Genomic DNA, 57,671 nt, shown 5'->3' on the forward strand with positions numbered 1-57,671 from the left:
GAACGGGTGTTCACGATGGGCCGGAATCACTGTTCACGATGCTCCGGAATATGCAAGGAGCAAGGCAAGGGCCTGTGCCGGGAAGTGAAGTAAATATTGAGGCGTCATCCATACTGGTAAAAATTGAGTTTATTTGTGAGTCATACTCTCGAATATTGTTAATTAATACCAACATCTGTTTAGCCAATGCGATGACAAACGTTTGATAAGGTATAATTAAAGATTCGTCGGGTAATCCCCCCATTTTTAATGGAGGCTGGCAGTAGAATTTCCGTTGTTTAATTTTTCCAGCTTTTGTATTGGTGTTATACCACCTAACCCCATGTTAGGGCGTTCATTATTATAAGTCCATAGCCAATCAGTCGCTATGTCTTGTAACTCACTAATATCACTATAAATATAATGACTCAGCCAGTCGTAACGAACCGTTCGGTTGAAGCGCTCTATATAGGCATTTTGCTGCGGGTTACCGGGTTGAATAAACCGTAATTCGATATCATTATTTAACGCCCATTGCGCTAGTTGCTTGCTAATATATTCAGGGCCATTATCACATCTGATAGCTTTGGGTTTACCACGCCACTCTATAATTTGATTTAACGAGCGGATCACACGTTCAGCAGGCAGTGATAAATCAGCGTCAATAGTCAGCCCTTCACGATTAAAGTCATCAATGACATTAAACAATCGACACGCTCTGCCATCCGCTAATTGGTCATGCATAAAATCCATTGACCAACATTCATTGATGGTTTCTGGTACTGCCAATGGCTCAGGCTTATCTCTATTTAAGCGTTTCCTTGGCTTGATCCGCAAATTTAACTCAAGATCACGGTAAATGCGGTAAACTTGCTTGTGATTCCACTTGTGCTTTTTTACATTACGCAAATATAAAAAACATAATCCAAAACCCCAGCTTCGCTTTGACTCAGTCAAATCGAGTAACAGCTCTGCTATTTTTAGATTTTCATTTCTTAATATCGGTGTATAGCGATAACACGTTTCACTTATCATAAAAGTACGGCAAGCTAAGGCAATACTCATTTTATTTGTGCTAACGACTTCATGTGCCAATACTTTACGCTCAGAAGCCGTTACCACTTTTTTGCCATAGCCTCTTGAATGACCTCAGATTTGAGCCGCTCTTCAGCATACATTTTCTTTAAACGGCGGTTTTCATCTTCAAGCTCTTTCATGCGCGTCATTAAAGACGCATCCTGTAGTGGTACAGTGATTTTGGCCACCCATTAAGAAAGAATTCTTTCAATGCAATCAGTGCTGATACTTCGGTTACAGAGTCATCTTCGATTCAAGTACAAGAGCAACATGATCAAGTTGCATCATTGAATTCTATTCTTGATTTTGAAGAAGCAGCTAAAAATGAGCAAACAACCAGTGAATATGAACGTTGTAGCCCTACAATTTACACTAGATACACTAGTCTTAAATTGGAGCAGACTCGAACTATTGCAAGCTTTACTTATGATGGTGGTAATTGCCGTAGATACGGTTTTGCAATTTTAAGAAACTATGACGGACATGATTTCAAAGTGACTTTGGTTGATAGCAATGGAGATAGAGTTGCTGGCGGATATAGCGTAGCAGTTTCCACTTCTATCTTTAATGCAGGCACTTATTATTGGGAAGTTGAAAATAAAACAACAACTGGATCTACTTATGGTGGAATTACTTATGAAGTAAGATCTGGTGGCTAGTTAAACTTTCTATTAACGACTCAGCCCTATGAGTCGTTAATAGAAAACAATCTAAAATAAAAGCTTAAGTTTTATAAAATTATGTCGATAAAAGAAAACGACATATGAAAAAGGATTTTTATGAAAATCAGCACCAATCTACTACCTACTCTATTTGAAAGTAAAATATCTATTTTTACAAACAGTGATGATGAAAAAATAAAAAGCTTTTCTACTAAAACAAGCGAAAGTGGCTTAAAAATTAATATAAACACAACTCACCTTGATCCTAAAGTTAAAGAAAAAAAAGACAATAATGCTTTTGATTCATCATTAATTGAGGGAAGTGCATATGAAAAAGTATTTAAAAAAGAAGAGCTCAACTTTTCTAATATGAGTATAAAAGAACTTCATAGTATTGTTAAAAATGTGAATGAAATGGAACGAGAATACACACAAAAATACGATAGTGATGAACCAGTTAGATTAGGTAAGTCAGGAAACCCCATAATATCCAAAAAAAGAGAAGATATGAATAGTTTAGAGTCTAAACTTAGGATCCTTTCTTATGGTGGAGGGGATGTAGATCCTGATAAAAAAATTAATGTTATGGAGTATTTTTCTAATAGTTCAGAGAAATTAGATGGACTTGCTAAAGAATATCCTGAACGTCAGACTTATCAAGTAAGAGCCTCTTACATGAAAGAAATAATTAATACGTTTGATAAATTTATATCAGACGATACTTTTGATTTATATCAAGAAAAGGCTGCTTTATTGTTAACCGACAAAAAGAAAGTCGATGTTTTTATTTGAAAAAAGCCTAGAACATAGCAAAACAGCTAACAGCTTATTGAACACCATTTTGGTGGTTTATAACACACCGAAACGGCGTATATTACATACCCTGATAATTTCACCAATAATTACCTTTGTAAACAAGTAATTAAAACAGCTAGGAATTAAGCATGTTATTTTGCCCCAAAACGGCGTTTAATAATGTTATTGGACAAAATTAGATTTCTACTTAAAACACAGGAATAAATTTAACTTTTTCAGTGTCCGGTTATCGCTCAAAGCCGACCTATAGAATAATTGCTTTAACACGTTTTGGGGCAGAAACGAGTTGATCATGAATGACTGCTCATGGCACAAATGCGACTATCAGAGAAAATTGAGCCATTAATAACCTCAAATCAACTTATTAATCTCTAAAGTGATAATCTCTTGGTAAATTAACCAAAGGTACAGATCTTGGCTTCAGATATTGCAACCAGCTTACGCCCTAAGGCACTTTATTTTTAGGCGTTATAGCCATACTTGAGTCTGTTTACAGTATTTTTAATTAATTCACGGCCAGCTATAATGCCTATAAATGTTAAAGGTTTTTTAGAGTCGAATTTGAGGAACGACTCAGCAAGCATATTTAAAATGTAAAAACGGGCAGTTACACAGAATCCGTTACAGGCTCCAGGCTTTTGCAAGTTCAAATGCATTTTCACTTAAAGTGGTATTTAAAGGCTTTAATTCTTTTTTATAGCGTACATATGAGCTATTGCTGGTTCTAATAGCTGAAGAAAATGCTCGTATACCCCAACCTAACTCTATCCTTAAACGCTCAGCATTTTTTATATTTACACTTTGATGTATAAAGTTAATTTGCTCTAGGTAACTTGATTTTTCACTGATCTTTCTATTGGTTAAAATCTCTATAAAGTCTATTTTTTTATGAATTTCAGAGAAGCTATACATAGCAACACCTTAAATTTAGTTATATTTCCTCGTGTAACTGAAATCGATGTTGTCTGTAGAGATCTACTTGAGGTAAATTCTAGCGTATTTACCGCAATTCACTTAACCCTAAAGCAATAGCCTCTTGCTGAAAGCGGCCTGATATATTAATTATTCGTTCATAAGCACCGGTTAAAAAATGCTCCTCTGTCGCTTCAGGCCTATTGCTCATAACTGGCTGATCAAAAAAGTCAGCAAAGTTATCAAAATCAAACTGAGCTTTGGAAGGTTTTTTACTTTGTTTATTAAAAGTAATATCGCTTGAGTCTGTATCTGCGGTGTTTTCTCCAGCAGGAGTTTCAATCTTTTCAAATTTAACTACATCAGCTTCAAATGGAACATCTTGTTTAACTCTATACGCATACTCTAAAAGCTTAGTTTCGGCGGGCATGTACATAATAGCTTCTTGGTTTTTAGAGTTTGTTACCCTCAGAATACGGCCCAATATTTGCCTAAAATGCATTTCTGTTTTTATGTTTGTAAGGTGGCAGCAAACCTGCAAACGAGGGATGTTTGTACCTTCGCTAATCATACCAACAGAAATAATCCACTTAGTTTGTGCATACCTAAACTGCTGAATAATACTTGTAGGTTCATTTTCTCGGTAGGTTACAACAGTGCTATCCTCGTCAAAGTGAGTTCGCATTAACATAGAGATTTGATGGGCATGCTCAACAGACGATGCAACAATTAATCCTGCTGCATCGGGGTTTTTCAATCTGATTGAAGTAAGCTTTTTTTGAGCTGAAGAAACCATGTATTTTATTACCGCTTCATTTTCAATAACTTCTTGATAAGAAACGCCAGAGTCGGTTAATAACGCTTTAAAGCTGTTAAATGTCTTGGTTTCAGCGTCATCCACAACTGTAATACGGCTATTATCAACAGCTACTATTTGTGGAACCCGACAAACATTATCTCCAATAGCCTCAGAAAGCCCGTAAACGTAGTCACACGCTATTTTATTGTTAGGCTGTTGATATGATGAAAGAACAATAGGAGCAGCGTCAGATCGCCAAGGGGTGCCTGTTAAGGCTAATGTGTATTGTGCTTTATTTTGAATGTTAAGAATTATCTGCTCACCCCATGCATTGGCATTGTCAATATTAGAGCCAGCGCAATGATGAATTTCATCAAATATTACAAAAACACGATACCGTTCAAATAGCTGCCAAAAGTGCACATCTAAATACTGTAAGCTTTGATAGGTTAAAGCTCTACCTTTAGCGCCAATAAGCCCATCAAATCGTTCATTCGTTTTTAGCTGTAAGCTTTCCTTAAAGTCTTGAGAAACAATAGACGACGGTGAAAAACAAATAATCACATCGACCATATTATTTTTTAATAACTGGTTAGCTAATTCCGAAGCCATTAAGGTTTTACCCGCCCCAGGAGTTGCCAAAGCTAAAAAGTGGCTATCTCCATTCTGATATTGTGCAAGCGCTAAATTAATACATTCGGCTTGCCATAGTCTTAGTTTCATATTTTCTCTAATGCTTCATTTTGCTTCAGTAAGCCTTCAATTGCTCTAATTTTGCCAAGTATTCTGGTGTTGTTGTCTCTGGCTTTGTTATATTGGGGCTGAAGTTCATCTACTAATTCGGGTGACTCCAAATAAAGCTCTTTATATGCCTCAGATTCACCCATATTCAATAATAGCTCGGCTTTGTAATGATTTAACTTACTAAGTAACAGCGCGTATTTATCATCCGCCTTTTCTGTAGTTGCAATAGGTATGGCACTAGCTAAGTGAGTAATTGTCTCAACGTTAAAGCTCTCAGTTTTATTGAATCGCGTAAATCCTTTTTTATTTGATACCACCTTTTTCAGCCAGCCTTTTTTAACAAGCTTGACCAATTCGGCATATATACTTCGCCTAACTGCTGTAGGTACTAAAGAAGAATCACTTTTTAATGCTAAGTACGCCGAGCGTACATCGCTTGTTGTAAAGTTATCAAAATTTGGTGCAACAATAATTTGAGCTACGAGAGGGTCAAATTTCAAAGTAAATCCTAATAAACTTCTTATAATAATGGGTATTATAGGGCGTGGTAGTTAAGCCCTCAACATGAAAATCTAATCATTTTGCCTTGAGGAAAATCAGGTGAGTGATTTAGTTAAACATTTTGGTGAAAAGCTACGAGAAAAACGCAAAGAAGCAGGCTATTCGCAAGAAGGGTTTGCCGCCTATGTCGGTATAGAGCGCGGTAATTACGGAAAAATGGAAAGAGGCAATGTTAATATTAAGCTCGAAACCTTATATAAATTAGTAAACGCATTAAATTGTGAGTTTGAAGAGATACTACCGGCAAGGCAAAAGTATAAAATTGACCTAGATTAACCAAAAACTACTTGGTACCAATATATTATTAATTTTTTAATTAATTAGGGTATATTAATCACTATTACCTCAGGAATATAAATAAGCGAGTGAGTTGCTTTTAGTAAAAAAATCACCTTAAACTCATTGGCTAATAAGGACTTAATTTACATGTTTGAACAAACCTTTAAAAATATCGACGACATTTTCCATAAAGACGCAGGCTGCTCTAGTGAACTAGACTACACCGAGCAATCGTCGTGGATGCTATTTTTAAAATATCTTGATGACTTAGAGTTTACCAAGTCTCAAGAAGCCGAGTTAATGGCAGAAGACTACCAATATATTATTGATGCAGAGTACCGCTGGAGTTCATGGGCTGCGCCTAAAACTGCTAATGGTGAGTTTGATCACGACAATGCCTTAACTGGCAGCGACTTAATGGATTTTGTTGATGGCGAGTTATTCCCTTACCTTAAAGGTTTTAAACTTCGTGCTAAAAGCCCTGACACCATTGAATATAAGATCGGTGAGATCTTTAGCGAAATTAAAAACAAAATTCAAAGTGGCTACTCACTGCGTGACGCGCTAGAGAAAGTAGACGAATTACGTTTTCGCTCACAAGAAGAAAAACATGAGCTTTCACACCTGTACGAAGTAAAAATTAAAAACATGGGCAACGCTGGTCGCAACGGTGGCGAATACTACACCCCTCGCCCATTAATCCGTGCGATGATCGACGTATTACAGCCACAAATTGGCGAAACCATATACGATGGTGCAGCAGGCTCGGCAGGCTTCTTGTGTGAAGCTTACGACTACCTTCGCCAAGGTGGTGCAAGCAATAAGCAGCTTTCAACCAGTGACTTAAAAACTTTGCAAGAACACACCTTTTACGCCAAAGAGAAAAAGTCGTTAGCGTACGTTATCGCTATTATGAACATGATTTTGCATGGCATTGAAGCACCTAACGTTATTCACACCAATACCCTAGGCGAAAATCTACAAGACATTACCCCAAGCAACCAGCACGATATTGTATTAGCTAACCCACCATTTGGTGGCAAAGAGCGTAAAGAAGTTCAGCAAAACTTCCCGATTAAAACCGGTGAAACTGCCTTCTTGTTTTTGCAGCACTTTATAAAAATGCTCAAGCCTGGTGGCCGTGCCGCTATTGTTATTAAAAACACTTTCTTATCGAATACCGATAACGCCGCCATTGCCTTGCGTAAAGAGCTATTAGAAAACTGCAACTTACACACCGTGCTCGACTGCCCAGCAAAAACCTTTTTAGGCGCTGGGGTAAAAACCGTGGTGTTGTTTTTTACCAAAGGCGAACCAACACAGAAAACATGGTTCTATCAGCTAGACCCTGGCCGTAGCTTGGGTAAAACCAATCCGCTTAACGACAGCGACTTAAAAGAGTTTGTAGAGTTGCAAAAAGGCTTTGAGGACAGTGCTAAGTCTTGGTCATTGGCGATAACTGATATTGACGAAACAACTTGGGATTTATCGGTTAAAAACCCGAACATGCGCGAGGCAGCTCCACAGCGTGAACCGCAAGCCATTATTAAAGAAATCATTGCGTTGGATAAAGAGAGTGAAGCGATTCTGGGTAAGATTCAGGAGTTGTTGTGATGGAGTGGAAGAGAATCAAGCTAGGTGAGCTTTGTCGAATCGAGCTTGGAAAAACGCCCTCTCGTTCTAATAAAAGCTATTGGGATGAAAGCAAGGTTAACAATAATATCTGGCTTTCAATTGCAGATTTACCATTATCTGACAAGTCCATAATGCTGGATAGCAAAGAGTATATATCTAATGCAGGTGCTGAACTCTGTAAGATAGTACCTAAAGGCACGCTTATTGTTAGCTTCAAATTATCGCTTGGTAGACTTGCGGTTACTGGTCGTGATTTATATACAAATGAAGCAATAGCAGCTCTTTATATTCATGATAAACAAAAAATTGATCAGAATTACCTTTCTTGGTATTTAACTTTTTTTGATTGGGATGCTGCTGCTGGAAGTGATATTAAGGTTAAAGGTAAAACTCTTAATAAAGCAAAGTTAAAGGAAATTGAGATTGTTGTTCCTCCTATCCCCGAACAAAAACGCATCGTCGCCATTCTCGATCAAGTCTTTGCCGATATAGAACAGGCCCGCGCCAAGACCGAGCAAAACCTCAAAAACGCCCGCGAACTGTTTGAAAGCTATTTGCAGCAAGTGTTTAGCCAGCGTGGTGGTGGGTGGGTTGAATCAACGTTGGGTGAGGTCACTGGTGGGATATATACTGGCCCCTTTGGTTCACTGCTTCATAAGAGTGATTATATTGAAAATGGCATACCCTTGGTGAACCCTGCTCATATAACAGCGTTGGGGATTGAGGTTGATAATAGAAAAACCGTCTCTAAAGAAACTGCTGAGCGCCTATCAAGTTACATTATGGAAAAGGGTGATGTGGTTATAGGGCGACGAGGCGAAATGGGTCGCTGTGCTTTAGTTACTAGTCAAGAGTCTGGTTTTCTTTGTGGGACGGGTAGTTTTTTTATTAAATCATCCAGTCGGTGCGATAGTGGTTATTTGGTTAGGTATTTACGCTCTGCTAGTTGTGTGGCTCGTTTAGAAAAAATTGCCGGCGGAGCGGTTATGCCAAACTTAAGTAATAAAGATTTAAGTAATTTTGCGATTCTTCTTCCACCTATTGAGAAGCAAATTGAAATTCTTGAGCTAATAGATATTCTCTCAGAAGAGACAGAAAAGGTTGCTTTGACTTACCAGAAAAAACTAGATTCTTTAGACGAACTTAAAAAATCCATTCTACAAAAAGCCTTTTCAGGTAAGTTAACGAAAACGCTTGAGGTTGATACAAACAAAGGAGCAGTGGCCTAATGTCACAAGCAAGGACGCGTAACGAAGCCGATACTAGAGCGGATTTAATCGACCCTAAATTAGTCGCTGCGGGTTGGGGGGTAGTTGATAACAGCTTTATTCGCCGTGAGCTTATCTGCCCTGGCCAAATTATGGCCGGTGGCAAACGCGCTAATAAAGTGCCGTGCGATTATGTACTGGTGTACAAAGGCCGTAAGCTTGCCGCAGTAGAAGCAAAAAAAGAAAGCCTGACTTACAGCGAAGGAGTGCGCCAAGCCAAAGACTACGCAAAGCGTCTGCAATGCCGTATTGCGTATGCCACCAACGGCCATGAGATTTACCAAATTGATATGCTCACAGGTATTGAGACGCTGGTAGATGAATATATGTCTCCTCAAGCGCTTTGGGAGTTAACCTTTGAGCAAAAAGGCGATGCACCAGAAGCCTCTTTTACCACCGCTTGGCGTGATGCGTTTTCTACCATTCCTTTTGAAGCCAAAGGCGATTGGGCTCCGCGTTATTATCAAGAAAATGCCATTCATAATGCGCTAGAAGCTATTGCTCAAGGAAAAAATCGCATACTGCTTACACTTGCTACCGGTACGGGTAAAACGTGTATTGGTTTTCAAACAGCTTGGAAGTTATTTCAAACCCGCTGGAGTTTAACTGCACAAAAAGACATTAGCCTTGCGAAAAAGCGCCCGCGTATTTTGTTTTTGGCTGACCGTAATATTTTAGCCAATCAAGCGTTTAATGATTTCGGCTCATTTGGAGAAGATGCCATTGTACGTATTACCCCTGATGATGTTCGTAAACGAGGCGGTGTGCCGAAAAATGCTAGCGTATTTTTTACAATCTTTCATACGCTTATGTGTGGGCCTAAAACCGAATTAAAAGAAGCCACAACAGAAGATGATGAAAATGCGCCAATTAAAAAGGCAGAAAACCCGTATTACGAGCAATATCCGACTGATTTTTTTGATTTAATTATTATTGATGAGTGTCACCGTGGTGGCGCGAATGATGAAAGTGCTTGGCGCGATATTCTTAATTACTTTGAACCAGCAGTTCAGCTAGGTTTAACTGCCACACCAAAACGTACCGATAACGCCGATACCTATGGTTACTTTGGCGAACCCGTTTACAGCTATACCCTGAAAGAAGGCATTAACGATGGCTTTTTAACGCCATTTAAAGTATTACCCATTGTTGGCACTATGGATGAGTACAAGTACATAGAAGGGGATGGTGTTGTTGTAAAAGGCGATCCTGAGCCTGGTAAACTGTATAAAGAAGGTGACTTTAACCGCATTATTACCATACCTAAGCGCGAAGAGCGCCGTGTACACTATTGGATGGATCGCTTTAATCCTAAAGAGAAAACCATCGTGTTTTGTGCAACACAAGTTCATGCCGGTATGGTGCGCGATTTTATTAATCAGTATGCAGTAAAAAAGGCTGGACTACCAATACTAACTATTGTGTTCGTGTTACCGCTAACGATGGCGTAGCGGGTGAAAACGATTTAAAAACCTTTTGTGATAACGAAAAAACCATTCCAACAATTTTAACCACATCACGCAAGCTTTCTACAGGCGTAGATGCGCGTAACGTCCGTAACATTGTGCTCATGCGTCCTTGTAATAATATGATTGAGTTTAAGCAGATCATAGGCCGAGGCACCCGCACTTACGATGGCAAAGACTATTTTACCATTTACGACTTTGTAAAAGCGCACCATAACTTTGCTGATCCTGCTTGGGATGGTGAACCAATACCCAGCGAAGTATGCCCAGAGTGCGGCACAACCCCGTGCCAATGTGAAGACACTGGCGGCGATGGTGCCGGTGAAAAGAAACCGTGTAAAGTGTGTGAACAAAAACCATGTGTTTGTGAAAAGCCAGAGCCTGAAGGCTGTGAAAAATGTGGCGAAAGACCATGTGTATGCGAAAAGCTCGAAATAAAGCTCTCAGACGGCCGTACACGACAAATAAAGCATATATCCTCAGCAATGTACTGGAGTGCTGAAGGCAAGCCCATTACAGCTAAAGAGTTTGTTGAACGTATGTTCGATGACCTACCGCGCTTTTTTGAAAACGAAGACCAACTACGAGAAATCTGGAGCGACCCAACCACTCGCGAAAAGCTATTAGAAGATTTAACCGAAGCGGGTTACGATAGCGAAAAACTCGATAGCATGAAGGCAGTAATTGATGCTCAAGACAGCGATGTATACGATGTTTTATCGTACGTAGCCTATGCCGCAGAAGCGCAAACACGCACCGAGCGAGCTCAACAAGCTAAACCTAAAATAAACTCAGCGTTTAGCGATTATAAACAACAAGAGTTTATCAACTTTATATTAAGTAAATACATTGAAGACGGCGTTCAAGAACTGGCACCAAAAAAAATGCGCAGCTTAGTAGAGCTTAAATACAACACCATTAACGACGCCGCCATTGAATTTGGCTCACCAGCCGCGATACGCGACACATTTATAGGTTTTCAGAAGTATTTGTATGCAAGGTAGTTAAATTATCTATAGCTATCAGTAAGCAATTGAAAAAGCTTACTTGATGCCTCTGAGGGGTAAGTGAGCGACTATACTCTTAAGAGGCTGATATAATTATTAATTTAAAAAAAGGTAAGAAGAGCAAAAATTACTTTTGCTCTTCTTACTGCTAGGCGTGCTTATAACCAGTATACCCACACCCACACGCCCCACAATAACTACAGACAATCCAATTACATGCCGCGCATTCTATATCCTGAGAGTTATCAACAGGATTTTTACACGAGTAACAATCATATATAAGTAACTAAAAATAACAGTGGAGGTTTCTACCCTAATGCAATTTAAGTGATGCTAGCTGTGCGTCTTAAGAAGAAAAAATTACGCTCAATTTTTTACTATTTAATCTCGGCTAGTTTGAAAAGTTATAGTTTTGAATAGTATGAAAAATAGTACGCATACTAGTTTTTGAAGCTTTAAAAGCTTAGCTCTTATAGTATTTAGTATGTTTGTAATGGTTCTAATGGCATAGTCTGCATTTTCAGAGCGATCACCAAGGCTTGCAGCCCAACTCACAATTTTAGTGACTTCTGGACGTTTTACATTCCAAAGATGGTCATGTTCTTGCTGAAGTTGTAAATAACCTTCGCGAGTAATTAAGTTTGTTTTCACGCCGTGTTCTTGTTTAATTTTCATGTGTGGCACGGTATTAAAATAAAGGCAGCTTGTCGAGATAAAATAGCCACCAATGGGTTTGAAATGTTCAGTAACAATCTAAGCACTTAATTAGTTTTTTATTATTAAGTTTTTCATTTATATTAACTATTAATAAATTATAAAAATAAGCAACAGATTATGGGACAAGAGACAGTAAAAGTATTAGTGGTTGATGACGATAAACGTTTGCGCAGTTTGCTTGAGCGCTATTTAGTAGAGCAAGGATTTATTGTTAGAACAGCCGCCGATTCACAGCAAATGGATAGGCTTATTGAGCGTGAAAACTTTCACTTAATGGTGCTTGATTTAATGCTGCCCGGCGAAGATGGGCTTTCTATTTGCAGACGTTTACGGCAAAAAGAAAACCAAATTCCTATTGTTATGCTGACCGCCAAAGGCGATGAAGTAGACCGCATTATTGGCCTAGAACTCGGCGCTGACGATTATATTCCGAAACCGTTTAATCCTCGCGAGCTATTAGCGCGCATAAAAGCCATTTTACGTCGCCAATCAAAAGAAGTGCCAGGGGCACCTTCAGCAGAAGAGAATTTAATTGAGTTTGGTAAATTTACTTTAAATTTAGCCACACGAGAAATGAGCGAAGGGGATAATACCGTATCGCTCACAAGTGGTGAATTTGCCGTATTAAAAGCGTTGGTATCTCACCCTCGAGAGCCGTTAAGTCGTGATAAATTAATGAACTTGGCAAGAGGTCGCGACTACAGTGCGCTAGAGCGTAGCATAGATGTGCAAGTGTCACGCCTTCGCCGTATGATTGAAGTGGATGCGGCTAACCCGCGTTATATTCAAACTGTATGGGGATTAGGTTATGTGTTTGTTCCTGATGGTGAAAAGTAATAATTATGGGGATGTTTCCACGTAGTGCGTTTGGGCAAACTGTTTTTTTAGTAGCAGCTTTGTTGCTGATTAACCAAATTGTATCCTACGTCACAGTAAGTTTATATGTTGTTAAACCCACCATTGAGCAAGTTAATTTGATGCTCGCTAAGCAAATTAAAACTGTATTTATTGACTGGGAAGATGGTGTTGAAGTAACCGATGAAGTTTCAGAAAAGTTTTTTGAAATAACCGGTATTGAGGTGATGACTCAGCGTGAAGCGATGCGCAATGGCTTAGGGCAAAGTCGTGAGTATTCGGGGCTATCGCGAAGTATGTCAGAGCAGTTGAATGGGTTTTCTCGGGTACGCATTAGTCAAACCGATCCACTTATTTATTGGGTGGAAGCCCCGCAAGCACCGGGCTATTGGGTTAAAGTCCCCTTAACCGGATTTAAAGAAAGTAATCTTGAATTTTTAACTTTTTACTTATCCAGTATAGGCTTTTTAAGTGTATTAGGCGGGTGGTTATTTGCAAGGCATTTGAACCGACCATTAAAAGCACTGCAACAAGCGGCAATAAAAGTAGGCGTTGGTGATTTTAGTACTAAGTTACAAGAACAAGGCTCAAGTGAAGTTATTGAGGTAACGCGGGCTTTTAACCAAATGTCGCGAGGTATTGCCGCCCTTGAAAATGATCGTCGATTACTCATGGCCGGTGTCTCTCACGACTTACGCACACCGCTTACCCGTATACGCTTAGCCACAGAAATGATGGTTGATGAAGATGATTATTTACGCGAAGGTATTATTTACGACATTGAAGATATGAATGGCATTATTGATCAGTTTATTGAATATTTACGCCATCATAAACGTGAAGAACAAAGCTATGAAGATATCAATGCGTTGGTAGCCGAAGTCGTGCAAAGTGAATTAAAGCATCAACGTGTTATCACGTTTGAAAGCAATCCTAACCTAGGTAATATTCCCATCAGCTCAGTGGCTATTAAGCGAGTAGTGACGAATATGATTGAAAATGCACTGCGTTACTCGCAAGGGGATATTGAGGTGCAAAGTTATTTTAATAGCAATAAAAAATATGTGGTTATTGCGGTTAACGATAATGGTCCAGGTATTCCTGAGAGTGAATTAGAATCAGTGTTCGAACCATTTAAGCAAGGTGACGCTGCACGAGGCAGTGAAGGCAGTGGTTTAGGCTTAGCTATTATTAAACGCATTATAGACATGCATAATGGCAAGGTTGTGCTCTCTAATCGCCCTGAAGGTGGTTTAAGTGCGCAAATATATTTACCGGTTAAAGTGGTTAATCAAAACTAAATAAAGCTATCCGCCGTTATATGCGGATAGCTTTAACCATTTTATAGTGCTTTAAAACGAATGGCTGTACCACCACTGGTGGCCAATTTTAGTGTGAGTTTATCATTTGCGGTAACAGTGCGTTTTTCGATTTTTAAATCGTAAGGGTTGTTTTTCCACTCTGCCTTATCGCCATCTTTGTAGATTTGCGCTTCAAACTGTTTATCTTTATCTAAGAAGTCGAGTTTAACCTCAATGGTGCGGGCGTTTTCATCAGTAACAGCGCCTAAGTACCAGTCATTACCAGTGTACTGCTCGCGTTTACGTTCTTTACGTGCAAATACAATAAAGTCGCCTACTTCACCATCAAGCGCAATACTTTGTTGCCAATCGGTCGGTACGTCTTGAATAAATTGAAAAGCATCGGGCTTAGCTAAATAATTTTTAGGTAAATCAGCCGCCATTTGAATTGGGCTGTACATTACAACATAAAGTGCTAATTGCTTTGCAAGTGTTGTTTGCGGACGGTTTGTATCGCCACCTAAGCCATTAAAACTCATGTCAAAAATACCCGGTGTAAAGTCCATAGGGCCTGCCAGCATTCGCGTAAACGCAAGCGTTGGGATATGTTCTGGTGGGTTTGGTGGTGTGCCCCATGCGTTAAATTCTTGGCCGCGGGCGCCTTCACGGGCAATCCAGTTAGGGTAAGTACGGCGAAGGCCGGTGTCTTTTATTGGCTCATGAGTATTAATACTTATTTTATGTTTTGCAGCTAGCTTAACGTTGTATAAGTACTCATTAACCATAAATTGGCCGTCATGCCACTCAAAACGGGCAATGCCGTTTTCATCAATGCGTTTAATATTGCCACCATCGGCCACATAACCGGTTTTAATTTGGCTTACATTTGATTGCTCGTAAAGCGCAAAAGCGTCTTCCATTTGATTACGATAATTTGTTACGTTACCTGAGGTTTCATGGTGTCCAATTAACTGCACCCCTTTTTGCTTACCGTAGCGGGTAAGCTCCTCAATATCAAAGTCATTATATGCTTGGGTAAAGCTAAATACATCGCCATTAAAAAACCAGTCGCCATCCCAACCGGTGTTCCAACCTTCAACTAATACACCATCAAAGCCGTATTTTGCGGCAAAGTCCATGTAGTATTTAGTATTTTTTGTGGTAGCACCGTGTTTTTCGCCACTACCCCAAGTATTCTCATTAATGTGCATGCCCCACCAAATACCTACGTATTTGCCTGGTTTAACCCACGATACATCACCGAGCTTATTTGGCTCATTTAGATTTAAAATAATATCTGAATTAACTAAGTCTACCGCACGTTCGCCAATTTGAATGGTGCGCCAAGGTGTATTAAATGCACCGTGCTTTTTGACCGCAATGCCATCAGACCACGGTGTTAAATCGGCACTAAACGTACCTGGGCGACGCTGGTTAAGCACCATCCCTGCATAATCTACCAGAGCTGCTTCATGAATGCTGACATGTACACCGTTACCATTTTTAAAGGTAAAAGGGGTATGAGCGAGTGCAGCATCTTGTAAGGCTGTGGTGTTGTAGACATATTCGTAACGATTCCAACCGCGAGCAGGTATCCACCATGCAGTGGCTTTATCGGCACCGGCGATGGCAAACTCGGTCAGCTCTTTAGTAATTTCTGTTTTTTCAAAACCGGCTTGTTTAGGGACTTCATAGCGAAATCCCACACCGCTATCAAAGGCTTTAAATCGCACTGTGTATGTGCCACCGTGGGGTGCGGGTTTATCAAAGGTAACGGCAATTTCATTGTGCTTGTCGACAACGGTTTGACGCTCTCCCCAAGGTTGCTGCCATTGACTATCGGTTTGTGAGCGAGTTACTTCACTAATAACAAAACCTTCATCAAATGGCGCTTGGCTTTTAAATCTAAAACCTAAATGTGACTGCGTAATAACAGGTTTACCATTAAAGCTAATAGAATAGTAAGGAGATGAAGATTGATCAGATATGGTGATTTTAATTTTTTGATCAGGCGATTCCAGCATGGCTTCTTTTGCAAAAGCGCTGCTTGAAAGTAAAGCAACTAGCAGTAAAGGTAATCTCATTGTGTGTCCTTTATGTCAAATTGTAGACTATGAGCATAAAGTGAAGGTGGGGTTATTACGAGATGACTGCAAACGTATTCAATGTAATTAAACACATAAAAAAAGGCTCTAGCGAGCCCTGTTTTGTATTTAAAACTTATTATTTTTTATCAAAAGCGCGTTTCATGTAATTAGGTGTTGCGAGTGCACCGTGATGAATGCCGCCATTGTAGTATTCACTATGCTCAGCAATTATGGCTGCGCCGTCTTCTCTAAAGCCATTAAATGCTTCAGATTTGCGAGCTAGCGTCACTGACCATAACCCACTTGGGTAAATAGGTTGTGGGAATGGAAGAGTTTGTAAATCGTTAAAACCAACACTTAGCATAGCTTCGCGCATTTCAACCAACAGTGGCATATGCATTAATGGCGATTCACTTTGTTGTACCAGTATTCCACCAGGGCGAAGTGCGTTTAAACAGCTAGTATAAAACGCATGGTTAAATAAACCTTCACCTGGGCCTACCGGATCAGTACCATCAACAATTACTACATCAATAGACTCACCAGCTGCTTCGCGCATGTATTTAATGCCATCGTCAAACATCACAGTAGCACGTGGGTCGTTATTTGATTCACATAACTCAGGGAAGTACTTTAACGACATTTGGGTAACCACTTCGTCAATATCTATTTGTGTAACAGTTTCTACACTTGGGTGCTTGAGCACTTCACGTAATGTACCGCAATCGCCGCCACCAATAATAACTACGTTTTTTGGGTTTGGATGCGCCAGTAATGCTGGGTGGCTGATCATTTCGTGGTAAAAAAAGTTTTCACGGCTACTTACCATAGTACAACCATCAATGATCATTAAATTACCAAAGTCTGTGGTTTCAAACATTTCTACTTTTTGAAAAGGAGACTGTTTTTCATCTAACTTTTTGTTAATACGTAATGAAAATGCGCTGCCATCTCGGTCGCTAATTTCAGTAAACCACTTACTTTGATCTAAATTTGCCATAGTTGTTGTTACACTTTTGGTTGAGTATGAAAAAAAGGAGGCAATTCTGCCAGTGCTTGGCCTATTGCTCAATCAAATTTTACTCTCTTTAGCGAATAAAGTTAGCTATAAAGAGGGGAAAGTTCAATTTTTGTTAGCTTAGCAGATAGTGACGTATTAAAATGCCCTTTTACACCTAATTTAATAAAGAAGAGTTGCCATGACTTGGGGTTTAGAAACAGCACGTGCTACATACAATGTTGCTCATTGGAGCGATGGTTATTTTGATATTAACGCACAAGGTGAGTTGATAGCCTATCCTGATGGCGACCAAACAAAACCTGCCATTTCTTTAAGTCAGCTTACTGAGCAATTTAAGCAGCAAGGGTTAACATTGCCCGTACTGGTGCGCTTTACTGATATTTTAAAAAATCGTGTCGATACGCTCACCAATGCCTTCACTCAAGCGCGCACTAACCGCGAATATAACGGCAAATACACCTGTGTTTATCCTATCAAAGTAAACCAACAGCGCTCTGTTGTGAGTAAGTTATTAGCTCACCCAAGTGGCTTAGTGGGACTTGAAGCCGGTTCTAAGCCTGAACTAATGGCCATTTTAGGGGTGGCGAAAGAGCCTATTACAATTGTATGCAACGGCTACAAAGACAGTGAGTTTTTACGTTTAGCCTGTATTGGTCAAGCAATGGGACACAGCGTTAAAATTGTGGTTGAAAAACTCTCAGAGCTAACCACATTGCTTGAAGAAATTGATAATTTAGGCATTGACCCGGCTATTGGAATTCGTATTCGCTTAAATTCGGTTGGCAAAGGTAAATGGCAAAATACCGGTGGTGAAAAAGGTAAGTTTGGTTTAACCGCAGGGCAAGTACTCAGTGCAGTGGAAGTACTTAAGCAACATAACAAATTGCATTTAATGCAAATGGTGCATTTTCATATTGGTTCTCAAATCGCCAATATTCGTGATATCCATCGTGCCTTGCGCGAATGTGCTCGCCATTTTGCTGAATTAACTCAATACGGTGTACCGCTAAATACGGTTGATGTGGGTGGCGGGCTTGGCGTTGACTATGAAGGCTCAGGCTCACGTAGTGCCTGCTCAATGAACTACACAGTCGAAGAATACGCGCGTAATGTAGTGAATGCATTTGCCGATGTGTGCGATCAGCATAACTTAAAGCATCCTGCGATTATTACAGAATCTGGCCGTGCATTAACGGCTCATCATGCAGTGTTGATCACCGATGTCATTGATGTAGAAAAAGCACCGAATCATTTAAACCCAGAACCGCCATTGGAAAACAGCGCATTAGTGCTAGATGAAATGTGGCAATGCTTACAACGTTTGAACCCACGTATGGCACTTGAAATATATCATGATGCTATGCACTTATTTAGCGAAGCACACGATCAATACGTGCATGGTTTAGTGAGCATGCTAGAGTGGGCGAAAATAGAGCAGCTTTACTTTACGATTTTACACCGAGTTCGTGCATCGTTAAGCGTTAACGCACGCGCTCATCGCGAAGTGCTGGATGATTTAAACGAAAAGCTAGCCGATAAACTGTTTGTGAATTTTTCATTGTTTCAGTCATTACCTGATGTATGGGGTATTCAGCAGTTATTTCCGGTCATGCCCATCGAAAATCTAACGCAGCCGCTTACTCAGCGCGCGATTATCCAAGACATTACTTGTGATTCTGACGGGCAAATACGTGAGTACGTTGAAGGTGCAGGTATTGAAACTAGTTTACCTATCCCTGAATATACACAAGGTCAGCAGTATCATATTGCCATGTTTATGGTGGGGGCATACCAAGAGATTTTAGGTGACTTACATAACCTATTTGGTGATACCGACTCAGTCCATGTTGAGCTTAATGAGCAAGGATATGTATTAACCAATGCCATTAAAGGTGACAGCGTTAAGGATGTATTAAAATTTGTTGATTATGATAGCGAGTTATTAGCTGATAACTTTGCCACTCAAATTAATAAACTTGATGTATCAGAACACTGTAAAGAAGGGTACCTAGCCGAGCTCAATGCAGGGCTTGAGGGCTACACCTATTTTGAAGATTAATTTAGTTGCATAGTTAAGCGCGGTCTTAGTGGCTGCGCGATGTTTAAAGGAATAGAAGTAATGTCAGTTATTCGCAGTGTATTTAGTATTTTCTTTTATACAATAAACACTCTTTTTTGGTTTGTGCCTATTTTTATTTGTGGCATCGTTAAGTTAATCCCAATTAAGGGACTTCAAAAATTAATGAGCTGGACGGCCAAGCAATGTGCCTCTATTTGGGTGACCTTCAACACGTTAAATCAAACGTTATTAACGCCAACAAAACTTAATGTTATTGGCCTTGAAGAGCTTAAATTAAAAGATTGGTACTTAGTCATTGCTAACCACCAAAGCTGGGTGGATATTTTAGTGTTACAGCGGGTGTTTAACCGAAAAATACCTTTTTTAAACTTCTTTTTGAAAAAAGAGTTAATTTACGTGCCTGTTTTAGGTTTGTGTTGGTGGGCACTCGACTTTCCTTTTATGACCCGCACTAGTAAAAGCCAATTAAAAAAGAACCCCAAGTTGCGTGGTAAAGATTTAGAAACCACTCGTAAAGCCTGTGAAAAATTTAAAGAAATGCCAGTCAGTGTGGTTAACTTTGTTGAAGGGACGCGGTTTACAGCGCAAAAGCATGCGCGTCAAAATAGCCCGTTTACTCACTTACTTAAACCGAAAGCGGGTGGTGTGGCGTTTGTAATGCAAGCCATGGGTGAGCAAATTTCTAAAGTGGTAAATGTCACTATTCATTACCCTGAGGGCATTCCTACCTTTATGGATTTTGCAGCCGGTAAAGTAAAACACATTGATGTACATGTTGAAGTAAAAGGCGTTAGTGACGACTTAATTGGTGATTACACTAATGATCCTGACTTTAGAGTACGCTTTCAAAGTGAATTAAATCGCGTGTGGGAAGAAAAAAACCAGACGTTGGTTAATCTCAAACAAAAATAACAAAATGAGCTGACAGTTATGCTAAAAAAATGGTTACCTAATTGGTTAAATGGCTTAATTGTTGGCTGTGTTTTATTTGCTAATTTAATAATATTTGGCGCATTAGTGCTTACCCTAGGGTTAGTTAAATTAGTGCTGCCCATACCTGTAGTGAGTAAATTATTACACAGTGCGTATAAAGGGTGGTGCAAAGGTAACCGCTTAGGGCTGTGGCTAGGCTGTAATGATATTAAAGTTAATATTAGTGGGGAGGTGAATGCCAACAGTTGGTATTTGCTAATCAGTAATCATATTAGCTGGCTTGATATTGCGGTATTAAGCTCGTTAAATGCATTACCAGCCCCTAAGTTTTTTTTAAAAGATGAGCTTAAATACGTGCCATTTATTGGCACTGGTGCGTGGGCGATGGGTATGCCCTTTATGAAACGAGTGACCAAAGCGCAATTGGCTAAAAATCCGAATTTAAAAGGCTTAGATGTCGAGCGTACTAAGCGCAGTTGCCGTAACTTTCGTCATCATCCTACAACCATAGTTAACTTTGTAGAAGGTACGCGTTTTACTGCGCAAAAGCACCTGCATCAACAAAGCCCTTTTCAGCATTTATTAAAGCCTAAGGCTGGTGGAACTGCTTTTGCCTTAGAGGTTTTAAACGAGCAGTTTGACGCTATGCTTAACACCAGTTTAGTGTATAGCGGTCAGTCAGATCATGTGTGTCGTAATATTTTAAAAGGCGAGTTGGAGTCTATTCATATTACTATTGAGGTTATGCCAATAAATACACAGATGATTGGCAGTTACCAAACCGATAAGGCATTCAGGGCCCAATTTCAGCAATACTTAAATAACTTATGGACAGTAAAAGATAAGCAATTAAGCGCTATTCATATTCAGCAAGCTAGTACTGAATTAACACCCAGTAAGGAAATTGAAATACCATGAGCAAAACACACCTACAGGAGCTAATTATTCCTTGGTTTGAGAAAGTCCCCGATGCTTTTTTTCTCAGTGCCATCACCGCCTCATCAATTGGCATTCTTTCATTATTATTTGTTTACTTATTTACTCGTCGCTTAATGTTACCGGGTATTCAAAAGGTGGTGACTAAACTCTCTCCTGAGCGTATTGGTTCATTGACACCTATGTTAACTAAGCTGAATAAACGAATTGCTTGCTTGTTATGTTGTGTACTTTTTTTAGCCACATTTGATAGTGTTTATCCGGTTAATGCAATTGCTCAAGAGATCCTTAAAACCATTGGCCAAGCATTATTAATTATTTATATAGGTTTTATTATTAGTAGCATAGTGAGCATTGCTGGCGCTATTTATAACCAACTAGACTTTGCCCGCGAAGTGCCTATTCAAGGGCTAATTCAAGTAGTGAAGCTAATCACCTTTATTGTGTGTTCAATATTAATTGTTAGTATTGTGCTTGAAAAATCGCCGACTTATATTCTCTCTGGTTTTGGTGCCATAGCGGCAGTAACGTTATTGGTATTTAAAGACACCATATTAGGTTTTGTCGCCAGCATTCAAATTGCCGCTAATCGTTTAGTGACCTATGGGGACTGGATCCAAGTAGATAACTACGGCGCCGATGGCGAAGTAATTGATTTAGGACTTAATACCGTAAAAGTGCGTAATTGGGACAATACCATAACGACTATACCCACTTATATGCTGGTGGCCGGTTCGTTTAAAAATTGGCGCGGTATGCAAGAATCTGGTGGGCGACGTATTAAACGTTCTTTAAACATTGATATGAACAGCATCTTTTTAGTTGATGATGACTTTAAAGCGCAAATAGAAGCGGCTATACCACTGCAAGAATATATTCGACTAGGCACACTTCCCGATCCGGTGTCGAACTTAGGGCTATTTCGTCGCTATGCAGAGGGTTACTTAAAACAACACAGTAAAATCAATACCTCGCTCACACTTATGGTGCGTGAACTACAACCGCTTAATCATGGCTTACCGATTGAATTTTACTGCTTCAGTGAAGACAAACGTTGGATATCGTACGAGCACTTACAAGCTGAAATTATGGACCATTTACTGGCCGTATTACCTGTGTTTGGGCTACGCGCTTATCAAAGTGTCAGTGGGCAATTAGGCCCAGCTGACGGGGCGAATATGGCGGGTAAGCCCAGCATTAAAGTGCCCAATAATGCTGTCCAAGGCCAACACCAATAAACAATAATAATAGCCACCAAATAGGTGGCTTTTTCATACGTAGCCATGCAAATGCAGCAATCACTAATGCAATATGCCAAACATTGCTTACGGCAGAAGTCCAAATGGGCGAATACAATGCAGCTGCCAAAAAGCCAACTACAGCAGCATTAAGCGCTGCAATTGAGCTTGCAAAGCGAGGATTACTGGCCAAGTTTATCCAGCTTTTTTGAAATGCCAACATCAGTAAAAAACCGGGTAAAAATATCAATAATGTAGCTATGATTGCGCCCATCATTGGCTGCTCGGTAGTTAGCTGCGCGCCTAAGTAGGTCGCTATAGTAAACATCGGTCCAGGTATAGCCTGAGCACTGGCGTAAGCCGTTAAAAATTGATCATCACTTAACGTAGGCACACCCGCTTGAAGTACTGGCAACACAACATGTCCGCCGCCAAATACCATGGCACCTGCTTGGTAAAAAGGCGCGAATAACGCAGCGTTTTCGCCAAGTGGGATAAAGCTGATGGCAAGTAGTAGTGCAAATAAGCCAAGAGCAATCCAATTGATGTTGGTTTTTTCTCTGCTAACATTTTCTGTAGATTTAGCTAAGTTAAGTAAAGGCCATAAAGCACCGATAATGGCAGCGGTTACTAAAATGGCGATTTGAGTGCCCAACATAGGAAATAAAATCAGTGCTAAAGTACTCATTATTGCCAGAAGTTTAAGTACCGCACTGGTGCAAAAGCTTTTCGCCATACTAAGGGTCGCATCAGCAACAATAACCACGGCAAATAGTTTCAAACCTGCAATAATAGCAAAATAAACAGCATCAAACTGATGTGCACTTATTGCAATTAGCACCATGATCAAAAACGAAGGCAGGGTAAAGCCTATAAACGCAGCGATACCACCGAGAACACCAGCACGTTCTACGCCAATAGCAAAGCTAACCTGACTAGAGCCAGGGCCAGGCAGAGCTTGGCTGAGGCTTATTAGCTGTGAATAGCGACTGATACTTAACCAGCGCAGCGAATCAACAAAGTGATGTTTAAAGTAACCTAAATGGGCGGCAGGGCCGCCAAAACTCATGCAGCCAAGCAAAAAAAACTGCCTAAAAATCGCAATTAACATAGTGGCAATCGCCTTTTGATAAATCATAAAATTGTCACAAACAAGTATGACATTATTATGAAACGCTATCACTACTTCCTTATTTGATAGGCAATATCAACGCTTATACGTTATTCTTCATTGTTGGTTCATACATATATTTGCATAATCGCAATAATAAATTCTAAATGAATAGGAAATCACCATGACGTTAACTAAATCACTTTTAAGTGTCACTGTCGTTGCTGTATTACTTTCTGGCTGTGAAATGAATAACACAGGTAAAGGTGCCGCTATAGGTGCAGCCGCGGGTGGTATTTTAGGTAAAGCTACAGGTAACCACAAAGATAAACGTATTTTTATTGGTGCAGCTATTGGTGCGCTAGCGGGTGCTGCTGTAGGTGATTACATGGATAAACAAGAAGCTGCTTTTCGTGATGAGTTAGCGGGTTCGGGAGTTGAAGTGGTTCGTGAAGGCGATAACTTACGCTTAGTGATGCCCTCTAATATTACGTTTGCGACTGATCAATCTTATATTTCATCGGGCTTTCATGACACTCTAAATGCGATAGCAAGTGTAATGAATAAATACGAAAAAACCTACTTAAGTGTTGAAGGTCACACCGACAGTACGGGCAAAGATAGTTACAATATGACTCTTTCAGAGCAGCGTGCACAAAGTGTAAAAAATTACTTGGTAAACCAACAAATTATGGCTGCACGAGTAAGCACGAGCGGCTATGGCGAATCACGCCCAATAGCGACTAACGATACCGCGAATGGTCGCGCGCAAAACCGCCGCGTCGAAATTCAAATAGTGCCTAATACACAAGGTTAATAGCTAAAACCGCGCAAATGCGTGGTTTTGTATATTTTAATGGCACTTTTGCCTGCGTTAGCTGTCACAAATAGTTCTTCGATAAGGACATATTTATGGCAGCGTGGCGCACGGCAATTATTTTATCGGTATGTTTACATGGATTAGTTTTGTTTTTTGTTGCCTCATTAAAAGCACCTAAAATAAAGCCGCCACAATCAATCCCCATTAAAGCTTATATGGTAAGTGTGCCAGCTAAAATTAAAGCAACACAACAAGTCCCTCAACAACGCGCTCATACAAATAAAAATACAGAAATTAAATCTATTGAGCCTATTAATGCAACCCAATCAAAACCACTAAATATTAATTATAAAAAAACAGAGAAAACGACTAAGCCGCTAAATACCATCACGAAAAATACTCAGCCTGTAATTTTAAAGCCTTACAAAAAGATCGATTTAAACAAAGGACTCAACAGTATTTTAAAGCAACAAACTGGCTATTCTGATACTGCAAAGAATGACCCTCAGAAAAAGCGCATCACAGTCCCAAAAGAGCATGCAGGTAAGGTAAAGCCACTGTTAAAAATCGAGCAGCAAAATATGCAATTTACCACTTACCGACGAGGTGATAGCTGTTTTAAAAAGGTATCTATTGGTGCTGGGGTTATGCCCAAAAAGGACTTGCCAGAGAGTTATATCGTTGGTGTAAAGTGCGATAAAACCAAGCTAACAAAGGCTTACGATACCGCAATGAATAAATGGCTTCATAAAAAGTAACTACTAAAGCGCAATTAATCTAGATTAAACTGTAATTCACATAGTTTTTGATACAAAGGGTTACTTGCCATTAATTGCTGATGAGTGCCTGTAGCTTTTATTTCGCCATTTTCCATTACCACAATCATATCGGCATGTTTTACCGTGGCCAGTCTATGGGCAATAATCAGCGTTGTTCTATTTTGCATTAAGTGTTCAAGTGCGGCCTGAACATGATGCTCGCTTTGCGCATCAAGCGCGCTGGTAGCCTCATCAAGTAGCAGTATTTCTGGGTCTTTTAAAATGGCGCGAGCAAGAACAATACGCTGCTTTTGCCCACCCGATAGCCTTACACCTTGTTCACCTAAGAAGCTGTTATAGCCTTGTGGTAACTGTTTTATAAATTCATCAGCATGGGCATGTTTGGCGGCCGCATAAACTTGCTCGTCACTGGCGCTTGGGTTGCCATAGCGAATGTTATGCATAACATCAGAGCTAAATAAAATCGGGTTTTGTGCCACCATGCCCATTTTGTTGCGTAAGGTGTTTAACGACAACTGTTTAATATTTATATTATGAAACTTAATCGCTCCGCTGGCTGGATCGTAAAAGCGCTGCAATAGTTCAAATAAGGTAGTTTTACCCGCACCGGAAGGGCCAACAATAGCCACAGTTTTACCTGTTTCAATATTTAAGCTGATATTATTTAATGCGCTTACATCTGGGCGAGAAGGGTAATTAAAACTAATACCTTCAAGTGAAATTGCACTGTTGCTGGTTGTTGCATGTAACTGATCATCTTGTGGAATTTCGGGTTTTTGTATTTTACTTTCAACCGCAAGTAGCTCGAGTAACCTTGCTGCTGCTCCTGCTGCGCGCTGTAGTTCACCATAAACCTCTGCAACGGTCGCTACCGACATGGCCACCATAATGGCATAGAACACAAACGCGCCAAGTTCACCGCCCGTCATAGTGCCTGCGAGCACATCACTACCGCCTACCCAGAGCATGGCACTAATAGCACTAAAGGTAAGAAAAATAACCGCTGCAATTAAAAACGAACGTTGTTTAATTCGGCTTTTGGCAACATTAAAGGCTTTTTCGGTTTCAAGTGCAAAAGCAGATTGCTCTTGTTGTTCATGGCTATAACTCTGTACCACTTTTATGTTTTGAATGATCTCACCCGCGTAGGTGCTGATATCTGCAATCGCATCTTGGCTGGAGCTTGCTAGTTTGCGTACCTTTTTACCAAAAACTAACATAGGCACCAGTACTAAAGGGACGCAGGCCACGACGACTAAGGTAAGCTTTAAATTAGTAACAAGTAGCATAATTAAACCACCAACTAACATTAGCGCGCTTCGCAGCGCCATAGAAAATGATGAGCCGATAATAGATTGTAATAAGGTAGTGTCGGTGGTGAGTCGCGACATCAGCTCGCCGCTGCGATTTTCTTCAAAATAACTCGGATGCAAGGTAACAATACGATTGAATACAGCTTTTCTAATGTCATTACTGACTCGTTCGCCAATCCACGACATTAAATAAAATCGGCTGAATGTACCCACTGCCAATAAACTGATCAAGCCAATTAATACCAAAACAGCTTGTTGTAATTGCGCTTGCGAGCCGGCAATAAAGCCATGATCAATCACAAACTTAACGCCTTGGCCTAGCGATAAATTAACCCCTGCGGTGGCCAGTAACGCCACTAAAGCCCCTAAAACTACCCATTTATAAGGCTTAATAAAATTGAATATAGGGAATAAAGCGCTAAAGGCGGCTTTATCTGAAGCAGGCTTGTCTGTAGGCATAGTAGATTCTTATTGATGATTAAGGTATAGATATGGCATCAATAGATTAAAAATCAATAGTATTAAAAATCATCAATAAGGAAAAGTTATGACAACTAAACAGGTAACAGGCGAGTTTACCGTTACATTAGCGCCTATAGAGGGGTATGCACACGGGCAGCAAGGCGTTAATTTAGGTCGTATGTCGATTGATAAACAATTTACTGGTGGCCTAACCGCAACTAGCCAAGGTGAAATGCTCAGCGCCATGACCCCCACCCAAGGCAGTGCCGGTTATGTGGCTATTGAACAAGTGGTTGGTACACTTGCAGGCAAACAGGGCAGTTTTGTACTGCAGCATTTTGGCACTATGGACAAAGGCCAAGATCGTCTAATTTTAGAAGTCGTGCCAGATTCTGGTAATAATGAACTTACAGGGCTTAGCGGAAAAATGGCGATTCGCATTGAAGATGGGGTGCACTTTTATGATTTTGAGTATCAACTTTAAAGGTTATTGCAGTGCAAAAAATAATAGAATTTAAAAAGGCGCGCTTTTTTGGTGGAATTAACCTTGAGGCCCTTAATGAAAAAATTTATCAGTTAAACCAAGATGGTTGGAAACTAGTTAATGTGAGTACTATTACTGGTTTTTTCGGCCAAGTTTATGGTTATGTATTACTGATCGAAAATAATGAATTTGAGATTTAGATGACCTTCTCACTGTGGTTTAGTTTAGTCGCCATTTGTATGATGGGCGCAATGTCGCCAGGGCCTAGTTTAGCTGTGGTATTAAAGCATAGCTTAAATGGCGGGATGAAAAATGGCATGTTGGCAGCGTTAAGCCATGGTTTTGGGGTTGGCTTATATGCAGCGGCCTCATTATTGGGATTAGGCGCATTGATGTTGCAGTTTCCTACTGTGTATCAATTTTTAGTGTACTTAGGGGCAGCCTATTTAGCGTATTTAGGTTTGAAAATACTATTTTCAAAACCAAGTGCTGATGAGTTACAGATTGCTCAGCAAAGTGGTAATAGCAAACAAGCGCTACAAGATGGTTTTGCTATCGCATTTTTGAACCCTAAACTCGCTGTATTCTTTTTAGCCTTGTTCTCACAGTTTATTGACCCTGTAAACTTAACTTTTCAGGTTGGTATGATCATGTGTTTAACCGTGTTGTTGATTGATACCGGCTGGTATTTGCTTGTTGCAGCCTTGACAGAGCTTTCAAAAAAGCGTTTTGCTTTTACTAAATCATCCCCTTGGCTTGATAAAATATTAGCGGTGGTTTTTATAGGGTTGGCAATAAGAGTGGTGCTTATGGTGTAGTTTATTCAATTTTAGCAATCCTTACCGCTTACCTTAAAAACTGTTTTAGTAATTTTTAATGCTCCTGTGAAATAACGACGTGTGGCTGACTTTTCCTTTTAGTTGGTCGATATATTTTACGTTATCCACATGATCGCAGCACTTCATGACTAAGTTCCTTTCCTTGCTAGCTATTGCCCTTGCTGGTGCATACGTATTCATTACACTTGATTTACTTTTTGGTTACACTTTATTGGTTTTATTTTATCCACAAATTAAAAATAAACAGCACACAATTATAAAATCAATAGGGTAGGAAGCTCATGGGGAAATTTAAACTGAGTGCATTAATGCTCGCAATGTTTGCAGCCAGCAGTGCATTGGCCGCAGCTGAAAGTGAGGCACAAGCAACAGTCAATCCACAGTTAGATGAGGATTTAGAAGTTATTGAAGTAACCGGCTTTAGCCGAAGCTTAATTCAATCACTTAACCAAAAACGTTTTACAGATACAGTGTCAGAGCAGCTATCTGCCGATGATTTAGGAGCGTTACCTGATGTATCAATGGCAGATGCACTAACGCGATTACCAGGTATTTCAGCTGTAAGAACCGGTGGTCAAGCCGCCGAAATAAACATTCGTGGTATGTCGGGTGGGTTTGTGTTTTCAACCCTAAATGGCCGTGAGCAAGTATCCACCAGTGGTAGCCGCAGTATTGAATTTGATCAGTACCCGTCTGAATTGATCAGCTCAGCAGCCGTGTATAAATCACCAAAAGCTTCGCTTATTGAAGGCGGTGTTGCGGGTACGGTAGAGCTGCAAACAGCCAGCCCGCTTGATAATGAACAGCAGCATAAGTTTGTGGTCAACGCTAGAGGCATGTACAACGACCGAGCGTCTGAGGTGAACGATGCCACTGAGTTTGGCGATCGCATTAGCTTTTCCTATCAAGGGAAATATCTAGATGACACGCTAGGTGTTGCGCTTGGCTATGCGCGCTTATTTCAACCTAGTGTAGCAACACAGTTTATTGGCCTCGCTTATAACGATAATAAAGATATAGATGGCTTGGCAAATGATACTAATGGCCCTGAAGTAAAACCAGGAAACGAATATATCAGCGAAGGCTTTGAGCTCCAGCATTTAGGGGGTGAAGAAACCCGTAACGGTTATATGGCGGCGATTGAGTGGGTGCCGGTGGATAATTTTAAATTAAAAGGAGACGTGTTTTTATCACGCTTTGATACTGAGTCATTTGCCCGTGGTTTACGAGTAAAATTAGGCGGCCCAACGGCCACTTATACAAACGCTCAGCTAGAGGGCAATTCAGTGGTTGGCGCCTCTGTTAATCGTACTTCAAAAAGCTATACTCGCGTTGAAATTCTGAATGATGATAATCAAGATTTTGATGAAGTAGACAGCTACGGTGTTAACGCCGATTGGCAAGTGACAGAGCGCTTAAACGTTAATGTTGATGTATCGCTGTCACAAGCAAAAAGTAATTTCCGCAATGGCTTATTGTGGGCGCTAGTTGCCGAAGATGCTACAGCGCAAGAGCCGGTGTTAGATAAAAACGTATCTATAAACTACCAACTTAATGGGCTTAATTTACCAGATGTAGGCTTTAATCAAGCCGCTGCATTTAGCGATATCGACCGGGTAATGGTCAGTAAGTACGGTATTTACCCTTATCAAAATGAAGATGAAGTAAAAGCTTATCGCCTTGATTTTAAATATGAGTTGGATAACAGCTGGTTTAGCTCTGTGGAATTTGGTGCGCGTTATTCAGATCGCGAATACAGCAACAATCGTTCGGTGTTTGAATACGGCAATGACGGTGATTTCTCAGCAACTGAGCCGCCACTGCGTTTAACCAATGACATGGTAAATGTTGTTGATTGGGAAGGCGAGTTTAGCTACTTTCCATCGTATTTAGCGATTGATGTAGATAAAGCGCTCAATGCGTGGTTCCCAGAAGGTGCGCCTACACCGGTGACCACCTGGGGTAACGCAGATGGTGTAGTAGATCCACAAGGTTACACCACTAACTACTCGTGGACTATGTTACAAAGTGGTTCGGTATACGAGGAAGTGCTTTCAGCTTACGCCATGCTCAATATTAATACTGAAATTGGCACTATGCCCGTGCTGGGTAATATTGGTATTCGCCGTGTCGATACCGACCAATCGGCCACGATTTTAGAGAACGTCAACGGGGATTTAGCGCTGGGCGCACAAAATATTACCGATAGCATCGGCATTGTAAATCAAAACTATCTACCTAATGTGCTTGGCACTACTTACACCGACTACCTACCATCGCTTAACTTAAACTTTCAGTTAACTGATAACACGCAATTGCGTTTAGCGGCGGCTAAAGTGATGTCGCGTCCGCCAATAAACCGTTTAGCGGGGGACGCCAGTGCGCAGGCAGATAAAACCACCGGTAAAATAAATGGCTCAAGTACTAACAACCCGTTCTTAAAACCATTTTATGCTGACCAATACGATATCTCTTACGAGCATTATTTTGATGAATCAGATGGTGCGCTTGTTGTAGCCGGTTTTTATAAAAATATAGATTCGTTTATCGATACGATTGCAATTGAGGGATTTGATTTCAAAGGCAATGGTTTTAACGTCCCCGAGTATATTGAAAACCCAGTCAGTGGCGAGCAAGTAGCCACCACTAACGGCACTTACACAACGGCGGTAAATAACGCTAATGGCGGTTATATTCGCGGTATTGAACTTGCCTACACGCAAGTATTTTCGTTTTTACCCGCGCCGTTTGATGGTCTTGGGTTTAACGGTAGCTATTCATACACCGAAAGCGAAGTTGAATCTATCACCAGCTTAGGTGGTGAAACAGTTACACAAGGCTTACCTGGTTTGTCTAAAAATGTGTTAAACGGCACTTTATTTTATAGCTTAGATAATTTTGAAACCCGCCTTAACGTGCGCTATCGCTCAGACTTTGTGTCAGAGCAAGTGGCTATTAATGAACAAGTGGTAAATTTTGACGCCGAGACCGTAGTCGATTTTCAAACCTCTTACCAATTTACAGACTCATTTGGCATGTTGCTACAGGTTAATAACCTCACCGATGAACCCACTCAAAGCTACTTTGGAAATGAAAGTATTACTGGGACTACCCAGTACTTTGGACGTCAGGTTTATTTAGGTTTTACCTATAGCCATTAATGCAAATTGGAGCATACATAATGAATATAATAACTAAAATGACTCATTTGCTATTCGCAGTGAGCTTAACGTTACTGTTTGGCTGTGGTGGTTCAGGTAGTAGCGATGTAAAAGCAGGGCAAACTCTTTTAACGTGTGATGTACCACAAGTTCCTAACACCGAAGGGACTCAATGCGTTGATCCCGAACCTATCTCTTGCGACGCACCGTTATTTCCTGATGCGAACAATGAAAGCTGTATCAATGGCTATAATCCGGACTTACCTGATCCGGTTGTGTTCGCTGGGGAGAATGAAGCCGTATTATTTTATAAGCGCCCTGAAAATGAAGGGTACGAAGGCTACCGCTTACATTCATGGAATACCGACGGTTGTGATGCTTATGCGCCGCCGTTTGATGCTACTGATTGGGCTGATGGTCACGAATACGACGGTATTGATCCAAATTATGGTGCTTACTGGATTGTGGCACTCAAAGACGGTTACACCGAGTGCGCTAATTTCATCATACATATTGGCACAGAAGGCACCGGCAAAGCCCATGGTGATGTGGATTTAACTATGCCACTGATGCAAGACGATGAGCGTTTTGTGCGTATGAACTTTACCTTTGACGGTGAGCCATCTGTATTTGAGTTCCCAGTTGCAAGCTTAGGTGAACGCCCGGTTGCGATTGATGGCGCATCAGCACATTGGATTGATTTAAATACAGTATTGTATAAGCCAAGTAATGAGCTTACGCAAATCATTAAGTTACATTCTTCTGCAACTGCTGACTTGGTGGTTGATTTAGACACTGGGCTAAATGGTAAAACCGTTGAATTAACGACAACGAGTTTAACCGATGCACAGGCAGCGAAAGTACCGCACTTAACAGATTGGACTGCCTATCAAGGTAATTGGGATGGCGAAACCGCCAAGCAACTCATTAAGCAGCAGTTAGCCGTTGCAGGCTACGATGCTGATGGCAAGCTACTTGAAGCCAGTTTAGTGCAAACCGCCAAAGCGTTGGATGCGCTGTACACCCAAGGTGAAAGTGACGCGAACGAAGCCATGCTAGGCGTGCATTATAATAACAATGCAATTGATGTTTCAGTGTGGGCACCAACCGCTAGCAATATGATGCTTAATGTATTTGACGCCGATAAAGCACAAGTGCATAGCACCGCCATGACGTTAGACAACAATACCGGTATTTGGTCGGTGAGCTTAGATAGTAAATACGACCGTCATTATTACCGCTTTGCGTTTGATGTTTACCACCCTACTACTCAAGCGATTGAAAGTTTATGGAGCACTGACCCTTACTCACTGAATGTATCTAGTAATGGCCTGTATTCGCAGTTGATCAATTTAAATGATGACGACACTAAACCAGAGGGCTGGGACGAGCGCATTGTGCCAACAATTACTAACCCTGAGGATGCCACTATCTATGAAGGTCATGTGCGTGATTTTAGTGTTCGTGATACGTCAGTAAGCGCAGCAAACAGAGGTAAATACTTAGCATTTACTGAGCTTGAAAGCATCCCTATGCAGCACCTTAAGCAACTAGCTGACAAAGGTTTAACGCATTTTCACTTACTACCAGTCACTGACATTGGCACCATTGAGGAAGATGCGGATAAGCGCGTTGAAATCACTGACACCCTAGGTAAGTTATGTGAGCGAATAGACGATACCGCCGATGCTTGTAAAATCGAAGATAAAAACAGCATCATTGCTGATTTAATGCAAAGCTACTTCCCGGGTTCTGATGATGCTCAAGCACTTGCCAGCGCGATGCGTGATTTAGACGGCTTTAACTGGGGTTACGACCCGCATCACTTTATTGCTCCTGAAGGCTCGTATGCTTCAAGCAGCGAGGGCATTGCTCGTGTACTTGAAACACGCGCCATGGTGCAATCACTGCAAGAAGTCGGTCTTCGTGTGGTTCTTGATGTGGTATACAACCACACAACCTCATCAGGCATTTGGGAAAAGTCAGTGTTTGATAAACTCGTGCCTGGTTATTACCACAGATACAATGAAGTATCAGGCACGATAGAGCGCTCAACCTGTTGTGAAAACACAGCAACTGAACATGTGATGATGGACAAGTTTGTTAGCGATTCACTGGTCATACTTGCTCGCGACTTTGGTTATGACAGTTTCCGTTTTGATGTAATGGGCCACATACCTAAATCCTCAATTTTAGCAGCGCGTGAAGCGGTGCAAGCTGTTGACCCTGACAACTACTTTTATGGCGAAGGCTGGGATTTTGGTGAAGTGGCTAATAACCGTTTGTTCACTCAAGCTAAGCAAGCTGATATGGCAGGCTCCGAAGTGGGCACATTCAATGACCGTATTCGTGAAGCCGTGCGTGGTGGTGCAATGTTTAGTAATAACCCGACAGATGGCAATCTAGCGGAGCAAGATACCTTACGTTTATCGCTGGCGGGCAACTTACAAAATTACATTCTTAAAGATTTTAAAGGTAATTCGGCAAAAGGTAATAGCTTTAGCTGGAACACGCAACCAACAGCTTATGCGTTAGACCCAGCAGATAGCATTAACTACGTATCAAAGCATGACAACGAAACACTGTGGGATCAGTTGCAATATAAGCATGCATCAAGCATGAGTATTGAGCAACGTGTGCGTGCGCACAACATGGCGTTGTCTATTCCACTTATGAGCCAAGGCATTCCGTTTATGCAACTGGGTGCTGATTTACTGCGTTCTAAGTCAATGGATCGTGATAGTTATAATGCCGGTGATTGGTTTAATGCTGTTGATTTAACCAAAGAGAATAATAACTGGAACATTGGTCTACCTAACGCAGAGAAGAACCAAGAAAAATGGCCTGAGATCATGCCTATTTCTGCTAACTCTGATGCACAGGCAATGCCACAAGATATTGCTTATGCAGGCGATGTGTTCCAAGAGTTTTTAGCAATTCGCAGTAGCAGCCCATTATTTAGATTAACCACCGAACAAGATGTAATTGACCGTGTGGGCTTTCATAATGTAGGTGAAAACCAGCAGCATGGTTTGATAGTAATGAGTATTGACGATGGTGAAGGTCTCGTTGATTTAGATATCGCAGTAGATGCTGTTGTTGTTGTTATTAATGCGACGCAGCAAGCACTTTCACACACGGTACTCACGGCTACTGGGTTTGAATTACACCCAACTCTTAAAAACAGTGTAGATAGTACCATGGCGGGTGTGAGTTTTAGTGAAAACGAAACCGACGGCACGTTCACTGTGCCTGCTTACACTATGGCTGTGTTTGTTAAACCACAAGGCGAGAGCCAAGGCGCTGGCTTGAGTGCTGATGCAACTGTTGGTGCGCCAGATATCGTCCCTTATGGCAGCACTGAGGTGTATCTTCGTGGTGATTTAAATGAGTGGGGGCTCTCTGATCAATTTGAATATGTTGGCAGTGGCGAGTATCAAATTATGAAGGCGCTGACAGCTGGGGAGAGCTTTGGTTTCAAAGTTGCTTCAGAGAGTTGGGAACTCGTGAATTTTGGTGCTAATTCAGAGCAAGAGGCTGTTGTTCAATTGGGAGTAGAAAAACAACTTAGTTTTAATGGAGCTAATATTAGCTTTACGGCAGACACCGCAGATAACTATTTGTTCTCGTTTAATGCTTCAGATAAAGAAAACCCAACTCTGACAGTGACAAAAATAGGGCCATTTGGAAATGTGTCGTTGTATTTACGTGGCAGTTTAAATGAGGCAGAAAGTTTGTGGGGGACAGACGATCAATTCACATACACAGGTGATGGTTTATATACTTTTTCTAAACAGCTAAGTGCACAAAGTGATGCATATGAGTTTAAAGTTGCTACCAGTGATTGGAGCACTGTCAATTTAGGAGCTGGTGGAGATAGCTCAGAAGTAATATTAGGGAGTGAAACACCTTTAGCGGCTTCTAATAATAACTTGAGCTTGTTAATTGAAACCGAAGGAGAGTATCGCTTTGTGGTTAATGCAAATGATCTCGAAGCGCCTTTTATTATTGTCGACTTGCAATAAGCTTTCACTAAGATAGCCGAAGCCGAGTTTTATACTCGGCTTTTTTATTATAGTTGCATTCAGCCACAATATTCCCTAGGTTAATAGAATAAATATCAAGGAGGTAATGAATGTCTGAGTTAGCCCTGAAAACCGCCAGTTTTAACCCTAAAGTAAAATCTTACTGGATCACGCTAGGAGTAATTACTTGTTTAGTGTGTTTGGTTGGGATCCCATTAATCCCAATTGTAGCGTTAATAATTTGGATCGTGGCTGGGCGTATGCTTGCGGCTATGTCAGCTAACTTATTAGAGCGTAAGCTAGTAGTAAAACGCGGTGTGTTTTTTAAAGAAGAAAAGTCCATCCCACTTGAAAAAATAACTGACGTCGGGTTAAGCCAAGGCCCGTTGATGCGTTTATTTGGTTTAAGCTTTGAAACCGCAGGTCAGTCTGGTCATGGCGCATTAGTATCGTTACTAGGGGTAGTTGATGCCAGTGAGTTTCGCGAGGCCATCTTAACGCAAAAAGACAATCTAGCCGAAACAAAGCCAAGCAAGGCTAAAGCTGATGAACCACAAAGCCAAGTCGAATTACTCCGAGCTCTCACCTACAGCGTAAAAAACATCGAGCAAATGCTAGTTACACTTCTGGAAGAGAAAAAATGATTAGGTCATATAGGGAGCTAAAGGGAATATGGTTAAGTAAGGATTGCTTTTGGCTTGTTTATTTGTAGGCGCCATCCGATGACGCCTACAACATGCTAACCCTAAGTATCTCCATTATTAGTGCTCGAAATATACGAGGACATTGATGATGACAGATTTCTATCTAAAGCATTTTTTAAGCATTGGGAGACTGATGGCGCTGATATTTTATAGTGATTTAATGCAATACCGTCTAAATAAGTTAAATAAGGGTTTACCGATAAACTGAACGCACCTAACTCTTTTATCCACTTCGCTAAAAAAATAACACGGTATTGCCCGTCGCTTCCATTGTTAAGATTAACTTCTAAATTTAAATTCTTACTCACCTCACTCCACGGACTCTGATACAAGGTCTCACCAACTATGATCGGTTTTGATGTAAAAAAGCTATCAGGATTTTTAATATTATTTTCAACTTTATGATTTACCCAGTTTTGAATTCGAGATGATGTATATTCTTCAAATACAGCCTTTACTGCATTATTTACATGGGAGGGGCAGTTGTTTTGTCTATCTAGATGAGAAGACTGACTTATTTGATAAAGTGGCATTAGGCTTAGTTCAGTTTGAAGTGTGTGTTTAAATGTTGAGAAATGCTCATCAATTGCTTTTTTTTTTAGATATAGCAATAAGATCATTTTTATTTAATATCGTAGCTTCTATATATTTATCTGACTCATTTCTACTATGATTTCCCACAAAAAATGCAAAGTGGTTGTTACCAGAGACATCCATCATAATAACTTTATGCAGATTTGAATCACATGTTTGATCAGCAATAGCAGCTTTTTGATCAGAGGGTGTAGTGTGGCATTGAGCTAATGGTACATTGCTTTTTGCTAGTTCAGAGGCTCTGTCATAATTACAATCTTCACATACCATTAAGGTAATGCTGTCATCAGCATTTACAGAGTGAGCAATACCGAGTAAAAATAGTAATAAAGCGGCAGCTTTTTTCATAAAGTCTTCCTTAGACGGGTGTTCCTTTTTCATACATTAGCGTTGAAGTTTATTAATTTCAATCTTTGATTTTAATTGAACATAGTGTTCCTTTAAATTTGGATTATGTTATTTAAGCTCGGCGATCGGTTGATCGCCGAGTGATTTAATTTTTGGCCTTTAAAATGCCTGACAAACAGCTTCTGCTTTACAGGTAATAACTGTGACGTTTTCATAACCTACGCGGGTCAGCGCTTCAGCGCTTAATGTTGCGCGCGCACCACTAGCGCAATGTAAGTAAATAGGGCGTGCTGCGTCTTTTTCTATTTCCATGAGCTTCATTTCAAGTAGCCCGCGAGGAATGTTTATAGCGCCTATAGCTGCTTTGGTGGCATGTTCAGCGGGTTCTCGTACATCAATCAACAATCCTTTATTTTGCTCAAGCTCTTTCTTTGCTTGTTCGGCATCAATACGGCGCTGATTAGGAGTAATTATTTTTAGTAAATCGGGAATAGGGGTAAGCATGGTGTTTATTCCTTAAAGCCAAGTTTGCGTAATAGAGTGATCATTGGGCACCAGCTAGTAAAAGCTGATTGAATTAAATTTACTGCGATAAAAGCTGTAAAGTAAATCCACTTAGGATCGTGATAAGTTTGCAATAAAAGCGACACAATAATCATTATGCCAGCGATTAGTCTGAGTGCGTTATTTAGCTTCATTATAGTAGGCCAGTTATTTAGTTCAGTACAGTCACTATATTAGGTTTATCTATATTAGTAAAATCTAATATTAGACTTTTCTAATCTAACGTCTTATACTCAGACTCTATTTTAGAATAAGAGCATAGTATGAATATTGACTTTACTGCCATGGCCGGCAATGTAGAACAAGCCGAGCAGCTATTAAAAATTTTAGCCAATAAAAATCGCTTGATGATTTTATGTTCTTTGCAAGATTCAGAAATGAGCGTATCTCAGCTCAATGAAGCCGTGCCATTAGCGCAGTCTGCGTTATCTCAGCACTTAGCAGCGTTGCGTAAAGCAAACATTGTGGCTACGCGCCGCGAGAGCCAAACAATTTATTATCGTGTCATTGATGAAAATGCAGTCGTTCTGCTTGGTACCTTGTATGGGTTATTCTGTAAGGGCTAAGTGCGATGAGCTTAATAGACAATGCGGTAAAAAGTAGTTTAAGTGGTCGCATTCCGATTATTATTTTTGTGATGTCTTTGTTACTTGGGGTATTTGCACTAAATCAAACACCTCGAGAAGAAGAGCCGCAAATTACTGTGCCCATGCTCGATATTTATGTATCAGCACCTAACGTTGAGGCGCCTGAAGTCGCTAGGTTAGTAACACAACCGCTCGAGAAGTTACTGGCTCAGCTGGTGGGGGTTGAGCATATTTACTCAACCACACAAACTAACAGTACAGTGGTTACGCTGCGTTTTGAAGTAGGGCACAACCGCGAACAAGCTATTTTAGATACCTATGCAAAATTAAATAGTTATCAGCATACAATGGCATCGGTGATCAAAAGTTGGCAAATACGGCCCGTTGAAGTGGATGATGTACCTATTGTTATGCTGGGGCTATACAGTAAAGACCCACAACTTTATGGTGATTACGAGTTAACCCGCTTTGCTAACGAAATTGCTAATAATTTACAACGCATTGAGCATACCAGTGAAGTTAAAGTAATTTCGGGGCGTACACGCACTCTTACCATTAATTTAAATGCCAGCGCATTGGCTGCCCACCAAACAACCGTAAATGACGTTTTTTATGCATTAAGCGTGTCTAATCAACTAACGCAAGTAGGCAGTGTGGTTGATGGTCAGCAGCAAATTGAATTGCAAGCAGGTGATGTTCTACGAAGTCAATCTGCTGTAGAGCAGCTGGTAGTGAATGTTGTTAATGGCAAAAGTGTTTACTTGCTTGATGTTGCAAACGTTATTGATGGCCCAAGTGAAGCTAAGCATTACCAATGGCTTGCTCAATCGGCAAACCAGCAGCATTTACCAATGGTAACACTAAGCGTTGCAAAACAAACCGGCACGAACGCTGTTGCCGTCGCCAACGATGTTCATCAAATGATGACGCAGCTAACACGCACGCTATTACCCACTGAGGTGAGCTATGCGGTATTAAGAGATTATGGCCAAACTGCCGATGAAAAAGTAAATAACCTCACTTCAAGTTTAGTCTTTGCGGTCTTTACTGTGGTGATATTTGTGGGGGTGTTTTTAGGTTGGCGTCCGGCGGTTGTGGTTGGGCTGGCGGTTCCTATTTGTTATGGCATTACACTCTCATTAGATTTTGCATTTGGTTACACCATTAACCGGGTGACCTTATTTGCGCTTATTTTATCTTTGGGTTTACTGGTAGATGACCCAATCACAGGTATTGATAATATTAGCCGCTTTTTGAATAAAAAAGGCGATAAAAAACAGCAGATTGTTGGCGCAATGAGCGAAATTCGAAGTGCCTTACTTATGTCTACGCTCACTATTATGGTGGCGTTTATTCCACTGGCGTTTATCACCGGAATGATGGGGCCGTACATGGCACCTATGGCATTTAATGTGCCGGTTAGCGTGATGGTTTCTACCATTGTTGCATTTTTTGTAACCCCTTGGCTTGCGATGAAGTTACTCAAGCCTGATAACGAACAACCCTCCGAGCTTGCTCCTAAAGTTGGTGCATATCAAAGAATATTAAGCCCATTATTGGTTTCTAAGGGGCGAGCAAAACTTGTTTTGTGGCTAACCCTAGCATTATTTATCATTAGTGCCATGTTACCCGTGATGCGTTTGGTGCCTTTAAAGCTACTCCCTTTTGATAATAAAAATGAGCTGCAAGTGCTGATAGATATGCCAGAGGGGACTAATCTGGAGCGCACAGCTGCATTTACTAAACAAATCCAAACACTCACATGGCAATTAAACGAAGTAAGTGAAATAGCGGCCTATGTTGGTCAACCTTCAAGTATGGACTTTAACGGTATGGTGCGCGGCTATTATCGCCGTGATGCAGCGAGTCTCGCCGAGCTGAGGGTATTGTTAGTGGATAAGTCTGAGCGCGATCATCAATCTCATGGAGTGGTTATGCGCCTTCGCGAACAGCTCGCGATGCTAGCAACCGATGGCATTGTAATAAAAGTGGTTGAAGTACCTCCAGGGCCGCCGGTACTGAGTACCTTAGTTGCTGAGGTTTACCGAGATGCTTTTGTTGATGAGCAAACACATTCTCACGCTGCCCAGCAGTTAGCTGCGCGTTTACAACAAGAGCCTCATGTAGTTGAAGTCGATACCTCAATGGTGGCACCCTCGCCATTACAACGTTTTGTTACCAATAAAACCAAGGCCGCACTCAGTGCGGTTTCAACTCAAAATATTGCACAAACACTCAGTATTGCCTCTCAAGGTGAAAGCGTGGGTGTACTTTATGTGAGCAATGAAACAGAGCCCGTTGATATTAAATTACAGCTACCGTACAGCGAGCGAAATCAGCTTTCGCAATTAATTGCACTTCAGGTAAGGGGCGATAGAGATTTAGCTAAAACCAGTAACGAGTTTGGTTTAAGCAGTGCGCCAAGGCCGTTAGTATCGCTTTCAGAACTCGGTGAATTTACACAACATCATGTTGCTAAAACGATTGTTCGTAAAGATCAGCGCGACGTGATTTATGTTATGGCTGAGCTTAATGGGCGCACACCAGCGGAAGTGATTGCTGATGTGAATGCTGATTTAAATGTATCAAACGATGAGTTTGTTAAAACATCGTGGGTAGGTCGTCACTTTTTTAATAATGGCGGAACTGCTCCATGGCAATTACCACAAGGAACCCATGTCAGCTTTAGCGGCGAGGGGGAATGGCGCATAACTATTGATGTATTTAGAGATATGGGCATTGCCTTTGCGTTTGCGCTCAGTGCTATATTTATAATTTTACGGGTACAAACACAGTCGGCGAGTTTATCGCTGATTATCATGTCGGCTATTCCGTTAACAGTGATAGGCATAATGCCAGGTTTTTGGCTGTTAAATCAGTTTGGTGAGCGCTCCATAGCAGGTGCCCCAGAGCCGGTATTATTTACTGCCACAGCGATGATAGGCATGATTGCCCTTGCAGGTATCGTGGTGCGTAACTCACTTATTTTGGTTGAGTTTATTAATCAAGCTCGCGGCCAAGGCATGGCAATTAAAGAGGCGCTTGTTGCAGCGGGTACGGTGCGAATGCGCCCTGTGCTCCTAACCGCAGGTACCACTTTATTAGGTAACTTAGTGATCACACTCGATCCGGTATTTAGCGGGCTCGCGATTGCGATTATTTTTGGCATTGTGGCGTCTACATTATTTTCATTATTTGTAGTACCGCTTGTTTATTATTTAGTGTTTGCAAGCACAGAGGATAAAGCGCATGCAGGGTAAATCAAAATTTATAGGCACATTGGCCGCGTTATTTGTCATTATTATGGCTGTGCTTTATATGGCGGGCAGCTTTTCTGACAAGCAAACTGCAGGCTTAAAAGAATCACAAATAACGAACTATCAAGGTGAGCGAGTAACGGTAACGCTGCAAAGTATTGCAGGCACTGAGCAGGTACCAGGTAGTGTAATAGCAAAACAAAATACGCAAATTTCATCGCATGTTATGGCGCAGGTTGAGCAGTTAAAAGTACGTGCTGGCGATAAAGTCGCTAAGGGCGATTTACTTATTATGCTCAAGCAAGATGATTTTAAAGCAGCATTAGCGCAAAGCAGTGCAAATATTAATGCGGTGCAAGCGTCGTTAACGCAAGCTAAAAAGCAACTAGCCAGAATGATTGATTTAAATGCGCAAGGATTAGTATCTGTTAGTGAATTAGATGACGCCAAAGCAAAGTTTGAAAACTTAACCGCTAATTTAGCGGTTGCTAAGCAACAGCAAACGCAAGCTCAGGTATCGCTTAATTATACGCGTATTACTGCCCCTATTTCGGGCGTGGTCGTTGAGCGCCTAACTGAACCTGGCGATACTGCAACACCCGGTAAACCGCTGATTACTTTGTATAACCCATTACAGTTACAGCTTGAATTTAATGTACGTGAACAACAAGCAGTAAAATTAAGAGTCGGGGACAGTTTAAATGTGGCATTACCTTCTCTAGATATAACAACACCCGCAACGGTGAGCGAAATTGTACCAGTGGCAGATAACGCGGCGCGCAGCTTGCTTATTCGTTTAGAAGCCGATGCGCAACTTGGTTTAATGCCAGGCCTTTATGCTCAACTACAGTTACCAATAAAAAGTACCCAAGGTGTATTAATTGATCCACGTTGGGTGCATGAATTTGGCCAGCTCAATATGGTGTATGTACTTGAAAACGAAACGCTGGTTAAACGTTTCGTGCGTTTAGGCAGTATTATAAATAACCAGCAACACGTAATAGCAGGCCTAAAAGAGGGTGACGTACTTGCTGTTGACTATATGCCAAGTCAAAACGACTAAATAAAACTCGCAATTTCATCAATCGACTTTTTATCTAGGGCATGCAGCGGCACTGTTGCATGCTCATCTGGGTAACCAGTAATAAGTAACATATAAGGGCGTTCGTTGTTTTTATCACGTCCACAAATATCGGTTAGAAAACTCATCGGTTCTGGTGTGTGGGTAAGTGTTGCAATGCCTGCGCGGTGCAAGGCTTGAATTAAGAAGCCAGTGGCAAGGCCTACCGATTCATGCACATAGTAATTCGTGTTTTTATCGTCGCCACTCAACGCCGCCCTTTTTTTGACTAAACACCGCAATCAACCATGGCGCGTGCTCTAAATAGGGTTTGTTAGCATCGGTGCCTAAGGGTTTTAGTGCATCTAACCATTCTTCACCCGCTCTGCCTTCATAAAAAGAGCGTTCTAATTTCTCGGCTGCTTCACGAATTTTCTTTTCAACATCACTACTATTAATTGCTACAAAATGCCAAGGCTGGTGGTTTGCGCCACTAGGCGCTGTACCTGCCGCTTTTATACAGGTTTCAATAATCTCTTTTGGCACTGAGCGGTTACTAAAGCTGCGAATACTATGAGGCATTGACTCGTTTGTAAAAACTCATTCGCACGCGTCAGCATTTCCTCTTGAGGGTGTTCTACAAAATCGGCTAATGGTTGGTTTTTATGATTTTGCATGGCTGTTCGCTTCTTATTTTTAGAGTGTTTGGTTTAAAAGAGCAGCAAAGGCTTTATCTGCTAAGGTTTATAAAACCCGCGCTACGCATAAAATATTTATATCATATTACAAGGCTTAGCCAATAGATAAGAGCCTATTAGGTATCCTAAAACAGTAAAAGTCAGCTATTTTAGGATACTATTTTAAGCAAACAGGTCGCTATTTTGAGTGGTTATTCATAACGTAAGGCATCAATGGGATTAAGCCTAGCTGCTTTTATTGCGGGAGCTAAACCAAATACAATACCGATTAAAGAGGTAAAACCAAACGACAGCATAATAGCCCAGCCTGGTATATAAGCGTCGGGCATGCTTGGTACAGAGAGCGAAATGAGCTCGGCAGCACCATAGCCAATGACCAAGCCAATTAAGCCTCCAAATAATGACAGCACCACAGCTTCAACTAAAAACTGCAACATAATAAACCCTGGTGTTGCACCGAGTGCTTTTAGTGTGCCGATAACACGGGTGCGCTCAGTTACTGATACCAACATAATATTCATTACGCCAATACCGCCAACAACAAGACTGATACCAACAATCCCTGCGGTTATTGCGGTAGCGCTGCCCGTAAATTTGTCCACATTAGCACGTGCTTTTTCGGCGGTTTCAAACTCAAAGTCGTTTTCTTGCTCATCTTTTAACTTATGTAATTGCCGTAAAATGCGGGTGATTTTGGCAAGTACTAGTTCTTCCTCACTGCCTTCCTTGAGTCTAAACATAATTTGTACATTACTTGTGCTGCTCGCACCCTCTAATGCGCTCATGGTGCTGATTGGAATGTTAATATAATCGTCTTGATCGAACCCCAATAAACTACCTTGTTTTTCAGCCACGCCAATAATTCTAAACCACTCGCCGCCAAGTTTAATATATTCGCCTACAGGGTTTTTTGGCAGGTTTAGCTTTTCAATAATGGATGGACCAATAAAAGCGACTCGACGGCGCTTTTCATCATCCTCTGCGCGAATAAAGCGCCCAAGTTCTGGAAAGGTTCTATACGCTTTTTGGTAATCTTGCTCTGTACCCATTACTCGTGATGAGTGGCTTTTATTTCCGTATTCAGCGCCACCAGAAAAACGCCAAGTAAACATCAGTGCAGTGAGTGTTTCAGCCTCTTTTACTCGGGCTTTTAAGACTAAAAAATCGTTGTAAGTGAGTTTAGCATTTTTGCCCACCATTTCTTGTTCAATGCTGGTAAAGGGTTTAATTGTGGTTACATCAGGTGCCATATCTGCGAGTTGATCGTTAATTTGCTTAGTAAAGCCTTGCATAACGGCTACCACTGTAATAACCGCGGCAACCCCAATTATAATCCCTAAACAAGTGAGTGCGCTTCGCATGGCATTGGCTTTAATGGCCATTAGTGCTGCTTTTGTTCCTTCCATAATTGCAATAGCAGATTTAAACATGCTGTTTGTCTCCTTCACCTTTACGCACATCGCTCACTACCTTGCCATCAACTAAGCGAATAACTCGCTGGCAATGATCTGCAATTTCTTGTTCGTGAGTTACCAAAATAATGGTGTGGCCTTCATTATGTAGCTCATCAAATAGCGCCATAATTTCAGTGGTAGTTTTGCTGTCTAGATTCCCGGTTGGTTCGTCACCGAGTAAAATATGCGGTTTAGTCACTAGCGCTCGTGCAATGGCAACACGCTGGCGTTGCCCACCAGACAACTGGCTTGATAGATGATCCACTTTATCACCGAGTCCTACACGTTTGAGTGCATCGAGGGCTTTTTGTTTACGTTGTTTTGCGGGTATAAACCTATAAACCAAAGGCTGCATCACATTTTCAAGTGCCGACGCACGCGGAAGTAAGTTAAAGCTCTGAAAAATAAAGCCAACACTTTCGTTACGCTGATGAGCGAGCTCGGTTTCTGTCATACTTTTTACAAGTTTATCTTTTAAAAAGTAATCCCCAGTAGTTGGAGTATCTAAGCAACCCAATAAGTTCATTAAAGTTGACTTACCTGAACCTGAAGGACCGATTATAGCGACATACTCGTTTTCATTAATGACCACGGTTACATCATCTAGGGCCTTAAATATTTGCTCACCCATTTTGTATTGCTTGTTAATATGCTCAAGCTTGATTACCGCCGACATTATTGCGCATCCTTGGCAGTTGTTTGCTTAACTTTTACCGTATCATTTTCTTTTAGTTTACTGATAGGACGTGCAGGGCCAATAACAATTCGCTCCCCTTTATTTAAACCTTGGGTAATTGCTTGCTCTATATCTGAAGAAATACCCACTTCTACATAGGCTTTGCTTACAGTTTTATCGTCGTTTAAACGCCATACAAACGTTTTGTCATCTTCTTTTTGTACGGCTTCGATAGGGAGCTTTAAGCCATTCACAGCAAGGCTTGTTGCGATTTCTGCACGGCAGCTCATACCTGCATATAGTTGCCTATCGGTATTATCAAGTAACACTTTCACTCGAAATGATAAACCTTGTGAACCTGCTTGGTTTTTTGCTGAGGTTCCAATGTTAATGACCTTGCCAGTGAAGGGTTGATTGGGGTACGCAGCAGCATAAATATCTGCATGCTGGTCCAATTTAATGCCAGCAATATCAGTTTCATCAACTCTGAGCTCAGCTAAAATAGCGCTTGGGTCGGCAACCAGCATTAAATCTGAGCCAATAATATTAGTGGTGCCGGCAATAACGGTTTCGCCTTCTTTAATATTTACTGAGGCGAGCAAACCACTCATTGGAGCACGAAATACACTTTTGCTAAGTCTATCTTCAGCGATTGAAAGAGAGGCTTTGGCTTGATTATAAGACTCTACTCTGGCTTCAATATCTATTTTGGCAAGGTCGCGTGCATTTTGTAAGTTCTCGTATACTTCTTGCCCTGCTAGGCCTACGTCATAAAGCTCTTTTTGACGTTTAAGCTGACGTTCAATATTCAAAAGGCGTGTTTTACTATGTTTTATTTCTATTTCGCTAGCTCGCAATACCGCTTTATTACGTGTTACTTCTGACTCAAAAGCAGTGGTATCTAAGCGCATTAAAATGTCGCCTTGTTTTACACTTTGCCCTTCTTCAACAAACACCTTGTCGACTCGTCCGGTTACCTCTGAACGTAACTGCACTTGAGTATTAAAGACTAAATTGCCAGAGGCCATAATGGAGTCTGCAATACTACCTTGCTCAACCTGTGCAACATTTACCTCTGGTGCTTTTTCATCGCCAGTAATTTGCTTTGATACAACAAGAGCAATAAAAGCTGCAATTGCAAGGGTAATGATAATCGCTTTTTTCATTTTTATTTCCGTATTTATGAGTAGGCAGAAAAGTTTGCCTACATTCCTTTAAGCAACAATAATAATTGTCCAGATGCTGTAAATGATAATGGTCGGTAGCGCAGCAAAAAGAAGTGCTTTATTAAAGCTGAAATTAGTCCAACACTTTAACCCAATAGCAACCAAAGCTATGCTCCAAAGACTAAAAATACTTAAACTCTCCATCATATTATAGAAGCTATCTCCAAGCTCTAATCCCAGAAATAACTGATTTATAGACGCGTAATTGAATAAACTAATAGGTAATTCATTGTTACTGGCTGTAAGAACTAGCGCAACAACACCTAAACTTGAAATAACCGTGGGCATCATGCTCCAAACACCAAAACCATACCACGCACCATAGCTATAATTAGCATCAGGGTCTTGCTTAGATATCAACATGTAATACCCAGATAGGAGTGCATTTATAAAAAGAAGGCCGAAAATACCCCCGCCAATTGCAAACCACACTTGGTTATCGAGGCTTTGCTCCATACTTTGACGGATCATTTTTTTCTCGCCGATTGTGGCATCCACACTCGCTGCAGCAACCTGCTGGTCTAAAATAAATTGTGAGTCTGCAGTGGTATAAAATGTATAAGCAGAGGCTGCAAGGGTTAGAGCGAGAAGTGCAAAAGCAAGCCAAGACCAGCCTTTAGCTTCTTTTAGCCCATTAAAAGCCTTGCTTGGGCTGATAAAAATGTCGATACAAGCAGATAGCGCGTTAGATGACTTCATGATTATTCCTTTATGATTTTCTCAGTAGTGAACTATATAGTTATCAGTCATATACTAAGGTAAAAGCGAGGTAAGTTGATTTATTAATTGTAACGGTTTGTTAACAAGGTGTGGCATGATTAGATCTAGTTAAGTTATTTAAAACGAGAAAAGGGCCTTTCGGCCCTTAGTGTTGCAGCAAGTAACACATTCTTTTTATAAGCTAAAGTCGACAGCGTAGGCTACATAAGCTTTAACATCTGAGCCGTCCATGTCGTTATCAGATAGACCAAAGGTAAAACCATCCTTAGAAACTGATACGCCATAATCAATAATATTGTCATCACCGATGAAATCGCCTGAGTAATGCCCTATGTGTAGCGCCATTTCAGTGCCATTGCTACCAACAGCGAAGCTGTAATCGGCGTTTAAATACAGTGAATCACCAAAATCAGTACCATCACCACTGGCAGCAGATGTTGCAAGTACGGCCGCACCAAATGTAAAACCTTGCACACTAATGCTACCGTAAACTTCTGAAAAGTCAGCATCGGCACCTGATGCCGCATCTGGGTAAGCGTAATAAATATAACCTACGTCATAACTTACGTTTTCATTAATAGCGCCGCCAAAACCGGCGTATAAATCTAGTTCGTAGGTCATTTCATCGGCCCAAGACGCATTTGACGCCCACGTACCCGCATAAAATCCAGATTCATTAGCGTAATCAATACCGCCAGATACAGCTGCATCGCCCCCAGTTTGCTCTTGTCCGCGCCATAAGTAGTTAGAAGTAGCGGCTGCATTGGCTGTTACTTCGGCAAATGCAGTAGTTGATGTCATTCCTGTTAATGCCAATGCACTGATGAGTATTGTTTTTTGTAGTTTTAGCATGTTTCATTTCCCATTGTATGATTTTGCACGCCAAGGTTTTTTATTATAAACGACTACAACCTTTTGAACGGCGGCGTATTATTACGTTACTGCAGGGGGGAACTGCACTGTATGTGCCAGCTTCCATTTATTCAATAAAAAATAAATTTTATATTATAAAACAAGGTGTTGAAATTATGCGCAAAGACGCTTTGTGAAAAGTATGTAAAGAAAGAACACACTGCTGGTGCAAAAAAAAGCCTGGCTGCACCATTAGAGCGCTACCAGGCTATCTATATTAGGATCTATTGGCCTTTGAAAATTTAACCTTGAAAGATCTACAGACCCTAACGTTAAGCTAGTTTATTAAAGCTAATTGCGTTTGATATACGTCTTATCCAAAAATGGTACGCATAAGTGTAATTGTTTCGTTTACACCACGGCCTTTTTGTACTTCGTTAATAATAGAATCACGCTTAGCACGAATATGCTCTGGGATATCATCAGCAGCAAGTGCGCGGTCTACTAATATTTCAGCCGATTCTTTTCCTCGGCGTGGCGCTTTACTGCTGCTCGAAGTACTACGTGTAGGTTTATTTAGTAGTTTAATGTAGTTAGAGTTATCTGCAGTATTCGTATCTGCATAATAAAAAAAGCAAGGTATTAGCGCTTTTATATCCACTAACTGAGTTTCTAGTTCATTACCTGCATTGGCCATTTTAAACCATGACATAGCGTGAATGCTTTGTACTACATCTTGCCAGTAACGCTCAAAGTCACGGTTATTTAATTTGGTGATACCAAGTGCGGAGCAAAGTGCATCTAAGCGACTGTTACTAATCGGTGTAAATACATCAGGGCGGCGCATTGCTAATAAACGGGTTGCAGGCGCTAGTGTTGGTTTTTCATCACTGCCATTAAATGCACTCAAGTAAGCAATTACAAATTGTTGGTAATTACTTTGCGCTACATCACCCTCAAGTGGGATATTGCTAAGGGCATCGTCAAATGCACCTGGCAAGTCAGCCAACATCTGATGAAAGCCTTTAGCACTTTTTGTAGAGGCAAACCATTCTACATCAAAGTTATAAGTACTCGGATCGAGTGATGCCATATGCTTACCGCTAAAAGCGAGTAAGTCTTCAGGGATCATCTCTTTTAACGGCTTTTCACGCAGACCTGCAATATAAGCAGTTAAACGTAATTGCTCATCAAGTGCCACCAGTTCTTTATGTTGCTCTACAAACATACTCACTACTGGCCAAGGTGCTACCCGTAATGTTTTTAACTGTAAAAAGCTAATGGCTGTAATAAGTTGGTCATGCAACTTTTTTAATAATGGTAATTGTTGGTTTTCGAGTAAGTCGTAATTAATGCGGTCGCGGCTTGCATTTAATAGCTCGTAACACCAACCTAAAAAGTCTTCTGGATGGTTTTCCACTTTCACAGCCATCAGGTTTAGGCTTAGCTCTGAAGATTGCTTCAGAATGTTTTGATAAATTTGACTTTCTTGCTCGCCTAATGCCATTTTTGACGGTGAAATTAGCAGTTTTTTCATGCCTTGTAGAGTCTCCGAGTAGATACATTTTTTAGCTGCTTTATTTTAGCGCAAATACGCCAATAGCAACAGGGCCGTGCATAATACCTAACAATTCAAGGGATGCAATCATGATGCTTAATATAAGTACCATGATTGCCGAGGTTTAATCATGCTCTTGCAGCGTAAACAAGCTTTCAACAGAAGTATTAAAGTGCCTCGCTATTTTAAGCGCAATTATTACCGATGGCGTAAATCGGTTTGTTTCTACAGTGCTTATTGTTTTGCGTGATACATTAATAGCATCAGCGAGCTCTTGCTGTGAAAGCCCTGCCTCTTTACGAAATTTTGCTATGTTATTTTGCACTTTGACTCCTAGTCACGACTTTGCAAAAAAGTAGAAATTCCGTACACTAAACACATAATAGCAAGGTAAAAAGTAGCCATCATGCTATGAGATATATGTAAAGTTAGGCCTTCAGAGAATAAATAAACCGTGCCCATACTAAATAACAATGCTAATACAACATGTTTATAAGCAATTGTATCTACAGTCTTTAAGTATTCATCTTTGTAAGTAAGGTGGTATTTCATTCTCCATGTAAAGCCACCTCTAATTACAAACATAAGGAAAGAACCAAGAAATGCGGTGCTTCCTAAAATCAGCAACGGCGCTGACGTGTTTCCGATAATGGGGTAGCCACTGATTATTAGTAACGTAATACCCATAAATATCGAAAACCATGCGTTGTGACTCATAAATTTTTCTTCAGTTTTAATATCTTGTTGTTTCATAAAGTCTATCCTGTGAAAGTGTTAATTTATTTTTATAACCTCTAGGTATCAATGTAACCTTGGGGTATCATTTTATCAATTGTTTCTTGTAACCTAAGGGTATCAAAATGTTTCAGTTACAATTCATATACCCACGTTAGAATGTAGAAAAGTAGCTTTTTAGTTATTGGGCAATGCTTTTAGTGTTAACTCCCGCTATGATAAGAACATTATTTGCACGTTTGAAAGGATGATCATGAAGACCTTATTTAAAATTGTTGGTGTAATACTCTTACTTTGTATTGCGTTAATTGTTGCTGCACCATTTTTAATTCCTACCGATACCATTTTTAATAAAGTGTCTGAGCAGGTTGAAAAAACAACAGGGCGCACACTTACTATTAAAGGTGATAAAACGCTTAGTGTATTTCCTGCATTAAAGTTAGAGCTTAACGATGTGCACTTTGCAAACATGCAGACAGGCTCGCGCGACGACATGGCAAGTATGGAGCAATTAGCTGTGCATATACCCTGGTTATCGTTATTTGGCGGCGAATTCAAACTAGATAAGTTTGTTATTAACGAGCCCAATATTTTATTAGAAACTGATAAGAACGGTAAAGCTAACTGGCAGCTGTTTGATGCTGTAGCCGAACAGCCGCAAGTGCAAACTCAATCAGGTGAGGCTGTCAAACTACCAGAAAACTTTGATATAGAGTTAGGTGAAGTGGCTATTTACGGTGGTACGTTTACTTACCTAGATGGGCAAACAGGCGCTAAACAACAAATTAGCGATTTAGAACTGGCTATATTACTGCCTTCACTGCGCAAACAGCTCGAAGTCAAAGGAGCTATAACTTACATGCAAGAGCGCTTTGAGCTTGATGTAAAACTCGACACACCAGCAAAAGCGATTGAAGGTGCCCCATTTAATGTAAAGCAAACGCTTAACTCACGTTTAGTCGATTTAACGTTTGATGGCAGCATAGCCAAACAAGGCCAAGATATTAAAGGATTATTAGCACTTAACGGTGATTCAGTTAAAAATATTGCTAACTGGCAAGGGGTTGACTTAAACGCGAAAGACAATGCGTTTAATGCCTTTAGTATCAATACCCAAATGCACTTGCTCAGTGAGGAGTTTAACCTAACAGAATTGGTTGCAACGCTCGATGCACTCGAGATTAAAGGTAAAAGTAAGGTGAATCTAGGCAGCCGTTTAGCGGTTAATGCTGATATTGACCTAGGGATGCTTGATTTAAATCCTTACTTACCAGAAACCGTAGCTAAAAAAGAAGCCCCAGTAAAAGACGAGTCTAAGCCTGCAGAACCGATTGTATGGGATGATACTAAAATTGATTTAAGTGGCTTAAGTGCATTAGATGCAAATGTGATTGTTCGTTCAAGTGGTTTAAAAGCTAACGACATTAAACTAGGCGCTAATCAGTTTACTATGGCACTTAAAAATAGCATTGCTAAATTAAGCTTAGATAGCTTTGTCGCTTATGAAGGAACAGGTAAAGGGGTGGTGACTATCAACGCCCAAAATACCCCTTATAAAATAGCAACCAACTTCGATTTAGATAAAATAGAGGCACAGCCCTTACTTACTGATGCTGCAGGCTTTGATAAGCTAATGGGCAAGGGCTCTTTAAGTTGGAATCTAACCACGGCAGGGCAAAGCCAAAAAACATTCATTAACGCGCTTAATGGTAAGCTAGGGTTCAAGTTCGCGGATGGTGCCGTTAAGGGAGAAAACGTAGCGGAAATGGTGCGTAAGGGTAAAGAGCTAGTTAAAGGCAACTTTAATGCCGTGTCTGAGGGATTAGATACAGGATTTGAAGAATCTGAGAAAACCGATTTCTCTGCACTTTCTGGTAGTTTTAACTTTACCAATGGCGTAGGCAAAAATACTGATTTATCGTTGATCAGCCCTTTAATACGCATTTCAGGTGAAGGGGACGTTGATTTACCGCAAACGCTCGTTAACTATCGACTAGTAACAGGCGTCGTGGACTCTATTGAAGGTCAAGGTACAACCGATGACAGTACTGGCTTTAAAGTTCCTTTACGCATAAAAGGCCCGTTTCATGACGTGAATATAAAGCTTGATGTAAGCAATGCTTTAAAAGATGAAGCTAAGCAAAAGCTTGATGATGCAAAAGACAAAGCTAAAGATAAAATTAAAGACAAATTAAAAGGTTTGTTTGGCTAATTTTAATTACTGATATAAAACAAGGCATCAACAAGATGCCTTGTTTGTTTTATAACCACCTGTAAATTAGATAAATAGCATAGAAAACCTCGTTTTAATTTAGCATCTCTATTAAATTAATTAAAAAATAACCTACCACTCCCCCCTCAATGCTGATACAATTGCCCGCCCTTAAGAGACATCTAGTATGTTTTTTGAGTGGAATTCAATCGAAATGTCTTGATTTTAAACAAATTTAAGACAAGTTGTAATTACTACACCGGAGGTCATTAACATGATCCAAATGCAAACTCAGCTGGAAGTTGCTGATAACAGCGGCGCTCGCAAAGTGCAGTGTATAAAAGTCCTTGGTGGTTCACACCGTCGCTATGCAGCGATTGGCGATATCATTAAAGTTTCTGTAAAAGAAGCGATTCCTCGCGGTAAAGTGAAGAAAGGTGATGTTAAAAACGCGGTAGTTGTGCGTACCAAAAAAGGCGTTCGTCGTCCAGACGGTTCATTGATCCGTTTCGACAGCAATGCGGCTGTTATCTTAAATGATAACTTGCAGCCTATTGGTACTCGTATTTTCGGCCCTGTGACTCGCGAACTTCGTAATGAAAAGTTCATGAAAATCGTTTCACTAGCCCCAGAAGTACTGTAAGGAGTCTATCATGGCAGCAAAAATCCGTCGTGATGACGAAGTAATCGTACTAGCAGGTAAAGACAAAGGTAAGCGCGGCAAAGTGCTTTCAGTTGTAACCGAGTCTGGTCGAGTATTTGTCGAAGGCATTAACTTAATCAAGAAACACCAAAAGCCGGTTCCACAGTTGAACCAAGCTGGCGGTATTGTTGAGAAAGAAGCGTCTATCGACGTATCAAACGTTGCGATCTACAACTCGGAAACGAGCAAAGCAGATCGTGTAGGTTTCAAGATTGAAGATGGTAAGAAATTACGTATCTTTAAATCTACTGGTAAAACTATCTAATAGTTGGAGTAGAATGATGGCGAAACTGCATGAAGTATATAAAGACAAAGTAGTTGCTGAACTTCAAGAGAAGTTTGGTTTCAGCTCTGTCATGCAAGTCCCTCAGATCGAAAAGATCACATTAAACATGGGTGTGGGCGAAGCCTTAGCTGACAAGAAGATTTTAGATAACGCTGTTGCGGATCTAGAAGCTATCTCTGGTCAGAAACCTTTAATCACTAAAGCACGCAAATCTGTTGCTGGCTTCAAAGTGCGTGAAGGTTACCCGATTGGTTGTAAAGTAACCCTACGCGGCGAGCGTATGTGGGACTTTTTTGAGCGTTTGGTTTCAATCGCTATCCCACGTATCCGTGACTTCCGTGGTGTGAGTGCTAAGTCTTTTGATGGACGCGGTAACTACAGCATGGGCGTACGTGAACAAATCATCTTCCCAGAAATTGATTATGATAAAGTAGACCGTGTACGCGGTATGGATATCACAATCACTACATCTGCGAAATCAGATGAGGAAGGCCGTGCGTTGTTAGAAGCGTTTAACTTCCCATTCAAGAAATAAGGGTAGGGTTATGGCAAAGAATTCTATGAAAGCGCGCGAAGCAAAGCGCACTAAACTAGTTGCTCAGTACGCTGAAAAGCGTGCAGCACTAAAAGCTATCATCAGTGATGTTAATACATCTGAAGATGATCGTTGGGACGCGGTACTTAAGCTACAAGCTTTACCTCGTGATTCTAGCCCTGCACGTCAACGTAATCGTTGTAACATTACGGGCCGCCCACATGGTTTCCTTCGCAAATTCGGCATGAGCCGTATTAAAGTTCGCGAAGCAGCTATGCGCGGTGAAATTCCTGGCCTTAAAAAGGCTAGCTGGTAATAGAATCATGGGAGTAAGACTATGAGCTTGCAAGATCCTATCGCGGATTTATTTACACGAATCCGTAACGGTCAGTCAGCGAAGAAAGTATCTGTAACGATGCCTAATTCGAAACTGAAAGTAGCAGTAGCTAATGTATTAAAAAATGAAGGTTACATCGCAGACTTCTCAGTAAGTGGTGATGTAAAACCTGAGCTTTCTATCGAGTTAAAGTACTTCGAAGGCAAAGCTGTTATTGAAAATATCCAGCGTGTAAGTCGCCCTGGTCTACGTATCTATAAGAGACGTGACGAATTACCAAAGGTAATGGGTGGTTTAGGTATCGCTATCGTATCAACTTCTAAAGGCCTAATGACAGACCGCGCAGCACGTAGTGCAGGCGTTGGTGGTGAAATCATTGGTTTTGTAGCTTAATCGGAGGGGAACTATGTCTCGCATAGCAAAGGCACCAATAAACGTTCCTGCCGGTGTAGAAGTTACATTAAAAGGCCAGGAAATCACAGTTAAAGGCAAAAACGGTGAACTTACTCGTACTATCAACGATGCAGTTGAAGTACAAGTTAACGACAACGTTATTACAACTTTACCTCGTGAAGGCGTAGCCAATGCATGGGCACAAGCAGGTACTGCTCGCGCTCTAATCAACAACATGGTTGTTGGTACGCATGAAGGTTACGAGAAGAAACTTCAGTTAGTAGGTGTTGGTTACCGTGCTGCAGCTAAGGGCAAAGTTTTAGACTTAACTCTTGGTTTCTCGCACCCAGTTAATTTCGCAGTTCCTGAAGGAATTACGATTGAAACTCCAAGCCAAACAGAAGTTCTAGTTAAGGGCGTAGATAAGCAGTTAGTTGGTCAAACAGCTGCTAACATTCGTGCATACCGTAAACCTGAGCCTTATAAAGGTAAAGGTGTTCGTTATTCAGATGAGAATGTACGCCGTAAAGAGGCTAAGAAGAAGTAAGGTAAGACGATGGATAAAAAAACAGCTCGTCTACGTCGTGCTAAACGCACTCGTAGAAATTATATTGAACAAGGCACAACGCGTCTTGTTATCCACCGCACGCCACGTCACATTTACGCTCAAGTTGTAAACGCTGAGGGTAATGTACTGGCTGCTGCTTCTACTGTTGAGAAAGCTATTAGCGAAACAGTTAAAGGCACAGGCAACGTTGCAGCTGCACAAGCAGTTGGTAAAGCGGTTGCTGAACGTGCGGCTGACAAAGGCATCGAAAAGATTGCTTTTGATCGCAGTGGCTTTAAATATCACGGCCGTGTGAAGGCGCTAGCTGATGCTGCGCGTGAAGCCGGTTTGCAATTCTAGGAGTAGACAATGGCTAACGTAGAAGCAAAGCAACAACAGCCTGATTTAGCTGAAAAGCTAATCGCGGTGAACCGTGTGTCTAAAGTAGTTAAAGGTGGTCGTATCTTTAGCTTTACTGCACTAACTGTAGTTGGTGATGGCGCAGGTAAAGTAGGTTTCGGTTATGGTAAAGCACGTGAAGTTCCAGCTGCTATTCAAAAAGCAATGGAAAAAGCACGTCGTAACATGATCAACGTAGACCTAAATGGCAACACATTACAGCATCCTGTTAAAGGACGTCATGCTGGCTCACAAGTGTTTATGAAACCAGCATCTGAAGGTACTGGTATCATTGCAGGTGGTGCTATGCGTGCAGTACTTGAAGTGACTGGTGTTCAGAACGTACTTTCTAAATGTTACGGTTCTACTAACCCGATCAACGTTGTACGTGCAACGATCTCAGCTCTTGAGAACATGAATTCTCCTCAGTCGATCGCTGCAAAACGTGGTCTTCGAGTAGATGAGATTTTGGGGTAAACCATGGCTAATAAAACTGTAAAAGTAACACAAGTAAAAAGCTCTATCGGTCGTTTACCGAAGCATAAAGCTACATTACGCGGTCTTGGTTTACGTCGTATCAATCACACTGTTGAGTTAGAAGACACAGCATGTGTACGTGGTATGATTAACCAGGTTTATTACATGGTTAAGGTAGAGGGGTAATTCGATGCATTTGAATACACTTTCACCTGCTGCAGGTTCAAAAACTGCTCCAAAACGTGTTGGTCGTGGTATCGGTTCTGGTCTTGGTAAGACTGGTGGCCGTGGTCACAAAGGTCAAAAATCACGTTCTGGCGGTAAAGTACGCGTTGGTTTCGAAGGCGGTCAAATGCCTATGCAACGTCGTCTACCTAAGTTCGGTTTCACTTCTCGCAAATCATTAGTATCTGCAGAAATTAACCTATACGAAATCGCTAAAGTTGAAGGCGATGTGGTAGACCTAAGCGCGTTACAAGCAGCTGGTCTAGTTAAAAAGAACGTTCAGTTCGTTAAAGTTGTTAAATCTGGCGAAGTTTCACGCGCTGTTACCGTTAAAGGCCTTAAGGCTACTAAAGGTGCACGCGAAGCTATCGAAGCTGCCGGAGGCAAGGTAGAAGACTAAGGAAGTACTAATGGCTAAACCAGGTCAAGATACACAAAGTGCACAAGGTGGACTTTCGGAATTGAAGCGCCGATTACTCTTCGTATTGGGTGCTATCATAATTTACCGTCTAGGTTCATTTGTGCCGATCCCTGGGATTGACGCCGCTGTACTTGCCGATTTCTTCGAGCAACAAAAGGGCACCATTGTTGAGATGTTCAACATGTTTAGCGGTGGTGCGCTTGAGCGAGCTTCAGTGTTAGCACTGGGTATCATGCCGTATATCTCGGCTTCGATTATTACGCAACTATTAACGCATATGTATCCACCGTTTATAGAGCTTAAGAAAGAAGGTGAGCAAGGGCGTAAAAAGATAAGCCAGTACACACGCTACGGCACGCTTGTGCTTGCTACTATCCAATCAATCGGTATTGCCACAAGCTTACCGGGCATGATGAACGGGTTAGTTGTTAACCCAGGTATGGGATTCTACTTCACCGCTGTGGTGAGTTTAGTAACCGGTACTATGTTCCTTATGTGGTTGGGCGAACAGATAACAGAGCGCGGTATCGGTAACGGTATCTCAGTTCTAATATTTGTTGGTATTGTAGCTAACCTGCCGTCTGCTATTGGTTCGACAGCCGAAATGGCGCGCCAAGGTGATTTGAATGTTTTTGTACTGTTGATGGTTGCGGTTATAGTATTCGCTGTTACTTATCTTGTTGTATTCTTTGAACGTGGTCAACGACGTATCGTTGTTAACTACGCCAAACGTCAA

At 41.0% G+C, this 57,671-nt stretch carries 54 protein-coding genes and 4 pseudogenes (1 of these 58 running past the window's edge); 36 read left to right on the forward strand and 22 right to left on the reverse strand.

What is annotated here, in order from left to right; all coding sequences use genetic code 11:
- A partial coding sequence (locus tag QMA00_RS08800; protein ID WP_290156841.1) for a hypothetical protein occupies positions 1 to 206 on the forward strand: 206 nt, incomplete at its 5' end.
- A 40-nt stretch (positions 207 to 246) separates the two neighbouring features.
- Here the strand turns inward: QMA00_RS08800 and QMA00_RS08805 are convergent.
- A pseudogene (locus tag QMA00_RS08805) lies at positions 247 to 1,217 on the reverse strand (IS3 family transposase); the annotation flags it as partial.
- Between the two features lie 126 nt (positions 1,218 to 1,343).
- On the opposite strand from QMA00_RS08805, the gene QMA00_RS08810 reads away from it, so the two are divergent.
- Positions 1,344 to 1,715, forward strand: a complete 372-nt coding sequence (locus QMA00_RS08810; protein ID WP_024599458.1) for a hypothetical protein — start codon at positions 1,344 to 1,346, stop codon at positions 1,713 to 1,715.
- Positions 1,716 to 1,835: 120 nt separating this feature from the next.
- Positions 1,836 to 2,510 carry a hypothetical protein gene (locus QMA00_RS08815; protein ID WP_013463096.1) on the forward strand — a complete coding sequence of 225 codons (675 nt, stop codon included), beginning with the start codon at positions 1,836 to 1,838 and terminating at the stop codon, positions 2,508 to 2,510.
- A gap of 645 nt (positions 2,511 to 3,155) precedes the next feature.
- On the opposite strand, the gene QMA00_RS08820 is transcribed toward QMA00_RS08815, so the two are convergent.
- The 3 genes from QMA00_RS08820 to QMA00_RS08830 all read right to left on the reverse strand — a co-directional run bounded on the left by QMA00_RS08820 (position 3,156) and on the right by QMA00_RS08830 (position 5,489).
- Positions 3,156 to 3,446, reverse strand: coding sequence for a hypothetical protein (locus QMA00_RS08820; protein WP_016899339.1), 291 nt, complete (start codon positions 3,444 to 3,446; stop codon positions 3,156 to 3,158).
- 88 nt (positions 3,447 to 3,534) lie between these two features.
- Entirely contained in the window at positions 3,535 to 4,968 is a 1,434-nt protein-coding gene (locus QMA00_RS08825) for a DEAD/DEAH box helicase family protein (RefSeq protein ID WP_076922753.1), read from the reverse strand.
- Positions 4,965 to 5,489, reverse strand: a complete 525-nt coding sequence (locus QMA00_RS08830) for a hypothetical protein (protein WP_004588152.1) — start codon at positions 5,487 to 5,489, stop codon at positions 4,965 to 4,967. The genes QMA00_RS08825 and QMA00_RS08830 overlap by 4 nt, the downstream gene beginning before the upstream one ends.
- A 100-nt stretch (positions 5,490 to 5,589) precedes the next feature.
- Here QMA00_RS08830 and QMA00_RS08835 point away from each other — a divergent pair, with 100 nt between their 5' ends.
- The 4 genes and pseudogenes from QMA00_RS08835 to hsdR all read left to right on the forward strand — a co-directional run bounded on the left by QMA00_RS08835 (position 5,590) and on the right by hsdR (position 11,202).
- Positions 5,590 to 5,826 carry a helix-turn-helix transcriptional regulator gene (locus tag QMA00_RS08835; RefSeq protein ID WP_004588153.1) on the forward strand — a complete coding sequence of 79 codons (237 nt, stop codon included), beginning with the start codon at positions 5,590 to 5,592 and terminating at the stop codon, positions 5,824 to 5,826.
- A 150-nt stretch (positions 5,827 to 5,976) separates the two neighbouring features.
- Positions 5,977 to 7,443 carry an N-6 DNA methylase gene (locus QMA00_RS08840; protein WP_076922752.1) on the forward strand — a complete coding sequence of 489 codons (1,467 nt, stop codon included), beginning with the start codon at positions 5,977 to 5,979 and terminating at the stop codon, positions 7,441 to 7,443.
- Positions 7,443 to 8,693, forward strand: coding sequence for a restriction endonuclease subunit S (locus tag QMA00_RS08845; protein ID WP_076922751.1), 1,251 nt, complete (start codon positions 7,443 to 7,445; stop codon positions 8,691 to 8,693). The genes QMA00_RS08840 and QMA00_RS08845 overlap by 1 nt, the downstream gene beginning before the upstream one ends.
- Positions 8,693 to 11,202 (forward strand): annotated as a pseudogene (gene hsdR / locus QMA00_RS18940) (EcoAI/FtnUII family type I restriction enzme subunit R). The gene QMA00_RS08845 and the pseudogene hsdR overlap by 1 nt, the downstream one beginning before the upstream one ends.
- 510 nt (positions 11,203 to 11,712) lie before the next feature.
- On the opposite strand, the pseudogene QMA00_RS08860 reads toward hsdR, so the two are convergent.
- Positions 11,713 to 11,856 (reverse strand): annotated as a pseudogene (locus QMA00_RS08860) (transcription elongation factor GreB); the annotation flags it as partial.
- Between the two features lie 183 nt (positions 11,857 to 12,039).
- Between QMA00_RS08860 and ompR the strand changes: the two are divergent.
- Both ompR and envZ read left to right on the forward strand, forming a co-directional pair.
- Positions 12,040 to 12,759: a two-component system response regulator OmpR gene (gene ompR / locus QMA00_RS08865; protein WP_016899332.1), complete on the forward strand. Its 720-nt coding sequence runs from the start codon at positions 12,040 to 12,042 to the stop codon at positions 12,757 to 12,759.
- Positions 12,760 to 12,764: 5 nt separating this feature from the next.
- The gene (gene envZ, locus QMA00_RS08870; RefSeq protein WP_076922750.1) at positions 12,765 to 14,078 is read left to right on the forward strand and encodes a two-component system sensor histidine kinase EnvZ; all 1,314 of its coding nucleotides are present in this window, start codon (positions 12,765 to 12,767) and stop codon (positions 14,076 to 14,078) included.
- 41 nt (positions 14,079 to 14,119) lie between these two features.
- Here the strand turns inward: envZ and QMA00_RS08875 are convergent, their stop codons facing one another.
- A complete protein-coding gene (locus QMA00_RS08875; protein WP_076922749.1) occupies positions 14,120 to 16,162 on the reverse strand; it encodes a glycoside hydrolase family 97 protein in 2,043 nt (680 codons plus the stop codon).
- A 139-nt stretch (positions 16,163 to 16,301) separates the two neighbouring features.
- Positions 16,302 to 17,165 carry a polyamine aminopropyltransferase gene (gene speE / locus QMA00_RS08880; RefSeq protein WP_076922748.1) on the reverse strand — a complete coding sequence of 288 codons (864 nt, stop codon included), beginning with the start codon at positions 17,163 to 17,165 and terminating at the stop codon, positions 16,302 to 16,304.
- A 199-nt stretch (positions 17,166 to 17,364) separates the two neighbouring features.
- On the opposite strand from speE, the gene speA reads away from it, so the two are divergent.
- From speA to QMA00_RS08900, 4 genes are read left to right on the forward strand one after another with little or no spacing between them, the layout of a single operon-like run.
- Positions 17,365 to 19,245 (forward strand): biosynthetic arginine decarboxylase, encoded by a 1,881-nt coding sequence (gene speA, locus QMA00_RS08885; protein ID WP_076922747.1) that lies wholly within the window; start codon positions 17,365 to 17,367, stop codon positions 19,243 to 19,245.
- A 60-nt stretch (positions 19,246 to 19,305) separates the two neighbouring features.
- Positions 19,306 to 20,178 (forward strand): acyltransferase, encoded by an 873-nt coding sequence (locus QMA00_RS08890; RefSeq protein ID WP_076922746.1) that lies wholly within the window; start codon positions 19,306 to 19,308, stop codon positions 20,176 to 20,178.
- 18 nt (positions 20,179 to 20,196) lie between these two features.
- A complete protein-coding gene (locus QMA00_RS08895) occupies positions 20,197 to 21,117 on the forward strand; it encodes an acetyltransferase (RefSeq protein ID WP_036980492.1) in 921 nt (306 codons plus the stop codon).
- Positions 21,114 to 22,373: a mechanosensitive ion channel family protein gene (locus QMA00_RS08900; protein WP_076922745.1), complete on the forward strand. Its 1,260-nt coding sequence runs from the start codon at positions 21,114 to 21,116 to the stop codon at positions 22,371 to 22,373. The genes QMA00_RS08895 and QMA00_RS08900 overlap by 4 nt, the downstream gene beginning before the upstream one ends.
- On the opposite strand, the gene chrA is transcribed toward QMA00_RS08900, so the two are convergent.
- A complete protein-coding gene (gene chrA / locus QMA00_RS08905) occupies positions 22,333 to 23,484 on the reverse strand; it encodes a chromate efflux transporter (protein ID WP_076922744.1) in 1,152 nt (383 codons plus the stop codon). The two genes, QMA00_RS08900 and chrA, sit on opposite strands and share 41 nt — an antisense overlap.
- A gap of 184 nt (positions 23,485 to 23,668) precedes the next feature.
- Between chrA and QMA00_RS08910 the strand changes: the two genes are divergently transcribed.
- Both QMA00_RS08910 and QMA00_RS08915 read left to right on the forward strand, forming a co-directional pair.
- Entirely contained in the window at positions 23,669 to 24,301 is a 633-nt protein-coding gene (locus QMA00_RS08910; protein WP_013466091.1) for an OmpA family protein, read from the forward strand.
- 95 nt (positions 24,302 to 24,396) lie between these two features.
- Positions 24,397 to 25,062 (forward strand): hypothetical protein, encoded by a 666-nt coding sequence (locus QMA00_RS08915; RefSeq protein ID WP_076922743.1) that lies wholly within the window; start codon positions 24,397 to 24,399, stop codon positions 25,060 to 25,062.
- 14 nt (positions 25,063 to 25,076) lie between these two features.
- Here QMA00_RS08915 and QMA00_RS08920 read toward each other — a convergent pair whose 3' ends face one another.
- Complete coding sequence (locus tag QMA00_RS08920) at positions 25,077 to 26,855, reverse strand: ABC transporter transmembrane domain-containing protein (RefSeq protein ID WP_076922742.1); 1,779 nt, start codon at positions 26,853 to 26,855, stop codon at positions 25,077 to 25,079.
- Between the two features lie 88 nt (positions 26,856 to 26,943).
- Here QMA00_RS08920 and QMA00_RS08925 point away from each other — a divergent pair, with 88 nt between their 5' ends.
- From QMA00_RS08925 to QMA00_RS08950, 6 genes are all read left to right on the forward strand, one after another.
- Positions 26,944 to 27,342, forward strand: coding sequence for a DUF3224 domain-containing protein (locus tag QMA00_RS08925; RefSeq protein WP_076922741.1), 399 nt, complete (start codon positions 26,944 to 26,946; stop codon positions 27,340 to 27,342).
- Between the two features lie 11 nt (positions 27,343 to 27,353).
- Positions 27,354 to 27,542 (forward strand): hypothetical protein, encoded by a 189-nt coding sequence (locus QMA00_RS08930; RefSeq protein WP_076922740.1) that lies wholly within the window; start codon positions 27,354 to 27,356, stop codon positions 27,540 to 27,542.
- On the forward strand, positions 27,543 to 28,160 hold the full coding sequence (locus tag QMA00_RS08935) for a LysE family translocator (protein WP_076922739.1): 618 nt from the start codon (positions 27,543 to 27,545) through the stop codon (positions 28,158 to 28,160).
- A gap of 302 nt (positions 28,161 to 28,462) precedes the next feature.
- The gene (locus tag QMA00_RS08940; RefSeq protein WP_076922738.1) at positions 28,463 to 31,342 is read left to right on the forward strand and encodes a TonB-dependent receptor; all 2,880 of its coding nucleotides are present in this window, start codon (positions 28,463 to 28,465) and stop codon (positions 31,340 to 31,342) included.
- 20 nt (positions 31,343 to 31,362) lie between these two features.
- Complete coding sequence (gene pulA / locus QMA00_RS08945) at positions 31,363 to 35,367, forward strand: pullulanase-type alpha-1,6-glucosidase (RefSeq protein ID WP_076922754.1); 4,005 nt, start codon at positions 31,363 to 31,365, stop codon at positions 35,365 to 35,367.
- A 110-nt stretch (positions 35,368 to 35,477) separates the two neighbouring features.
- Complete coding sequence (locus tag QMA00_RS08950) at positions 35,478 to 36,011, forward strand: PH domain-containing protein (protein ID WP_076922737.1); 534 nt, start codon at positions 35,478 to 35,480, stop codon at positions 36,009 to 36,011.
- Positions 36,012 to 36,112: 101 nt separating this feature from the next.
- Here the strand turns inward: QMA00_RS08950 and QMA00_RS08955 are convergent, their stop codons facing one another.
- The 4 genes from QMA00_RS08955 to QMA00_RS08970 all read right to left on the reverse strand — a co-directional run bounded on the left by QMA00_RS08955 (position 36,113) and on the right by QMA00_RS08970 (position 37,711).
- Positions 36,113 to 36,691: a hypothetical protein gene (locus QMA00_RS08955; RefSeq protein ID WP_254843680.1), complete on the reverse strand. Its 579-nt coding sequence runs from the start codon at positions 36,689 to 36,691 to the stop codon at positions 36,113 to 36,115.
- Positions 36,654 to 37,013, reverse strand: a complete 360-nt coding sequence (locus tag QMA00_RS08960) for a hypothetical protein (RefSeq protein ID WP_254843679.1) — start codon at positions 37,011 to 37,013, stop codon at positions 36,654 to 36,656. The genes QMA00_RS08955 and QMA00_RS08960 overlap by 38 nt, the downstream gene beginning before the upstream one ends.
- 159 nt (positions 37,014 to 37,172) lie before the next feature.
- On the reverse strand, positions 37,173 to 37,517 hold the full coding sequence (locus tag QMA00_RS08965; protein WP_076922736.1) for a rhodanese-like domain-containing protein: 345 nt from the start codon (positions 37,515 to 37,517) through the stop codon (positions 37,173 to 37,175).
- 5 nt (positions 37,518 to 37,522) lie between these two features.
- Positions 37,523 to 37,711 (reverse strand): DUF2892 domain-containing protein, encoded by a 189-nt coding sequence (locus QMA00_RS08970; protein ID WP_010392474.1) that lies wholly within the window; start codon positions 37,709 to 37,711, stop codon positions 37,523 to 37,525.
- Between the two features lie 129 nt (positions 37,712 to 37,840).
- Between QMA00_RS08970 and QMA00_RS08975 the strand changes: the two genes are divergently transcribed.
- The 3 genes from QMA00_RS08975 to QMA00_RS08985 are packed head-to-tail and all read left to right on the forward strand — an operon-like array spanning position 37,841 to position 42,484.
- Positions 37,841 to 38,143, forward strand: coding sequence for a metalloregulator ArsR/SmtB family transcription factor (locus QMA00_RS08975; RefSeq protein ID WP_010392476.1), 303 nt, complete (start codon positions 37,841 to 37,843; stop codon positions 38,141 to 38,143).
- A 5-nt stretch (positions 38,144 to 38,148) separates the two neighbouring features.
- Positions 38,149 to 41,424 (forward strand): efflux RND transporter permease subunit, encoded by a 3,276-nt coding sequence (locus QMA00_RS08980; protein ID WP_076922735.1) that lies wholly within the window; start codon positions 38,149 to 38,151, stop codon positions 41,422 to 41,424.
- A complete protein-coding gene (locus tag QMA00_RS08985) occupies positions 41,414 to 42,484 on the forward strand; it encodes an efflux RND transporter periplasmic adaptor subunit (protein ID WP_290156867.1) in 1,071 nt (356 codons plus the stop codon). Before QMA00_RS08980 ends, QMA00_RS08985 begins: the two co-directional genes overlap by 11 nt.
- Here QMA00_RS08985 and QMA00_RS08990 read toward each other — a convergent pair.
- The 9 genes and pseudogenes from QMA00_RS08990 to QMA00_RS09030 all read right to left on the reverse strand — a co-directional run bounded on the left by QMA00_RS08990 (position 42,481) and on the right by QMA00_RS09030 (position 50,418).
- Positions 42,481 to 43,158, reverse strand: a pseudogene (locus QMA00_RS08990) (nitroreductase family protein). The gene QMA00_RS08985 and the pseudogene QMA00_RS08990 overlap by 4 nt on opposite strands.
- A 212-nt stretch (positions 43,159 to 43,370) precedes the next feature.
- Entirely contained in the window at positions 43,371 to 44,609 is a 1,239-nt protein-coding gene (locus tag QMA00_RS08995; RefSeq protein ID WP_069438597.1) for an ABC transporter permease, read from the reverse strand.
- The gene (locus QMA00_RS09000) at positions 44,602 to 45,309 is read right to left on the reverse strand and encodes an ABC transporter ATP-binding protein (RefSeq protein WP_290156869.1); all 708 of its coding nucleotides are present in this window, start codon (positions 45,307 to 45,309) and stop codon (positions 44,602 to 44,604) included. The genes QMA00_RS08995 and QMA00_RS09000 overlap by 8 nt, the downstream gene beginning before the upstream one ends.
- Positions 45,309 to 46,475, reverse strand: a complete 1,167-nt coding sequence (locus QMA00_RS09005; protein ID WP_290156871.1) for an efflux RND transporter periplasmic adaptor subunit — start codon at positions 46,473 to 46,475, stop codon at positions 45,309 to 45,311. Before QMA00_RS09005 ends, QMA00_RS09000 begins: the two co-directional genes overlap by 1 nt.
- Before the next feature lie 48 nt (positions 46,476 to 46,523).
- Positions 46,524 to 47,234: a YIP1 family protein gene (locus tag QMA00_RS09010; RefSeq protein WP_290156873.1), complete on the reverse strand. Its 711-nt coding sequence runs from the start codon at positions 47,232 to 47,234 to the stop codon at positions 46,524 to 46,526.
- A gap of 195 nt (positions 47,235 to 47,429) precedes the next feature.
- The gene (locus tag QMA00_RS09015; protein ID WP_138626097.1) at positions 47,430 to 48,107 is read right to left on the reverse strand and encodes a TorF family putative porin; all 678 of its coding nucleotides are present in this window, start codon (positions 48,105 to 48,107) and stop codon (positions 47,430 to 47,432) included.
- Between the two features lie 373 nt (positions 48,108 to 48,480).
- A complete protein-coding gene (locus QMA00_RS09020) occupies positions 48,481 to 49,644 on the reverse strand; it encodes a hypothetical protein (protein WP_290156876.1) in 1,164 nt (387 codons plus the stop codon).
- Positions 49,645 to 49,789: 145 nt separating this feature from the next.
- Positions 49,790 to 49,990, reverse strand: a complete 201-nt coding sequence (locus QMA00_RS09025; RefSeq protein ID WP_036980460.1) for a helix-turn-helix transcriptional regulator — start codon at positions 49,988 to 49,990, stop codon at positions 49,790 to 49,792.
- An 8-nt stretch (positions 49,991 to 49,998) separates the two neighbouring features.
- The gene (locus QMA00_RS09030; protein WP_214552493.1) at positions 49,999 to 50,418 is read right to left on the reverse strand and encodes a hypothetical protein; all 420 of its coding nucleotides are present in this window, start codon (positions 50,416 to 50,418) and stop codon (positions 49,999 to 50,001) included.
- A 235-nt stretch (positions 50,419 to 50,653) separates the two neighbouring features.
- Here QMA00_RS09030 and QMA00_RS09035 point away from each other — a divergent pair, with 235 nt between their 5' ends.
- The 12 genes from QMA00_RS09035 to secY all read left to right on the forward strand — a co-directional run.
- A complete protein-coding gene (locus tag QMA00_RS09035; protein WP_290156879.1) occupies positions 50,654 to 52,612 on the forward strand; it encodes an AsmA family protein in 1,959 nt (652 codons plus the stop codon).
- Positions 52,613 to 52,886: 274 nt separating this feature from the next.
- A complete protein-coding gene (gene rplN, locus QMA00_RS09040) occupies positions 52,887 to 53,255 on the forward strand; it encodes a 50S ribosomal protein L14 (RefSeq protein WP_008115397.1) in 369 nt (122 codons plus the stop codon).
- A 10-nt stretch (positions 53,256 to 53,265) separates the two neighbouring features.
- Positions 53,266 to 53,580 (forward strand): 50S ribosomal protein L24, encoded by a 315-nt coding sequence (gene rplX, locus QMA00_RS09045; protein WP_004589210.1) that lies wholly within the window; start codon positions 53,266 to 53,268, stop codon positions 53,578 to 53,580.
- 16 nt (positions 53,581 to 53,596) lie between these two features.
- Positions 53,597 to 54,136 carry a 50S ribosomal protein L5 gene (gene rplE, locus QMA00_RS09050; RefSeq protein WP_010392500.1) on the forward strand — a complete coding sequence of 180 codons (540 nt, stop codon included), beginning with the start codon at positions 53,597 to 53,599 and terminating at the stop codon, positions 54,134 to 54,136.
- Positions 54,137 to 54,146: 10 nt separating this feature from the next.
- Positions 54,147 to 54,452, forward strand: coding sequence for a 30S ribosomal protein S14 (rpsN, locus tag QMA00_RS09055; RefSeq protein WP_006794245.1), 306 nt, complete (start codon positions 54,147 to 54,149; stop codon positions 54,450 to 54,452).
- Positions 54,453 to 54,473: 21 nt separating this feature from the next.
- Positions 54,474 to 54,866 (forward strand): 30S ribosomal protein S8, encoded by a 393-nt coding sequence (gene rpsH, locus QMA00_RS09060; RefSeq protein WP_016899320.1) that lies wholly within the window; start codon positions 54,474 to 54,476, stop codon positions 54,864 to 54,866.
- A 13-nt stretch (positions 54,867 to 54,879) separates the two neighbouring features.
- Entirely contained in the window at positions 54,880 to 55,413 is a 534-nt protein-coding gene (rplF, locus tag QMA00_RS09065; protein ID WP_006794247.1) for a 50S ribosomal protein L6, read from the forward strand.
- Between the two features lie 9 nt (positions 55,414 to 55,422).
- A complete protein-coding gene (gene rplR / locus QMA00_RS09070) occupies positions 55,423 to 55,773 on the forward strand; it encodes a 50S ribosomal protein L18 (protein WP_008115388.1) in 351 nt (116 codons plus the stop codon).
- Between the two features lie 9 nt (positions 55,774 to 55,782).
- Positions 55,783 to 56,289 carry a 30S ribosomal protein S5 gene (gene rpsE, locus QMA00_RS09075; RefSeq protein WP_008115387.1) on the forward strand — a complete coding sequence of 169 codons (507 nt, stop codon included), beginning with the start codon at positions 55,783 to 55,785 and terminating at the stop codon, positions 56,287 to 56,289.
- A 3-nt stretch (positions 56,290 to 56,292) separates the two neighbouring features.
- Positions 56,293 to 56,475 carry a 50S ribosomal protein L30 gene (gene rpmD / locus QMA00_RS09080; protein WP_008115384.1) on the forward strand — a complete coding sequence of 61 codons (183 nt, stop codon included), beginning with the start codon at positions 56,293 to 56,295 and terminating at the stop codon, positions 56,473 to 56,475.
- Positions 56,476 to 56,479: 4 nt separating this feature from the next.
- Positions 56,480 to 56,914, forward strand: coding sequence for a 50S ribosomal protein L15 (gene rplO / locus QMA00_RS09085; RefSeq protein ID WP_013466073.1), 435 nt, complete (start codon positions 56,480 to 56,482; stop codon positions 56,912 to 56,914).
- A 10-nt stretch (positions 56,915 to 56,924) separates the two neighbouring features.
- Positions 56,925 to 57,671, forward strand: partial view of a preprotein translocase subunit SecY gene (gene secY / locus QMA00_RS09090; protein ID WP_008115380.1) — the 5' portion only. 582 nt of this gene lie beyond the right edge of the window; the window shows 747 of its 1,329 coding nt (coding positions 1-747); it begins with the start codon at positions 56,925 to 56,927; its stop codon lies beyond the right edge, outside the window.

It is taken from the genome of Pseudoalteromonas sp. APC 3694 (assembly GCF_030407565.1).
Lineage (GTDB): Bacteria > Pseudomonadota > Gammaproteobacteria > Enterobacterales > Alteromonadaceae > Pseudoalteromonas > Pseudoalteromonas tetraodonis.

Bases quoted from the DNA above. Each gene is read 5' to 3' on its own strand.
- QMA00_RS08815 (WP_013463096.1), top strand. From the start codon at position 1,836: ATGAAAATCAGCACCAATCTACTACCTACTCTATTTGAAAGTAAAATA.
- QMA00_RS08820 (WP_016899339.1), bottom strand. From the start codon at position 3,446: ATGTATAGCTTCTCTGAAATTCATAAAAAAATAGACTTTATAGAGATT.
- QMA00_RS08825 (WP_076922753.1), bottom strand. From the start codon at position 4,968: ATGAAACTAAGACTATGGCAAGCCGAATGTATTAATTTAGCGCTTGCA.
- QMA00_RS08840 (WP_076922752.1), top strand. From the start codon at position 5,977: ATGTTTGAACAAACCTTTAAAAATATCGACGACATTTTCCATAAAGAC.
- QMA00_RS08845 (WP_076922751.1), top strand. From the start codon at position 7,443: ATGGAGTGGAAGAGAATCAAGCTAGGTGAGCTTTGTCGAATCGAGCTT.
- ompR (WP_016899332.1), top strand. From the start codon at position 12,040: ATGGGACAAGAGACAGTAAAAGTATTAGTGGTTGATGACGATAAACGT.
- envZ (WP_076922750.1), top strand. From the start codon at position 12,765: ATGGGGATGTTTCCACGTAGTGCGTTTGGGCAAACTGTTTTTTTAGTA.
- QMA00_RS08875 (WP_076922749.1), bottom strand. From the start codon at position 16,162: ATGAGATTACCTTTACTGCTAGTTGCTTTACTTTCAAGCAGCGCTTTT.
- speE (WP_076922748.1), bottom strand. From the start codon at position 17,165: ATGGCAAATTTAGATCAAAGTAAGTGGTTTACTGAAATTAGCGACCGA.
- speA (WP_076922747.1), top strand. From the start codon at position 17,365: ATGACTTGGGGTTTAGAAACAGCACGTGCTACATACAATGTTGCTCAT.
- QMA00_RS08890 (WP_076922746.1), top strand. From the start codon at position 19,306: ATGTCAGTTATTCGCAGTGTATTTAGTATTTTCTTTTATACAATAAAC.
- QMA00_RS08895 (WP_036980492.1), top strand. From the start codon at position 20,197: ATGCTAAAAAAATGGTTACCTAATTGGTTAAATGGCTTAATTGTTGGC.
- QMA00_RS08900 (WP_076922745.1), top strand. From the start codon at position 21,114: ATGAGCAAAACACACCTACAGGAGCTAATTATTCCTTGGTTTGAGAAA.
- chrA (WP_076922744.1), bottom strand. From the start codon at position 23,484: ATGTTAATTGCGATTTTTAGGCAGTTTTTTTTGCTTGGCTGCATGAGT.
- QMA00_RS08910 (WP_013466091.1), top strand. From the start codon at position 23,669: ATGACGTTAACTAAATCACTTTTAAGTGTCACTGTCGTTGCTGTATTA.
- QMA00_RS08915 (WP_076922743.1), top strand. From the start codon at position 24,397: ATGGCAGCGTGGCGCACGGCAATTATTTTATCGGTATGTTTACATGGA.
- QMA00_RS08920 (WP_076922742.1), bottom strand. From the start codon at position 26,855: ATGCCTACAGACAAGCCTGCTTCAGATAAAGCCGCCTTTAGCGCTTTA.
- QMA00_RS08925 (WP_076922741.1), top strand. From the start codon at position 26,944: ATGACAACTAAACAGGTAACAGGCGAGTTTACCGTTACATTAGCGCCT.
- QMA00_RS08935 (WP_076922739.1), top strand. From the start codon at position 27,543: ATGACCTTCTCACTGTGGTTTAGTTTAGTCGCCATTTGTATGATGGGC.
- QMA00_RS08940 (WP_076922738.1), top strand. From the start codon at position 28,463: ATGGGGAAATTTAAACTGAGTGCATTAATGCTCGCAATGTTTGCAGCC.
- pulA (WP_076922754.1), top strand. From the start codon at position 31,363: ATGAATATAATAACTAAAATGACTCATTTGCTATTCGCAGTGAGCTTA.
- QMA00_RS08950 (WP_076922737.1), top strand. From the start codon at position 35,478: ATGTCTGAGTTAGCCCTGAAAACCGCCAGTTTTAACCCTAAAGTAAAA.
- QMA00_RS08955 (WP_254843680.1), bottom strand. From the start codon at position 36,691: ATGATCTTATTGCTATATCTAAAAAAAAAAGCAATTGATGAGCATTTC.
- QMA00_RS08960 (WP_254843679.1), bottom strand. From the start codon at position 37,013: ATGAAAAAAGCTGCCGCTTTATTACTATTTTTACTCGGTATTGCTCAC.
- QMA00_RS08965 (WP_076922736.1), bottom strand. From the start codon at position 37,517: ATGCTTACCCCTATTCCCGATTTACTAAAAATAATTACTCCTAATCAG.
- QMA00_RS08970 (WP_010392474.1), bottom strand. From the start codon at position 37,711: ATGAAGCTAAATAACGCACTCAGACTAATCGCTGGCATAATGATTATT.
- QMA00_RS08975 (WP_010392476.1), top strand. From the start codon at position 37,841: ATGAATATTGACTTTACTGCCATGGCCGGCAATGTAGAACAAGCCGAG.
- QMA00_RS08980 (WP_076922735.1), top strand. From the start codon at position 38,149: ATGAGCTTAATAGACAATGCGGTAAAAAGTAGTTTAAGTGGTCGCATT.
- QMA00_RS08985 (WP_290156867.1), top strand. From the start codon at position 41,414: ATGCAGGGTAAATCAAAATTTATAGGCACATTGGCCGCGTTATTTGTC.
- QMA00_RS08995 (WP_069438597.1), bottom strand. From the start codon at position 44,609: ATGTTTAAATCTGCTATTGCAATTATGGAAGGAACAAAAGCAGCACTA.
- QMA00_RS09000 (WP_290156869.1), bottom strand. From the start codon at position 45,309: ATGTCGGCGGTAATCAAGCTTGAGCATATTAACAAGCAATACAAAATG.
- QMA00_RS09005 (WP_290156871.1), bottom strand. From the start codon at position 46,475: ATGAAAAAAGCGATTATCATTACCCTTGCAATTGCAGCTTTTATTGCT.
- QMA00_RS09010 (WP_290156873.1), bottom strand. From the start codon at position 47,234: ATGAAGTCATCTAACGCGCTATCTGCTTGTATCGACATTTTTATCAGC.
- QMA00_RS09015 (WP_138626097.1), bottom strand. From the start codon at position 48,107: ATGCTAAAACTACAAAAAACAATACTCATCAGTGCATTGGCATTAACA.
- QMA00_RS09020 (WP_290156876.1), bottom strand. From the start codon at position 49,644: ATGAAAAAACTGCTAATTTCACCGTCAAAAATGGCATTAGGCGAGCAA.
- QMA00_RS09030 (WP_214552493.1), bottom strand. From the start codon at position 50,418: ATGAAACAACAAGATATTAAAACTGAAGAAAAATTTATGAGTCACAAC.
- QMA00_RS09035 (WP_290156879.1), top strand. From the start codon at position 50,654: ATGAAGACCTTATTTAAAATTGTTGGTGTAATACTCTTACTTTGTATT.
- rplN (WP_008115397.1), top strand. From the start codon at position 52,887: ATGATCCAAATGCAAACTCAGCTGGAAGTTGCTGATAACAGCGGCGCT.
- rplX (WP_004589210.1), top strand. From the start codon at position 53,266: ATGGCAGCAAAAATCCGTCGTGATGACGAAGTAATCGTACTAGCAGGT.
- rplE (WP_010392500.1), top strand. From the start codon at position 53,597: ATGGCGAAACTGCATGAAGTATATAAAGACAAAGTAGTTGCTGAACTT.
- rpsN (WP_006794245.1), top strand. From the start codon at position 54,147: ATGGCAAAGAATTCTATGAAAGCGCGCGAAGCAAAGCGCACTAAACTA.
- rpsH (WP_016899320.1), top strand. From the start codon at position 54,474: ATGAGCTTGCAAGATCCTATCGCGGATTTATTTACACGAATCCGTAAC.
- rplF (WP_006794247.1), top strand. From the start codon at position 54,880: ATGTCTCGCATAGCAAAGGCACCAATAAACGTTCCTGCCGGTGTAGAA.
- rplR (WP_008115388.1), top strand. From the start codon at position 55,423: ATGGATAAAAAAACAGCTCGTCTACGTCGTGCTAAACGCACTCGTAGA.
- rpsE (WP_008115387.1), top strand. From the start codon at position 55,783: ATGGCTAACGTAGAAGCAAAGCAACAACAGCCTGATTTAGCTGAAAAG.
- rpmD (WP_008115384.1), top strand. From the start codon at position 56,293: ATGGCTAATAAAACTGTAAAAGTAACACAAGTAAAAAGCTCTATCGGT.
- rplO (WP_013466073.1), top strand. From the start codon at position 56,480: ATGCATTTGAATACACTTTCACCTGCTGCAGGTTCAAAAACTGCTCCA.